This is a genomic window from Rhodococcus aerolatus (assembly GCF_054783215.1).
Window position 1 is genome coordinate 1 of record NZ_BAAGQZ010000009.1, and the last position, 57671, is coordinate 57671.

Annotated in this window: 52 protein-coding genes, 1 pseudogene and 1 riboswitch (1 of these 54 running past the window's edge); of the genes and pseudogenes, 20 read left to right on the forward strand and 33 right to left on the reverse strand. The window is 76.1% G+C overall.

Annotated features, from left to right (window positions below; translation table 11 throughout):
• On the forward strand, positions 1 to 470 hold a 470-nt coding region (locus tag ACYVOF_RS04630), incomplete at its 5' end, for an HNH endonuclease (RefSeq protein WP_460864358.1).
• Between the two features lie 10 nt (positions 471 to 480).
• Here the strand turns inward: ACYVOF_RS04630 and ACYVOF_RS04635 are convergent.
• Complete coding sequence (locus tag ACYVOF_RS04635) at positions 481 to 1149, reverse strand: response regulator (RefSeq protein ID WP_460864359.1); 669 nt, start codon at positions 1147 to 1149, stop codon at positions 481 to 483.
• 5 nt (positions 1150 to 1154) lie between these two features.
• Positions 1155 to 2309, reverse strand: coding sequence for a sensor histidine kinase (locus ACYVOF_RS04640; protein WP_460864360.1), 1155 nt, complete (start codon positions 2307 to 2309; stop codon positions 1155 to 1157).
• Positions 2310 to 2351: 42 nt separating this feature from the next.
• Between ACYVOF_RS04640 and glsA the strand changes: the two genes are divergently transcribed.
• The 3 genes from glsA to ACYVOF_RS04655 are packed head-to-tail and all read left to right on the forward strand — an operon-like array spanning position 2352 to position 6626.
• Positions 2352 to 3743, forward strand: a complete 1392-nt coding sequence (gene glsA, locus ACYVOF_RS04645; protein ID WP_460864361.1) for a glutaminase A — start codon at positions 2352 to 2354, stop codon at positions 3741 to 3743.
• Positions 3744 to 3753: 10 nt separating this feature from the next.
• Positions 3754 to 5280: a TldD/PmbA family protein gene (locus tag ACYVOF_RS04650; RefSeq protein WP_460864362.1), complete on the forward strand. Its 1527-nt coding sequence runs from the start codon at positions 3754 to 3756 to the stop codon at positions 5278 to 5280.
• Positions 5277 to 6626: a metallopeptidase TldD-related protein gene (locus ACYVOF_RS04655; protein WP_460864363.1), complete on the forward strand. Its 1350-nt coding sequence runs from the start codon at positions 5277 to 5279 to the stop codon at positions 6624 to 6626. The genes ACYVOF_RS04650 and ACYVOF_RS04655 overlap by 4 nt, the downstream gene beginning before the upstream one ends.
• Before the next feature lie 71 nt (positions 6627 to 6697).
• On the opposite strand, the gene ACYVOF_RS04660 is transcribed toward ACYVOF_RS04655, so the two are convergent.
• Positions 6698 to 7447: an SDR family NAD(P)-dependent oxidoreductase gene (locus ACYVOF_RS04660; RefSeq protein ID WP_460864364.1), complete on the reverse strand. Its 750-nt coding sequence runs from the start codon at positions 7445 to 7447 to the stop codon at positions 6698 to 6700.
• Positions 7448 to 7478: 31 nt separating this feature from the next.
• On the opposite strand from ACYVOF_RS04660, the gene ACYVOF_RS04665 reads away from it, so the two are divergent.
• Together ACYVOF_RS04665 and ACYVOF_RS04670 are read left to right on the forward strand one after the other, a co-directional pair.
• Complete coding sequence (locus ACYVOF_RS04665; RefSeq protein WP_460864365.1) at positions 7479 to 7889, forward strand: PPOX class F420-dependent oxidoreductase; 411 nt, start codon at positions 7479 to 7481, stop codon at positions 7887 to 7889.
• A 14-nt stretch (positions 7890 to 7903) separates the two neighbouring features.
• Positions 7904 to 8860, forward strand: a complete 957-nt coding sequence (locus ACYVOF_RS04670) for a 5'-3' exonuclease (protein WP_460864473.1) — start codon at positions 7904 to 7906, stop codon at positions 8858 to 8860.
• Here ACYVOF_RS04670 and ACYVOF_RS04675 read toward each other — a convergent pair.
• The 7 genes from ACYVOF_RS04675 to ACYVOF_RS04705 form a co-directional block, all read right to left on the reverse strand.
• On the reverse strand, positions 8857 to 10104 hold the full coding sequence (locus ACYVOF_RS04675; protein ID WP_460864366.1) for a GNAT family N-acetyltransferase: 1248 nt from the start codon (positions 10102 to 10104) through the stop codon (positions 8857 to 8859). The two genes, ACYVOF_RS04670 and ACYVOF_RS04675, sit on opposite strands and share 4 nt — an antisense overlap.
• Entirely contained in the window at positions 10101 to 10757 is a 657-nt protein-coding gene (locus ACYVOF_RS04680) for a DUF4333 domain-containing protein (protein WP_460864367.1), read from the reverse strand. The genes ACYVOF_RS04675 and ACYVOF_RS04680 overlap by 4 nt, the downstream gene beginning before the upstream one ends.
• Before the next feature lie 85 nt (positions 10758 to 10842).
• The gene (locus tag ACYVOF_RS04685) at positions 10843 to 13644 is read right to left on the reverse strand and encodes a DEAD/DEAH box helicase (RefSeq protein WP_460864368.1); all 2802 of its coding nucleotides are present in this window, start codon (positions 13642 to 13644) and stop codon (positions 10843 to 10845) included.
• 52 nt (positions 13645 to 13696) lie between these two features.
• Positions 13697 to 14623 (reverse strand): twin-arginine translocase subunit TatC, encoded by a 927-nt coding sequence (gene tatC / locus ACYVOF_RS04690; RefSeq protein ID WP_460864474.1) that lies wholly within the window; start codon positions 14621 to 14623, stop codon positions 13697 to 13699.
• Between the two features lie 78 nt (positions 14624 to 14701).
• Positions 14702 to 15136, reverse strand: a complete 435-nt coding sequence (gene tatA, locus ACYVOF_RS04695) for a Sec-independent protein translocase subunit TatA (RefSeq protein ID WP_460864369.1) — start codon at positions 15134 to 15136, stop codon at positions 14702 to 14704.
• Between the two features lie 35 nt (positions 15137 to 15171).
• Positions 15172 to 16158, reverse strand: coding sequence for a helix-turn-helix transcriptional regulator (locus ACYVOF_RS04700; protein ID WP_460864370.1), 987 nt, complete (start codon positions 16156 to 16158; stop codon positions 15172 to 15174).
• Positions 16155 to 17114 carry a helix-turn-helix transcriptional regulator gene (locus tag ACYVOF_RS04705; protein WP_460864371.1) on the reverse strand — a complete coding sequence of 320 codons (960 nt, stop codon included), beginning with the start codon at positions 17112 to 17114 and terminating at the stop codon, positions 16155 to 16157. The genes ACYVOF_RS04700 and ACYVOF_RS04705 overlap by 4 nt, the downstream gene beginning before the upstream one ends.
• 33 nt (positions 17115 to 17147) lie before the next feature.
• Between ACYVOF_RS04705 and ACYVOF_RS04710 the strand changes: the two genes are divergently transcribed.
• Together ACYVOF_RS04710 and ACYVOF_RS04715 are read left to right on the forward strand one after the other, a co-directional pair.
• On the forward strand, positions 17148 to 17744 hold the full coding sequence (locus tag ACYVOF_RS04710; RefSeq protein ID WP_460864372.1) for a YdeI/OmpD-associated family protein: 597 nt from the start codon (positions 17148 to 17150) through the stop codon (positions 17742 to 17744).
• Entirely contained in the window at positions 17741 to 18538 is a 798-nt protein-coding gene (locus ACYVOF_RS04715; RefSeq protein ID WP_460864373.1) for a UbiA family prenyltransferase, read from the forward strand. The genes ACYVOF_RS04710 and ACYVOF_RS04715 overlap by 4 nt, the downstream gene beginning before the upstream one ends.
• 14 nt (positions 18539 to 18552) lie before the next feature.
• Here the strand turns inward: ACYVOF_RS04715 and pafA are convergent, their stop codons facing one another.
• Positions 18553 to 19911: a Pup--protein ligase gene (gene pafA / locus ACYVOF_RS04720; protein WP_460864374.1), complete on the reverse strand. Its 1359-nt coding sequence runs from the start codon at positions 19909 to 19911 to the stop codon at positions 18553 to 18555.
• A 132-nt stretch (positions 19912 to 20043) separates the two neighbouring features.
• On the opposite strand from pafA, the gene ACYVOF_RS04725 reads away from it, so the two are divergent.
• Complete coding sequence (locus tag ACYVOF_RS04725; RefSeq protein ID WP_460864375.1) at positions 20044 to 21525, forward strand: bifunctional phosphatase PAP2/diacylglycerol kinase family protein; 1482 nt, start codon at positions 20044 to 20046, stop codon at positions 21523 to 21525.
• 9 nt (positions 21526 to 21534) lie between these two features.
• On the opposite strand, the gene prcA is transcribed toward ACYVOF_RS04725, so the two are convergent.
• The 4 genes from prcA to dop all read right to left on the reverse strand — a co-directional run bounded on the left by prcA (position 21535) and on the right by dop (position 25044).
• The gene (gene prcA, locus ACYVOF_RS04730) at positions 21535 to 22314 is read right to left on the reverse strand and encodes a proteasome subunit alpha (protein WP_460864376.1); all 780 of its coding nucleotides are present in this window, start codon (positions 22312 to 22314) and stop codon (positions 21535 to 21537) included.
• A gap of 58 nt (positions 22315 to 22372) precedes the next feature.
• A complete protein-coding gene (gene prcB, locus ACYVOF_RS04735) occupies positions 22373 to 23191 on the reverse strand; it encodes a proteasome subunit beta (protein WP_460864377.1) in 819 nt (272 codons plus the stop codon).
• Positions 23188 to 23382, reverse strand: coding sequence for a ubiquitin-like protein Pup (locus ACYVOF_RS04740; RefSeq protein WP_460864378.1), 195 nt, complete (start codon positions 23380 to 23382; stop codon positions 23188 to 23190). Before ACYVOF_RS04740 ends, prcB begins: the two co-directional genes overlap by 4 nt.
• 117 nt (positions 23383 to 23499) lie before the next feature.
• A complete protein-coding gene (gene dop / locus ACYVOF_RS04745; RefSeq protein ID WP_460864379.1) occupies positions 23500 to 25044 on the reverse strand; it encodes a depupylase/deamidase Dop in 1545 nt (514 codons plus the stop codon).
• Here dop and ACYVOF_RS04750 point away from each other — a divergent pair.
• The 4 genes and pseudogenes from ACYVOF_RS04750 to metH form a co-directional block, all read left to right on the forward strand.
• Positions 25043 to 25570 (forward strand): annotated as a pseudogene (locus ACYVOF_RS04750) (GNAT family N-acetyltransferase); the annotation flags it as partial. The gene dop and the pseudogene ACYVOF_RS04750 sit on opposite strands and share 2 nt — an antisense overlap.
• A 132-nt stretch (positions 25571 to 25702) precedes the next feature.
• Complete coding sequence (locus ACYVOF_RS04755) at positions 25703 to 26152, forward strand: NUDIX hydrolase (protein WP_460864475.1); 450 nt, start codon at positions 25703 to 25705, stop codon at positions 26150 to 26152.
• A 32-nt stretch (positions 26153 to 26184) separates the two neighbouring features.
• Positions 26185 to 27213, forward strand: coding sequence for an LLM class flavin-dependent oxidoreductase (locus ACYVOF_RS04760; protein WP_460864380.1), 1029 nt, complete (start codon positions 26185 to 26187; stop codon positions 27211 to 27213).
• A 51-nt stretch (positions 27214 to 27264) separates the two neighbouring features.
• A riboswitch (S-adenosyl-L-homocysteine riboswitch) is annotated at positions 27265 to 27339 on the forward strand.
• Between the two features lie 19 nt (positions 27340 to 27358).
• Positions 27359 to 31105, forward strand: a complete 3747-nt coding sequence (metH, locus tag ACYVOF_RS04765) for a methionine synthase (protein WP_460864381.1) — start codon at positions 27359 to 27361, stop codon at positions 31103 to 31105.
• A gap of 24 nt (positions 31106 to 31129) precedes the next feature.
• Here the strand turns inward: metH and ACYVOF_RS04770 are convergent, their stop codons facing one another.
• Entirely contained in the window at positions 31130 to 32323 is a 1194-nt protein-coding gene (locus tag ACYVOF_RS04770) for an esterase/lipase family protein (protein ID WP_460864382.1), read from the reverse strand.
• Positions 32324 to 32340: 17 nt separating this feature from the next.
• On the reverse strand, positions 32341 to 34104 hold the full coding sequence (gene arc, locus ACYVOF_RS04775) for a proteasome ATPase (protein WP_460864383.1): 1764 nt from the start codon (positions 34102 to 34104) through the stop codon (positions 32341 to 32343).
• Between the two features lie 481 nt (positions 34105 to 34585).
• Here arc and ACYVOF_RS04780 point away from each other — a divergent pair, with 481 nt between their 5' ends.
• On the forward strand, positions 34586 to 35140 hold the full coding sequence (locus ACYVOF_RS04780; protein WP_460864384.1) for a hypothetical protein: 555 nt from the start codon (positions 34586 to 34588) through the stop codon (positions 35138 to 35140).
• Positions 35141 to 35158: 18 nt separating this feature from the next.
• Here ACYVOF_RS04780 and ACYVOF_RS04785 read toward each other — a convergent pair whose 3' ends face one another.
• Positions 35159 to 36004, reverse strand: coding sequence for a tRNA (adenine-N1)-methyltransferase (locus tag ACYVOF_RS04785; protein ID WP_460864385.1), 846 nt, complete (start codon positions 36002 to 36004; stop codon positions 35159 to 35161).
• Between the two features lie 104 nt (positions 36005 to 36108).
• Between ACYVOF_RS04785 and ACYVOF_RS04790 the strand changes: the two genes are divergently transcribed.
• Both ACYVOF_RS04790 and ACYVOF_RS04795 read left to right on the forward strand, forming a co-directional pair.
• Positions 36109 to 36978 (forward strand): RecB family exonuclease, encoded by an 870-nt coding sequence (locus tag ACYVOF_RS04790; protein WP_460864386.1) that lies wholly within the window; start codon positions 36109 to 36111, stop codon positions 36976 to 36978.
• Positions 36975 to 37799 carry a thioesterase family protein gene (locus ACYVOF_RS04795; RefSeq protein ID WP_460864387.1) on the forward strand — a complete coding sequence of 275 codons (825 nt, stop codon included), beginning with the start codon at positions 36975 to 36977 and terminating at the stop codon, positions 37797 to 37799. The genes ACYVOF_RS04790 and ACYVOF_RS04795 overlap by 4 nt, the downstream gene beginning before the upstream one ends.
• 22 nt (positions 37800 to 37821) lie before the next feature.
• Here the strand turns inward: ACYVOF_RS04795 and hisG are convergent, their stop codons facing one another.
• Genes hisG through ACYVOF_RS04810 form a run of 3 tightly spaced genes read right to left on the reverse strand, consistent with a single transcriptional unit; the run spans position 37822 to position 39712 of the window.
• A complete protein-coding gene (gene hisG / locus ACYVOF_RS04800; RefSeq protein ID WP_460864388.1) occupies positions 37822 to 38667 on the reverse strand; it encodes an ATP phosphoribosyltransferase in 846 nt (281 codons plus the stop codon).
• Positions 38668 to 38717: 50 nt separating this feature from the next.
• Complete coding sequence (locus tag ACYVOF_RS04805) at positions 38718 to 38999, reverse strand: phosphoribosyl-ATP diphosphatase (protein ID WP_460864389.1); 282 nt, start codon at positions 38997 to 38999, stop codon at positions 38718 to 38720.
• On the reverse strand, positions 38978 to 39712 hold the full coding sequence (locus ACYVOF_RS04810; protein WP_460864390.1) for an HAD family hydrolase: 735 nt from the start codon (positions 39710 to 39712) through the stop codon (positions 38978 to 38980). Before ACYVOF_RS04810 ends, ACYVOF_RS04805 begins: the two co-directional genes overlap by 22 nt.
• 68 nt (positions 39713 to 39780) lie before the next feature.
• Here ACYVOF_RS04810 and ACYVOF_RS04815 point away from each other — a divergent pair, with 68 nt between their 5' ends.
• Positions 39781 to 40662 (forward strand): PAC2 family protein, encoded by an 882-nt coding sequence (locus ACYVOF_RS04815; protein ID WP_460864391.1) that lies wholly within the window; start codon positions 39781 to 39783, stop codon positions 40660 to 40662.
• Positions 40659 to 41801: an MFS transporter gene (locus ACYVOF_RS04820; protein WP_460864392.1), complete on the forward strand. Its 1143-nt coding sequence runs from the start codon at positions 40659 to 40661 to the stop codon at positions 41799 to 41801. Before ACYVOF_RS04815 ends, ACYVOF_RS04820 begins: the two co-directional genes overlap by 4 nt.
• Before the next feature lie 77 nt (positions 41802 to 41878).
• Here ACYVOF_RS04820 and ACYVOF_RS04825 read toward each other — a convergent pair whose 3' ends face one another.
• From ACYVOF_RS04825 to ACYVOF_RS04840, 4 genes are read right to left on the reverse strand one after another with little or no spacing between them, the layout of a single operon-like run.
• Positions 41879 to 43009: a geranylgeranyl reductase family protein gene (locus tag ACYVOF_RS04825; protein WP_460864393.1), complete on the reverse strand. Its 1131-nt coding sequence runs from the start codon at positions 43007 to 43009 to the stop codon at positions 41879 to 41881.
• Positions 43006 to 44025, reverse strand: a complete 1020-nt coding sequence (locus tag ACYVOF_RS04830) for an NAD(P)/FAD-dependent oxidoreductase (RefSeq protein ID WP_460864394.1) — start codon at positions 44023 to 44025, stop codon at positions 43006 to 43008. Before ACYVOF_RS04830 ends, ACYVOF_RS04825 begins: the two co-directional genes overlap by 4 nt.
• A gap of 44 nt (positions 44026 to 44069) precedes the next feature.
• Positions 44070 to 44576, reverse strand: a complete 507-nt coding sequence (locus ACYVOF_RS04835; RefSeq protein ID WP_460864476.1) for an isoprenylcysteine carboxyl methyltransferase family protein — start codon at positions 44574 to 44576, stop codon at positions 44070 to 44072.
• Between the two features lie 10 nt (positions 44577 to 44586).
• Positions 44587 to 45654: a type III polyketide synthase gene (locus ACYVOF_RS04840; protein ID WP_460864395.1), complete on the reverse strand. Its 1068-nt coding sequence runs from the start codon at positions 45652 to 45654 to the stop codon at positions 44587 to 44589.
• A 105-nt stretch (positions 45655 to 45759) separates the two neighbouring features.
• On the opposite strand from ACYVOF_RS04840, the gene ACYVOF_RS04845 reads away from it, so the two are divergent.
• Entirely contained in the window at positions 45760 to 47139 is a 1380-nt protein-coding gene (locus ACYVOF_RS04845; RefSeq protein WP_460864396.1) for a TrpB-like pyridoxal phosphate-dependent enzyme, read from the forward strand.
• Complete coding sequence (locus ACYVOF_RS04850; protein WP_460864397.1) at positions 47136 to 47588, forward strand: SRPBCC family protein; 453 nt, start codon at positions 47136 to 47138, stop codon at positions 47586 to 47588. The genes ACYVOF_RS04845 and ACYVOF_RS04850 overlap by 4 nt, the downstream gene beginning before the upstream one ends.
• Before the next feature lie 105 nt (positions 47589 to 47693).
• On the opposite strand, the gene ACYVOF_RS04855 is transcribed toward ACYVOF_RS04850, so the two are convergent.
• The 8 genes from ACYVOF_RS04855 to ACYVOF_RS04890 all read right to left on the reverse strand — a co-directional run.
• On the reverse strand, positions 47694 to 49547 hold the full coding sequence (locus ACYVOF_RS04855; protein WP_460864477.1) for an ABC transporter ATP-binding protein: 1854 nt from the start codon (positions 49545 to 49547) through the stop codon (positions 47694 to 47696).
• Between the two features lie 98 nt (positions 49548 to 49645).
• A complete protein-coding gene (locus tag ACYVOF_RS04860; protein ID WP_460864398.1) occupies positions 49646 to 51121 on the reverse strand; it encodes a fused MFS/spermidine synthase in 1476 nt (491 codons plus the stop codon).
• A gap of 7 nt (positions 51122 to 51128) precedes the next feature.
• Complete coding sequence (gene mshC, locus ACYVOF_RS04865) at positions 51129 to 52394, reverse strand: cysteine--1-D-myo-inosityl 2-amino-2-deoxy-alpha-D-glucopyranoside ligase (protein ID WP_460864399.1); 1266 nt, start codon at positions 52392 to 52394, stop codon at positions 51129 to 51131.
• Positions 52395 to 52404: 10 nt separating this feature from the next.
• The gene (locus tag ACYVOF_RS04870) at positions 52405 to 53679 is read right to left on the reverse strand and encodes an MFS transporter (protein ID WP_460864400.1); all 1275 of its coding nucleotides are present in this window, start codon (positions 53677 to 53679) and stop codon (positions 52405 to 52407) included.
• Positions 53680 to 53707: 28 nt separating this feature from the next.
• Positions 53708 to 54106, reverse strand: coding sequence for a hypothetical protein (locus ACYVOF_RS04875; protein ID WP_460864401.1), 399 nt, complete (start codon positions 54104 to 54106; stop codon positions 53708 to 53710).
• A complete protein-coding gene (locus ACYVOF_RS04880; protein ID WP_460864402.1) occupies positions 54103 to 55140 on the reverse strand; it encodes a hypothetical protein in 1038 nt (345 codons plus the stop codon). The genes ACYVOF_RS04875 and ACYVOF_RS04880 overlap by 4 nt, the downstream gene beginning before the upstream one ends.
• Positions 55137 to 56480 (reverse strand): hypothetical protein, encoded by a 1344-nt coding sequence (locus ACYVOF_RS04885; RefSeq protein ID WP_460864403.1) that lies wholly within the window; start codon positions 56478 to 56480, stop codon positions 55137 to 55139. The genes ACYVOF_RS04880 and ACYVOF_RS04885 overlap by 4 nt, the downstream gene beginning before the upstream one ends.
• 29 nt (positions 56481 to 56509) lie before the next feature.
• On the reverse strand, positions 56510 to 57671 hold the 3' portion of the coding sequence (locus ACYVOF_RS04890; protein WP_460864404.1) for a hypothetical protein. It continues 812 nt past the right edge of the window; only the last 1162 of its 1974 coding nucleotides appear in the window; its start codon lies beyond the right edge, outside the window; it ends in the stop codon at positions 56510 to 56512.

Below are 57671 nucleotides of genomic sequence, written 5' to 3' on the forward strand. Positions count from 1 at the left end.
GCCGGTTCCCCGGCTGCACCGTCCCCGCCACCGGGTGCGACCTCGACCACGTCATCCCCTACAACCACCACAACCCCCGCCGGGGTGGGTGGACCACCGTGGTGAACGTGGCCTGTCTGTGCCGACACCACCACCGCGCCAAGACCGCCGGCGTCTGGACCGTCCGGATGGACCCCGACGGCACCCAGCACTGGACCGGACCCACCGGACAGACCACCACCACCCGACCCGACGGGCTCCCCCCAACCGTCGGCGAGCACGGACCCACCATCCCCGCCGCAGACCGACCCGACTGCACACCACCCCGCACCCGCCGCGGCGGAGGACTCGAGAACGACCTCGACCACGCCCTCACCCAGCACCACGACCTGCAGCACAACCACCGCACCCGACGGCAGTGGCACGACCACGACCACCCACCCCCCGCGCCACCACACCCACCACCCGACAACGACCCACCCCCGTTCTGAGGGGGCGGTGTCACTCTCCGGGGCGCACCAGGCCGGACTCGTACGCGAGGACCACGGCCTGCACCCGGTCGCGCACCCCGAGCTTGGTGAGCACCCGGCCCACGTGCGTCTTCACCGTGGCCTCGGAGAGGAACAGCTCGGCCGCGATCTCCGCGTTGGACCGCGCCCGCGCCACCAGCCCGAGCACCTCGTGCTCCCGCTCCGTCAGCTCGGCCAGCTCGGGCCGCGGCACCCGGGGCGTCGGGTCGTCGGCCACCCACCGTGACAGCAGCCGCCGCGTCACGCTCGGCGAGACCACGGCGTCCCCCGCCGCGACCGCCCGCACCGCGGCCACGAGCTGGTCCGGCGGGGTGTCCTTGAGCAGGAACCCGCTCGCCCCCGCCCGCAGCGCCCCCAGCGCGTGCTCCTCCACGTCGAACGTCGTCATCACCAGCACGCGCACCCCGCTGCCGCCCTGCACCACGGCCCGGGTCGCCTCGATGCCGTCCATCCGCGGCATCCGCACGTCCATGAGCAGCACGTCGGGGCGCAGCCGCTCAGCGAGCTCCACGGCGGCGCGGCCGTCCGGCGCCTCGCCGACCACCCGCAGGTCGTCGTGCGAGTCGAGCACCATCCGCAGCCCCACCCGCATGAGCTCCTGGTCGTCGGCCAGCACCACGGTCGTCCCCGCGTCGCCCACGCCGGTCAACCTAGCGGCAGCACCGCCGAGACCCGCCAGCCCGCCACCTCGCCCCGCGACGACCACGGCCCCACCTCGAGCGTGCCGTCGAGCACCGCCACCCGCTCCCGCATCCCGACGAGGCCCACCCCGGTCCCGCCCGCGTACCCGCGCCCCCCGGGCCGCTCCCCGCCGGTGTCGGTCACCCGCGCGCTCACCGCGTCGTCTCCCCGCCGCACCTCCACCCGGGCCCCCGCCCCCGGCCCCGCGTGGCGCAGCACGTTCGTCAGCGCCTCCCCCACCACCCGGTGCACGGCGATCGCGATGCCCGCGGGCAGGTCGTCCACCGGCCCGGTCAGCTCGAGCTCCACGGGCAGCCCGACCGTCCGGAACTGCTGCGCCAGCTCGCTGAGCCCCGCCGTGCCCGTCGGCAGCGCCACCTCCACCTCGTCGGTGCTCCGCAGCGCGAGGACGGTGCGCCGCAGCTCGGCCAGCGCCTGCCGCCCGGTCGAGGCGATCGCCCCCATCGCCCGCCGCGCGGCCTCCGGGTCCCGGTCCAGCACCGACGCCGCCCCGTCGGCCTGCACCACCACGACGGACACCGCGTGGGCGACCACGTCGTGCAGCTCCCGCGCCATCCGCCGCCGCTCAGCGGCGACAGCCTCCTCGGTGCGCCGGTCCCGGTCCGCCGCGGCCGCCGACAGCCGGGCCGCGACCTCGGCGTCGTAGGCCCGCCGCGCACCCACGAACTCCGCGAGCGCCCACGCCAGAGCCAGGACCAGCGCGGGCAGCACCGGCCCGGCGACGCTGCCCACCCGCACCACCGACCACACCGCCACCCCGGCGGCCACCACCACGACCCACGCCAGGGCGACGCGCCGGCCGAGGACCGGGACCAGGGTGTAGAGCACGACGGGGAAGGCCAGGTCGGCCCCGCGCAGCACCAGCCCCGGCAGCAGCACCAGCTGCGCCAGGCCGCCCAGCAGCACCAGCACCGCGGCCAGGCGGGTCCGGGAGCGGCGCAGCGCGATGCCCGCCACCAGCACGACCCCGACCGCCCCGGCGACCCACGGGGTGTCGCGGGCCAGGGGTGCGGGCAGGTCGAGCAGCAGCACCACCAGGGCCAGCAGGCCGTCCCCCACGCCGGGCCGCTCCCGCAGCCACAGGCTCAGCCTCCGCACCCGGTCACGGTAGGCCCCGCCCGGCCGTGGACCCTGGACCTCGTGTCCGCCGCCCTGCCCCCGCACCCCCTCGCCCGCCGGCTTCGCACCCTGCACGCCGACCTGCTCCAGGTGAGCGAGGGCCGCATCCCCGCGGCCGAGGCCGTCCACGCCGGCGCCCGCGACCTGCGCTCCGCGTTCGGGGTGGCGATCGCCACCGCCACCGGCCACCTGCACCGCGCGGGCGACACCGACGTCGAGGTGCCGCTGCAGTCCGCGGCCAAGCCGTTCGTCTACGCCCTCGCCCTGGCCGACGCCGGCCGCGACGTGGTGCTCGACCGCATCGGCGTCGAGCCCACCGGCGTCGCGTTCGACGCGCTGCTGCTCGAGCACGAGACGGGGCGCCCGCCCAACCCGATGGTCAACGCGGGCGCCATCCTGGCCACCTGCCTGGTCTCCGGGGACGACGCGGCCGGACGCGTCGCGCGCATCGTCGAGGGCGTGTCCGCCTTCGCCGGCCGACCGCTGGCCGTGCACGAGGACGTGGTCCGCGAGGAGCTCGCCGTGGCCGACCGCAACCGCGCCCTGGCCCACCTCATGGTCGCCGACGGCACCCTGCCGGTCCCCGCGGCCGAGGCCATCGAGGTGTACCTGCGCTCCTGCGCCATCACCGTCACCACCGCCGACCTCGCCGTCATGGGGGCGACCCTGGCCACCGGCGGGCGCAACCCGCTGACGGGCGAGCAGGTGGTGCCGCCCGAGGTCGTCACCACCGTGCTGGCGGTGATGAGCACCTGCGGCATGTACGACGGCGCGGGCAGCTGGTTCGTCCGGGTCGGCCTGCCCGCCAAGTCCGGGGTCAGCGGCACCATCGTCGCGGTCAAGCCGGGCGAGCTGGCCGTGGCCACGGTGAGCGCCCCGCTGGACCGCCACGGCAACAGCGTGCGCGGCGTGCTGGCCTGCGAGCGGCTCTCCGACGAGCTCGGCCTGCACGAGTTCACCCCGGGCGGCGCGGGGCTGGAGGTGGTCTGCTCCTGCCTGGACGGCCGTCAGGTGCAGTCCAGCGTGGTGCGCCCCGAGCCCGACGCGGCCGCGCTGGCCGCCCACCCCGACCGGCTGCGGCTCGTCGAGCTCGCCGGCCCGCTGACGGTCGCGGCCGCCGACGAGCTCGTCCGGCTGCTCCGCGACACCCCCGACGCCCCCGCACCCCGCTGGACGGTGGCCGACCTGCGCGCCGTCGGCCACGTCCACCCGCCGGCCCGCGCGCTGCTCGACGAGGCGGTCACCCAGCTGCGCGACGCCGGCTGCCCCACCGTGCTGGTCGAGGCGGCCCCCGGCCCGCAGGTGCCGCGGCTGCACGCCCTGGCCGAGTCCGACGACGTCGACCGCGCGCTGGCCTGGTGCGAGGACGCGCTGCTGCGCCACCTCCGCACGGCCGACGGCGGGCGTGGCTAGCCTCGGCCCGGTGACCCCGCGCGCCGTCGACCCCGACTTCCTCGCCCTGCCGCTGCGCGCCCTGGCCGACGCGGCGCTGTCCGCCGCCCGGTCCGCGGGTGCGAGCCACGCCGACCTGCGGGTGCAGCGGCTGCGCACCCAGGACCTGCGGCTGCGCGACCGGGCCGTGCAGTCCTCCGGCTCGTCGGTGGTGCTCGGCCTCGCGGTGCGCGTGGTCGTCGACGGCACCTGGGGCTTCGCCGCGCACGCCGAGCTGACCCCGGACGTCGCCGCGGCCACCGCCCGGCGCGCCGTCGAGGTCGCCACCGCGCTGCGCCCGCTCAACGCCGACCCGGTCGAGCTGGCCGACGAGCCCGTGCACGGCTCGCTGGACGCCCCGGCCACCTGGGTCTCGGACTACGCGCTGGACCCGTTCGCGGTCGACGACGCGGACAAGGTGGGCCGGCTGCGCGAGCTGAGCGACGTGCTGCTGGCCTCCGCCGGGGTGCACCACGTCAGCGCCGGCTGCCTGCAGGTCAAGGAGCAGGTCTTCTACGCCGACCTCGCGGGCACGGCCACGGTGCAGCAGCGGGTGCGGCTCAACCCGAGGCTCGAGGCCACCACGGTCGACCGCGACGCCGGGGTGTTCGAGTCCATGGCCAGCCTCGTCCCGCCCGCCGGCCGCGGCTGGGAGCAGCTCTCGCAGGCCCACTGGGACTGGGACGGCGAGCTCGCCGCGCTGCCCGCGCTGCTGGCCGAGAAGGTCGTCGCCCCCACGGTCGTCCCCGGCCCGACCGACCTCGTCATCGACCCGTCCAACCTGTGGCTGACCATCCACGAGTCCATCGGCCACGCCACCGAGTACGACCGCGCCATCGGCTACGAGGCGGCCTACGCGGGCACCTCGTTCGCCACCCCCGACCAGCTCGGCACCCTGCGCTACGGCAGCGACGTCATGCACGTCACCGCCGACCGCACCGTCGCGCAGGGACTCGCCAGCCAGGGCTTCGACGACGACGGGGTCGCCACCTCGCAGTGGGACCTGGTCCGCGACGGCACCCTCGTCGGCTACCAGCTCGACCGGGTCTTCGCCCACCGCCTGGGCCTCGAGCGCTCCAACGGCTGCTCCTACGCCGACTCCCCCCACCACGTCCCGATCCAGCGGATGGCCAACGTGAGCCTGCAGCCCGACCCGACCCGCGACACCACCACCGCCGAGCTCGTCGGCCGCGTCGCCGACGGCCTCTACGTCGTCGGGGACAAGTCCTGGTCGATCGACATGCAGCGCTACAACTTCCAGTTCACCGGCCAGCGCTTCCACCGCATCCGCGACGGCGAGCTCGTCGGGCAGGTGCGCGACGTCGCCTACCAGGCCACCACCACCGACTTCTGGGGCTCGATGGAGGCCGTGGGAGGTCCCTCGACGTGGGTGCTCGGCGGGGCGTTCAACTGCGGCAAGGCCCAGCCCGGGCAGGTCGCCGCCGTCAGCCACGGCTGCCCCTCGGCACTGTTCCGCGGCGTGAACGTCCTCAACACCCGGACGGAGGCCGGCGCGTGATCGCCGCCCCGGACCTCGTCGACGCCGCGCTGGCCGCCTCCCGCGCGGACGCGGCCCTCGTGCTCGTGGCCGAGCAGACCGAGGCCAGCCTGCGCTGGGCCGGCAGCTCGATGACCACCAACGGCATCTCGACCTCCCGGACGTGGACGGTGGTCTCCGTGGTCGGGGCGGCGGTGGGGGTCGTCAGCTCCGCGAGCGTCGACGGCGCCGACGTCGAGGAGGTGGTGCGGGCCAGCGAGGCCGCCGCCCGCGCCGCCGGGGACGCCCGCGACGCCACCGCCCTGGTCGAGGGCGAGGGGTCCCCCGCGGACTGGTCTGACCCGGCCGCCACCACCTCGGTCGCCGTGTTCGACACCCTCGTCGACGACCTCGCCGCCGGGTTCCGCGGCCGCGACGCCCTCTACGGGTTCGCCCACCACACCGTCACCACCACCTGGCTCGGCAGCTCGACGGGGCTGCGCCGCAGGCACACCGAGCCCGTCGGCACCCTCGAGGTGAACGCCAAGCGCGACGGCTCCAGCGCGTGGGCGGGCGCAGGCACCGAGTGGTTCACCGACGTGGGCCTGGCCGGCATGCTCGACGACCTGGGCCGCCGGCTCGACTGGGGCGCCCGCCGCGTCGAGCTGCCCGCGGGCCGCTACGAGACGCTGCTGCCCGGCTCCGCGGTGGCGGACCTGCTGGTCCCGATGATGTGGGCGATGGACGGCCGCGGCGCGCACGAGGGCCGCACCGCGCTCTCCCGCGCCGGGGGCACCCGCGTCGGGGAGCGGCTCACCTCGCTGCCGCTCACCCTGGCCAGCGACCCCGCCGCACCCGGGCTGACCACCAGCCCGTTCCTCGCCGTGACCAGCTCGGACGACGCGGTGTCGGTGTTCGACGACGGCCTGCTCACCGGGCGCACCGAGTGGGTCCGCGAGGGCGTGGTCAACGCCCTGGCCTACCCCCGCGCCGCGGCCGCCGAGCTCGGCGCCGAGCCCACCCTGCCCGGGGAGAACCTCCTGCTCACCGGGGGCAGCGGGGCGAGCCTCGACGACATGGTGGCGAGCACGGAGCGCGGCCTGCTGCTGACCTGCCTGTGGTACATCCGCGAGGTCGACCCGGCCACCATGCTGCTCACCGGGCTCACCCGCGACGGGGTGTACCTCGTCGAGGACGGCCGGGTCACCGCCGAGGTCGGCAACTACCGGTTCAACGAGTCCCCGCTGGACCTGCTGCGCCGCGCCACCGAGGTCGGGGCGAGCGAGCGGGTGCTGCCCCGGGAGTGGTCGGACTGGTTCACCCGCGCCCAGGTCGGCCCGGTGCGGATCCCCGACTTCCACATGTCCAGCCAGAGCCGGGCCAGCTAGCCCGTCCGGGGGCGTCTGCAAGTACCGCCAGGAGCCTCGCGGGGCGTCTGCAACCGCCGCCAGGACGGGCCTTAGCGGGGCATCCGGCGCCACACCGCCCGGGGCAGCACCCCCATCACCGCGAACACGGGCCGCAGCACCCCGGGCACCCACACCTCGCCCCGCCCGCGGTCCAGCGCACGCACCACCGCGTCGGCCACCTGCTCGGGGGTCGAGGAGAACGGCGCCGGGTCCATGCCCTCGGTCATCCGGCCGACCACGAAGCCCGGGCGCACCAGCAGCAGGTGCACCCCGGTGCCGTGCAGCGCGTCGGCCAGGCCGGAGGCGAACCCGTCGAGACCGGCCTTGGCCGAGCCGTAGACGTAGTTCGCGCGGCGCACCCGCACCCCGGCGACGGAGGAGAACACCACCAGCCGCCCCGTCCCCCGCGCCCGCATCCGCGCGGCCAGCTCGGTGAGCACCCCCACCTGCGCGACGTAGTCGGTGTGCACCACCGCGGCGGCGTGCGCGGCGTCGGTCTCCGCGCGGGCCTGGTCACCCAGCACCCCGAAGCACAGCAGCGCGGTGCCCACCGGGCCGTGCACGGCCTCGACCGCGTCGAGCAGCGGGCCGTGCGAGGCGAGGTCGTCGGCGTCGAGCTCCACGCAGGCGACGTCCGCGGCCCCGGCGGCGCGCAGCCGGGTCACCTCGTGGGCCAGGTCGTCGGCCCGGCGCGCCGCCAGCACCACCGACCGCTGCCCCGCCCGCACCAGCCGCTCGGCCAGCACCACGCCGATCTCGCTGCGACCACCCAGCACCAGCAGCACACCCGTCCCGTCCACCCGGGCAGTCTCCCCGGCTACCGTCGTCGCCGTGGCCGCCACCCCCGCCGACCTGACCCCCGCCGCGCTCGAGTTCCTCACCGAGCGCCACCTCGCGACGCTGACCACCACCCGGGCCGACGGCACCGCCCACGTCGTCCCCGTCGGGTTCACCTGGGACGGCGAGGCGGGCGTGGCCCGCGTCATCACCCGGGACCGCTCGCAGAAGGGGCTCAACGCCGCCCGCGGCGGCCGGGCCGCGGTGTGCCAGCTCGAGGGTGGCCGCTGGCTCACCCTGGAGGGCCCCGTCGAGGTCTCCGCCGACCCCGCCGAGGTCCGGGAGGGCGAGCAGCGCTACGCCGCGCGGTACCGGACCCCGCGGGAGAACCCGCAGCGGGTGGTCGTCCGCATCCACGTCGACCGGGTCATGGGCTCGGCCGCCTTCCGGGAGCAGACGCCGTGAGCGACCGTCCGGTCATGCTCGTCGACGGGGCGGGCCTGTGGTTCCGGGCCTTCCACGGCGTCCCCGACACCATCACCTCCCCCGACGGGCAGGCCGTCAACGCCGTCCGCGGGTTCACCGACATGATCGCCTCCCTGGTCGAGCGGCTGCACCCGTCGCGGGCTGCGATCTGCCTCGACCTGGACTGGCGCCCGGCGTTCCGGGTCGCCCTGCTGCCCAGCTACAAGGCCCACCGCGTGCTCGAGGAGAACAGCGGGGACCTCGGCAGTGTCGGACCGGACGTCGAGGACGCGCCCGACCTGCTCGCCCACCAGGTGCCGGTGATCCTCGAGCTGATGGCCGCGGCCGGCATCGCCACCGCGGGTGCGGAGGGTCTCGAGGCCGACGACGTGCTCGGCACCCTCGCCGCCGCCGAGCGCACCGACCCGGTGGTGGTCGTCTCCGGGGACCGGGACCTGCTGCAGGTGGTGGCCGACGAGCCCGTCCCGGTGCGGGTGCTCTACGTGGGCCGCGGCCTGACCAAGGCCGAGCTGTACGGCCCCGCCGAGCTGGCCGAGCGCTACGCGCTGCCCGAGCACCGCCCCGGCCCCGCCTACGCCGAGCTCGCCGCCCTGCGGGGCGACCCGTCCGACGGGCTGCCCGGGGTGGCCGGCATCGGGGAGAAGGGCGGCGCCACCCTGCTGCGCACCCACGGCGACCTGGCCGCCCTGCGTGAGGCGGCGCGCACCGGGGCCGCCGGGGTCGGGGCGCGGGCGCGGGCCTCCCTGCTCGCCGCCGAGGACTACCTCGACGCGGCGATGCCCGTGGTGCGGGTGGTCACCGACGCCGACGTGCACCTCTCCCGCGACGACGACACCCTGCCCGCCGCCACCGTCGACGACGCCGCGCTCGACGCCCTGGCCCGGCGGTGGGGCGTGGAGAGCTCGGTGCGCCGGCTGCGCGCCGCGCTGGCCGCGGCGGCGGGGGCCTAGAAGTAGGTGCCCGACCAGGGCTGCTGCGGGGTCACCAGCAGCCGGTCCAGCGCCGCGACCGCGGCCGGGGCGCCCTCGGCGCGGCCCACCGAGGCGAGGTCGGCCACCGACGTGCCGCCGAGGTAGACCGCGGCCAGGTCACCGACGTCGAGCACCACCTCGGCCACGGCGCGGCTGCGGCGCACGCCGTCCGCCCCGACGGTCCAGGTGCCGTCGTTCGCGGGCAGGAGCACGTCACGCACCCCCAGCTCGACCGGCTCCCCCGGCGCCCACGACCGGGCCGTCAGCGCCGCCTCGACGTCGACCAGGCGCAGCCACGTCTCGTCCTCGAGGTCGGAGACCCGGGCGGCCCGCTCGTCGGTCAGGGCCAGGCCGAGCCGGGAGTCCACGGGGCGGCCGGGCGCCTCGAGCTCGTCGGCCAGGTCGATGCCCAGCGCGGCCTGCCACAGCGCCAGCTCCACCCCGGTGTCGGCCCCGACGAGGTCGAGCACCCGCACCGTGGCGGTGGTGCCGTGCCCCCAGCGCGGCCGGTCGGGGCAGCTCCACACCAGCCAGCCGACGATCTCGTGGGTGGCCGGGTCGCGGGCAGCGAGCACCCACAGCGGCTGGTCCCGGTCGAGCTGGCCGCGCACCAGGGTGGTCCACCACCAGGTGGGGCGGTCCACCGTGCCGGGCCGGGAGCCGCGCACCCGGTCGTGCGCGGCGGTGAGCGCGGCGATGGCGTCCTCGGGGTCGAGCAGGTCGAGCTCGACGTCGGCCACGGCGGCGCCGTCGCGCAGCCGGGCCCGTGCCCGGTCGACCGTCACCGTGGCGTAGCGGCTGGCGGGGCCGTAGCCGAAGCGGGAGTAGATGCCCGCCTCGCTGGCCCGCAGGGTCGCCGCGACGACGCCGGCCTCGTGCAGCGCGCGCAGCTGGGCGGTCTGCACGGCGCGCAGGTATCCGCGGCGGCGCCGGTCGGCCCGCACCCCGACGCTGCTGACCCCGGCCGCCTCGACCTCGCCACCGGGCACGGCGAGCCGCTGCGGGAACCACCGGGACAGCGCACCGATGGTGCCGTCGTCCTCGACCACCGCGTGCAGCGTCGCGCCGGCGTAGCTCGCCGCCGAGCGCGCCCACATGGCGTCGCTGACGGGGCCGACGAGGTAGGCGTCGGCGAACGTGCGGGCCGCGTCGCGGTGCCGCTCCGGCGGCAGGACGCTGACCCGGGGCCCCGGGCCCGTGTCCTGCTGGGGGCCGGCCGTCACGGGCGCGAGACCGTGTACGTCCCGGAGTCGTCGGTGATGGTGATGGTGATGGGCTTGTCGGCGCCGGCGATCGAGGCGGTGCACGTGAAGGTCCCGCCCACCGTCACCTCCTGGTCGGCGGGGCACGTGACGGTGCCGACGTCGGCCACCCGGTACTGGTCGCTGAGCACCGAGGTCACCCCCTCCTGCACCTTGGCCTGGTCGAGCACGGTCTTGCTGAACACCGTCATGGCGAGGACGACGCCGATGACGGCGAGGACGACGACCGCCCCCAGGATTCCCAGGAGCAGGCCGGTGCGCCCCTTCTTCTGCGGCGGCGGGGTGAAGCTGGGCGTGCCGCCGTAGCCGCCGCCGGGCTGGCCGTACTGGCCCTGCTGGGGCTGGCCGTACTGGCCCTGACCCGGCTGCCCGTACTGCCCCGGCTGCTGCGGCGGGCCGTACTGGCCGGGCTGCTGCGGGGGCTGGCCGTACTGGCCCGGCTGCCCGTACTGGCCCGGCTGCTGCTGGGGGGGTCGGCCGTACTGGCCCGGCTGCTGGGGCTGGCCGTACTGGCCGGGCTGCTGCTGGGGCGGCCCGTACGGGCCGGGCTGCTGTCCCCCGCCGGGCTGACCGTAGGACCCGCGGTAGGGCTGGTCGCCGTACGGGTTGCTCATCGACTACTCCCCCGGATCTGTGCAGCAGGACGCCCGCGATCCAACCACAGGCCCCGACGGGCCGTGGCCGGGTCCGCGCGGTGGGTCACGCGGTGCCGACGGCGACGACCCCGCGCCGCAGCGCGGTCACCGCCTCGGCGGCCACCCGGGCCTGGGGCCCGCCGTCCGCGGCCACCCGGACCTGGTCGAGCAGGTCCACCACCTGGCGGCACCAGCGCACGAAGTCCCCCGCCGGCGCCGGGGTGCTGCCCTGCCCGGCGGCGGCGAGCACGCTGGCCAGCGAGTGGCCCCGCGCCCACCGGTGCACCGCCGAGACGATGCCCAGGTCGGGCTCCCGGGTCGCGGGGATGTGGTGGCGGCGCTCGTCGTCGACGATCTCCCCCCAGATCCGCACCGTCGAGGCCAGCGCGTCGGCGACGGGGCCGTCGGGCACGACGGGCATCTCCTCGCCCTCCCGACGCGCCTCGTAGACCACCGCCGAGACGACGGCGGCCAGGTCCGGGGCGGAGAGGTCCGCCCACACCCCGCGGCGCAGGCACTCCGCGACGAGCAGGTCGGACTCGGAGTAGATGCGGGCCAGCCGGCGGCCCTCGTCGGCGACCTCCTGGGTGTCGCCGCTGCCCACCAGGTAGCCGCGCTCGGCCAGCAGCGCCCGGATCCGGTCGAAGGCGCGGGCCAGGGAGTGGGTGGTGGCGGCCACCCGCTGGCGCAACGTCTCGGTCTCCCGCTCCAGGCGGTGGTGGCGCTCCGCCCAACGGGCGTGGTCCTCCCGGTGCTCGCAGCCGTGGCACGGGTGCTGGCGCAAGGCCCGGCGCAGCGCGGCGAGCTCGGCGTCGTCGGCCGCCGCGGCGCGCTTGCGGGAGCGCCCGCCCGGGGCCACCACCCCGCTGGACCGCAGCGAGGACGCGATGTCCCGGCGCACCCGCGGCACCCCGTGGTCCACCCGCCGCGGCAGGGCGAGCCGGCCCAGCACGGCGGCGGCGTCGGGGAAGTCGGTGCGCGAGAGCCGGCCCGCCCAGGTGCCCTCGGTGATGACGAGCGGGCGCGGGTCGGGGCCGTCGAGGCCGGGGTCCAGCACCACGGCCAGCCCCGCGCGCTTGCCGCCGGGGACCGCGATGACGTCCCCGCGGCGCAGCGCGGCCAGCGACTCCCCCGCCTCGGTGCGCCGGGCCGCGGTCCCCTCGCGGTTGAGCCTGCGCTCCCGGTCGGTGAGCCGGGCGCGCAGCGCGGCGTACTCGGCGAAGTCGCCGAGGTGGCAGTGCACCTGCTCGGCGTACCCGGCCAGGGCCTCGGTGTTGCGGTCGATGGTGCGGGACAGCCCGACGACGGAGCGGTCCGCCTGGTACTGGGCGAAGGAGCGCTCCAGCAGGGCGCGGGCCTGCGCGGCGCCGACCGAGCCGACCAGGTTGACCGCCATGTTGTAGGCGGGCCGGAAGGAGCTGCGCAGCGGGAACGTGCGGGTCGAGGCCAGGCCGGCCACCGAGGTCGGCTCCACCCCGGGCGCCCACAGCACCACCGCGTGGCCCTCGACGTCGATGCCGCGCCGCCCCGCCCGGCCGGTGAGCTGGGTGTACTCCCCGGCGGTGAGGTCGACGTGGGCCTCGCCGTTGTACTTGACCAGCCGCTCCAGCACGACGGTGCGGGCGGGCATGTTGATGCCCAGGGCCAGGGTCTCGGTGGCGAACACCGCGCGCACCAGCCCGCGCAGGAACAGCTCCTCGACGGTCTCCTTGAACGCGGGCAGCATCCCGGCGTGGTGGGCGGCGACCCCGCGCAGCAGCGCGTCGCGCCACTCCCAGAACCCGAGCACGGCCAGGTCGCCGCGCGGCAGCTCCGCGGTGTGCGCGGCGATGACCTGCTCGATCTCCTCCTCCTGGCCCGGTGCGGTGAGCCGGAGGCCGTGGCGCACGCACTGGGCCACGGCGGCCTCGCACCCGGCCCGGCTGAAGACGAACGTGATCGCCGGCAGCAGGCCCTCGGCGTCGAGCCGCTCCAGGACCTCCGGGCGGGGCAGCGGGCGCCACCCGGAGCGCTCCCCGCGGTGCGGGGCACCCCCGCCGCGACCGGGACGGCCACCACCGCGGCGGTCGCGGCCGCGCGAGCGGTAGGAGCCCCCACCGCCGCCGGTGTCCTCGCGGCGCTGCTGCTGCTGGACGTGGCGGACCAGGTCCGGGTCCACCACCAGCTGCGCCCCGCCGCCGTTGTCCCGCTCGCTGAACAGGTCGAACAGCCGCCGGCCGACCAGCACGTGCTGGGTCAGCGGGATGGGGCGCACCTCGTCGACGACCACGGTGGTGTCGCCGCGCACGGTGGAGATCCACTCCCCGAACTCCTCGGCGTTGCTCACCGTGGCCGAGAGGCTGACCAGCCGGACGTCGGGCCGCAGGTGCAGGATCACCTCCTCCCACACCCCGCCGCGGAACCGGTCGGCCAGGTAGTGCACCTCGTCCATCACCACGTAGGCCAGGCCGCGCAGCGCGGGTGACTGCGCGTAGAGCATGTTGCGCAGCACCTCGGTGGTCATGACGACCACGGGCGCGTCGGCGTTGACGGAGGTGTCGCCGGTGAGCAGGCCGACGTGCTCGCGGCCGTGCCGCTCGGCGAGGTCGGCGAACTTCTGGTTGCTCAGCGCCTTGATCGGCGTGGTGTAGAAGCACTTGCCCCCGGCCTCGAGGGCCAGGTGCACGGCGAACTCGCCGACGACCGTCTTGCCCGCGCCGGTGGGCGCGCACACCAGCACGCCGTGCCCGTCCTCCAGGGCCTCGCAGGCCTGCACCTGGAACGGGTCGAGCGCGAAGGGCAGCAGGGCGGTGAAGCGGGCCAGCTCGGGACGGGCGGCGCGACGACGCGCGGCCGCGAAGGCCTCTGCCGGGGAAAGGTCGGCCACGTCGCCAGGTTGCCACAGCGCGGGCGGGGCCACCGGCGCGCGGGTCGCGGGCCTAGGTGGCGTCGCCCCAGGAGCCCGGGCCGGGGGCGGTGGTGGCCGGGGGCTGCCGGTCGTCGTGGTGCGGCGCCGGCGCCTCGAGCGCGGCCCCGGGTGCACCCGGGCCGCGGTCCAGCGGGGAGGCCTGGTCGTCGTCCAGCTCGCCCCAGCCCTCGGCCGCGCGGCGGCGGGCCTTGCGCTTGTCGTGCACCCGGGCCACCTGGACCGACGCCTCGAACAGCACGGTCAGCGACAGCGCCAGGGCCAGCATGCTGAACGGGTCCTGGCCGGGGGTGGCGACGGCGGCGAACGCGAACAGCCCGAAGATCAGGCCGCGGCGCCAGGCCTTGAGCCGGTCGTAGGTGAGCACCCCGGCGAGGTTGAGCATGACGACGAGCAGCGGCAGCTCGAAGCTGACGCCGAAGATGACGATGAGGCCGATGATAAAGCTGAAGTACTGGTCGCCGTTGAGCGCGGTGATCTGCACGTCGTTGCCCACCGAGAGCAGGAACGACAGCGCCTTGGCCACGACGACGTAGGCCATGACGGCCCCGGCCACGAACAGCGCGGCCCCGAAGGTCACGAACGCGACGGCCGCCCGGCGCTCGTTGCGGTAGAGCCCGGGGGTGATGAAGCCCCACAGCTGGCCCAGCCACACCGGGCTGGACAGCACGATGCCCGCGGTCAGCCCCACCTTGAGCCGGAGCATGAACTGGTCGAACGGGGCGGTGGCGAGCAGCCGGCACGCCCCGTCGTTGCCGATCTGCGCCCGGTCGGTCGCGGGCAGCGCGCAGTAGGGACCCTTGAGGATCTCACCCAGGCTGGGGGTGCCCCCCACGCCGTAGGAATACCAGAGGAAGCCCAGGACGGTCGCGACCACGATGGCGATCGCGGCCTTGGTGACCCGGCTGCGGAGCTCGAAGAGGTGCTCGACGAGCGACATCGAGCCGTCGTCGTTCACCGGGGGTCGGGAACGGCGGGGCCGGATGCGCCCGAGGCGTCCGGGCACGGCGGTGGTGCCTCAGCTGGCCTTCTGGCCGTCGGCGGCAGCCGTGGCCTGGTACTCGGTGCCCGGCTGCTGCTGGGGCGCGACCTGCTGCGGCACCGGCTGCTGGGCGACGGGCTGCTGGACGACCGGCTGCTGGACCACCGGCTGCTGCGGGGCGGGCTGCTGGGCGACCGGCTGCGGCTGCGGCACCGGCTGGGTGACCGGCGCGGGCTGCGCGGCCGGCGGGAGCTGCTGGACCACGGGCTGCTGCGGCGCGGGCTGCTGCGCGGCCGGGGCCGACGTGCCGGCGTCGTCCTTGCCGTCCTGCCCCATCTCCTTGATCTCGCTCTTGAAGATGCGCATGGACCGACCCAGCGAGCGCGAGGCGTCCGGGAGCCGCTTGGCCCCGAACAGGATGACGAGCACCGCGATCAGGATGAGCCAGTGGACGGGGCTGAGAGCTCCCATGGGTGTGCCTCCAGTGATGGACGTCGTCGTGGAGTCTACGCGGCGGGAGGGGTTCCCGGATCGGTCCGGTAGGCCACGAGGGCGGCGGCGGCGCGGGCCAGGACCTCCTCGGCCACGTCCGCGGGGGCCACCACGCGGGCGCCGGCGCCGAAGCCGAGGACCACGCGCACCAGCCACTCCCGGTCGGAGTAGCGCAGCCCCACCCGGACGCGGCCGTCGTCGAGGGCGGTCAGCGACTCCACCGGGTAGTACTCGGCGACCCAGGTGGCCGAGGGGTCCAGCTCCAGCTCGGCCAGCGGCAGGTCCGCCCCCAGGTCGAACGGTGCCCCGGGGTCGGCGTCGGCGCCGCGGCCCGCCGGGGTGCGCTCGCCCAGCTCCTCGTCGAGCACCTCGGCGTGCTCCACGCGGTCCAGCCGGAACAGCCGGACGTCCTCCGCGCGGCGGCACCACGCCTCCAGGTAGCTGCGCCCGGCCACGACCACCAGCTCGTGGGGCTCGACGACCCGGTCGGTCACCGCGTCGCGCCCCGCGCTGAAGTAGCGCAGCCGCAGCGCGCGCCGCCCGGCCAGCGCCGCCCCGACCGCCGCGGCGACGGCCTCGTCCGGCTCCTCGTCGCGCGCCCGGCCCACCGCGGGACCGCCCACCGTGGTGCCCCCCGCGGCCGCCTCGACCTTGGCCAGCGTCCGCTCCACCACGTCGCGGCCCACCACGCCGCCCACGTCCCCGAGGGCGCGCAGGCACACCGCGAGCGCCCCCGCCTCGGCGTGGGAGAGCCGCAGCGGGCGGGTGAGCCCGGCGTCGAACACCACCGAGACGGTGTCGCCCTCGAACGAGAGGTCGATCAGCTCGCCGGGGCCGTAGCCGGGCAGGCCGCACATCCACAGCAGCTCGAGGTCGCGGCGCAGCTGCTCGGCGCTGACGTCGAGGTCGGCGGCCGCCTCCTCCACCCGCACCCCCGGGTGGGCCTGCAGGTAGGGCACCAGGGCCAGCAGCCGCGGCATCCGCTCGGTCAGCCCGCTCACGGCTGCTCCTCCCCCGTGCGCCCCGCCGCGCCCCGCAGCAGCGCGACCACCTCGGCCGCCAGCTCGGGCGGGTCGAGCACCACCACGTCCGCCCCGTGCCCGGCCAGCTCCCGGGCCGCCCCCGGGCCGGGCAGCTCCACCTCCACCACGTCGCCCCCGTCGTCCGCCGCCAGCGTCCGGGCGTGCCGGCGCAGGCCCTGGGCCCGGCCCGGCGCCAGCCGCAGCCGGGCGGTGACCGGTCCGCTGCGCGGCCCGGCGGAGGCCTCGACGAGGGCGAGCAGGTCGACGTCGGGCACGGTGACCGCGCCGGCGGCGCCGCGGGCGCGGACGTCGGTGATGCGGGAGAGCCGGAAGCAGCGGACGTCGTCGCGGAGGTGGTCGTGCCCGACGAGGTACCAGCGGCCCCGGTAGGACACGACGCCCCACGGGTCGACGGTGCGCTCGGTCGCCTCCGCGGTGGGCCCGCGGCGGTGGCGGAACCGCACCGTGCGGCCGGCCTCGACGGCGGCGACGAGCGGGTCGAACGCGGGGTCGGTGGCCCGCACCCGGGGCCCGGGCGTGGTGCCGGGCTCCACGGCCACGCCGGCCGCGCGCAGCTTGAGCACCGCGGTGCGGGCGGCCGCGGCGAGGTCCGGGGAGTCCCACAGCTGGGCGGCCACCCCCAGCGCGGCGGCCTCGTCGGGCTCGAGGGTGATCTCGGGCAGCTCGTAGTCCCGCCGCGCGATGCGGTAGCCGTCCACGGCGTCGAAGTGGGAGTTGCGCCCGGTCTCCAGCGGCACCCCGAGCTCGCGCAGCTCGGCCTTGTCGCGCTCCAGCATGCGGAAGAAGGCCTCGTCCGTGGGCGCCTCGTCGTACCCGGCGACCGTGGTGCGGATGCGGTCGGCGGGCAGGAACTGCCGCGTCGCGAGCAGGCAGACCACGAGGTTGACCAGACGTTCGCTGCGGGCTGCCGACACCCTGCCCACCCTAGGGTCGGGCACACTCCTGGCGTGGCGCCGCGCGGACATCCCCCCGAGCTGCTGGTGCCCGACGCCGCCGCGTGGCGGGAGTGGCTGGCCGAGCACCACACCGAGCCGGACGGGGTGTTCCTGGTGCTCTCCCGCAAGGGCGGCGACGTCACGGCGCTGACCTACCCGCTGGCCCTCGACGAGGCGCTGTGCCAGGGCTGGATCGACGGGCAGGTGCGCAGCCGGGACGCGGGCAGCTTCGCGCAGCGCTTCACCCCGCGGCGCGCCCGCAGCCCGTGGTCGCTGCGCAACGTCGACCACGTCGCCCGCCTCACCGCGGAGGGCCGGATGCAGCCCGCCGGGCTGGCCGCGGTCGCCGCCGCGCAGGCCGACGGCCGGTGGGACCGGGCCTACGCCGGGCAGGCCACCGCCGAGCTGCCCGCGGACCTCGTGGCGGCGGTGGACGCCGACCCGGCCGCCCGGGCGACCCTGGACCGGCTGACTGCCCAGAACCGCTACGCGCTGTACTTCCGGCTCTCCCAGCTGACCGACCCGGCGCGCCGGGCGGCCAGGATCGAGGCGTTCGTGGCCATGCTCGCCCGCGGCGAGACCCCCCACCCGCAGCGGGGCCCCGGGTGAGGGCTGCGCTCGCGCTGGCCCGCTCGTGCCACCCCGGGCCCACCGTCGCCGTCACCCTCGTGGGCGCCCTGCTGGCGGTGGCCGCCGGCCGGGGGGCCGGGGCCGCGCTCGTCGTCGGCGTGGCCGTGCTGGTCGGCCAGCTCGCCATCGGCTGGCTCAACGACGGGCTCGACGCCGAGAAGGACCGCGCCACCGGCCGCACCGACAAGCCCGTCGCCGGCGGCGCCGTCGGCCGCCGGACCGTGCTGGGAGCCGCCGCGGTGGCGGCCGTGCTCGCCGTGCCGCTGTCCTTCCTGGCCGGCGGGGCGGCGGGCTGGTGGCACCTGCTCTTCGTCGCCTCCGGGCTGGTCTACGACGCCGGGGTCAAGGCGACGGCCGCGTCCGGCCTGCCCTACCTGGTGGGGTTCGGCGCGCTGCCCGCGTTCGTCGTCGCCCCCGCCGGGCCCGTGCCGTGGTGGCTCGTCGCCGCGGGGGCGCTGCTGGGCGGCGGCGCGCACCTGGCCAACGCGCTGCCCGACCTCGAGGACGACCTGGCCACGGGGGTGCGGGGCCTGCCGCAGCGGCTCGGCCCGCGGCGCTGCGCGGTGGGGGCGGCGGTGCTGCTGCTCGCGGCCTCGCTGACCCTGGCCGCCGGGCTCGGCGGGCTGGTGCTCGGCGCGGCGGTGGTGCTCGTGGCAGGGGTGGCGCTGGCGGTCGGGCTGCGGGCGGGGCGCGCCGCGCTGTTCCGGGCCGTCGTCGTCGTCGCCCTGCTGGACGTGGTCCTGCTGGTGCTCGGGGGCTCGGCCCTGCGCTGACCGGCCCCCGGGCGTCACATGCTGGCGATGAGCCGGTCCACCCGCTCGTCGACCGCGCGGAACGGGTCCTTGCAGAGCACGGTCCGCTGCGCCTGGTCGTTGAGCTTGAGGTGCACCCAGTCGACGGTGAAGTCCCGGCCCGCGTCCTGGGCGGCGGCGATGAACTCCCCGCGCAGCTTGGCCCGGGTGGTCTGCGGCGGGGTCGCGGCTGCCAGGTCGATCGCCTCGTCGGTGGTGACGCGGGCGGCCAGGCCCTTGCGCTGCAGCAGGTCGAACACCCCGCGGCCGCGGCGGATGTCGTGGTAGGCGAGGTCGAGCTGGGCGATGCGGGGGTTGGCCAGGTCCATCCCGCTGCGCTCGGTGTAGCGGCGGAACAGCTTCTCCTTGATGGCCCAGTCGATCTCGGTGTCGACCAGCGAGTGGTCGTCGCGCTCGACGGCGTCCAGGGTGCGGCCCCACAGCTCGACGACCCGGTCCATCTCGGCGCTGGGCTCGCGCCGGGTGAGGTGCTCGACGGCCTTGGCGTGGTACTCCCGCTGGATCTCCAGCGCCGTGGCCTCCCGGCCCCCGGCCAGGCGCACCGGGCGCCGGCCCGTCAGGTCGTGGCTGATCTCGCGGATGGCGCGGATCGGGTTGTCCAGGGCGAAGTCCCGGAACGCGACCCCCTCCTCGATCATCTCCAGCACCAGGGCCGCGGAACCCACCTTGAGCATGGTGGTGGTCTCCGACATGTTGGAGTCGCCCACGATGACGTGCAGCCGGCGGTACTTCTCGGCGTCGGCGTGCGGCTCGTCGCGGGTGTTGATGATGGGCCGGCTGCGGGTGGTGGCCGAGGAGACGCCCTCCCAGATGTGCTCGGCGCGCTGGCTGAGGCAGAACGTGGCCCCGCGCGGGGTCTGCAGCAGCTTGCCCGCGCCGGCGACCAGCTGGCGGGTGACCAGGAACGGCAGCAGCACGTCGGAGATGCGGGAGAACTCCCCGGCCCGCGCGACGAGGAAGTTCTCGTGGCAGCCGTAGGAGTTGCCCGCCGAGTCGGTGTTGTTCTTGAACAGGAAGATGTCCCCGCCGACACCCTCGTCGGCCAGCCGCTGCTCGGCGTCGACCAGCAGCTCCTCGAGGATCCGCTCGCCCGCCTTGTCGTGATCCACCAGCTGGACCAGGTCGTCGCACTCGGCCGTGGCGTACTCCGGGTGGGAGCCCACGTCGAGGTAGAGCCGCGCGCCGTTGCGGAGGAACACGTTGGAGCTGCGGCCCCAGGAGACGACCCGGCGGAACAGGTAGCGCGCCACCTCGTCGGGGCTCAGCCGGCGCTGACCCTTGAACGTGCAGGTCACACCGAACTCGGTCTCGATCCCCATGATCCGTCGCTGCACGTGCTCGACCCTACTGCCGCCGCCGCGGGGCCCGCGCGGCGTGGGCGGTGGCCCGATCCGCGGCGGCGGTGGCCCCCGCCCGCCTAGGGTGACCGACGTGATCACCGCCCCCGGACCCCGCGCCCACCGACGGTGAGCACGGGGGTGGGCCGCTCGCTGCGCCGCGTCGGCCGGGGCGACCGGTGGCTGGTGCGCCGGACCGCCCACCTGCCGGCCGGGCGGGTCGACGGCGCGCTGCGGCTGCTGACGCTCTCGGCGGACCACAGCAAGGTCTGGACCGGGGTGGCCGTCCTGCTGGCCTCGCGCTCCGGGCCGACCCGCCGCGGCGCGGTGCGGGGCCTGGCCGCCGTGGTCGTCTCCTCGGCCCTGGCCAACGGCGTGGCCAAGAACCTCTTCCCCCGGCGCCGCCCGGCCGCGGCGGACGTGCCGGCACGCCGGCTGCTGTCCCGGCCCCCAACGTCGTCGTCGTTCCCCTCCGGCCACGCGGCCTCCGCGGCGGCCTTCACCACGGCGGTGGCGCTGGAGTCCCCGGCCGCTGCGGCGGCCGTGGCCCCGCTGGCCGTCCTCGTGGCCTACTCCCGGGTGCACACGGGGGTGCACTGGCCGTCCGACGTGGCGGTCGGCGCCGCGCTGGGGACGGGCGTCGCCCTGGCCACCCAGCGCTGGTGGCCGGCCCGCCGCGGGGACACCCCCTCCCCCGGCCCGGCCGCCGACGCGCCCGCGCTGCCCGACGGGGAGGGCCTGCTGGTGGTGGTCAACCCCTCCTCGGGCGACGACGACGACACGCTGGGCCGGGTCGTCCGCCGCGACCTGCCCCGGGCCCGGCAGCTGGAGACGCGGCCCGACACGGACCTGGGCGACGACGTGCGCCGCGCGCTGGCCGAGCAGCCGGCCCGGGCGCTGGGCGTGGCCGGCGGTGACGGCACGGTGCAGTGTGTGGCCGAGCTGGCGGCCGAGCACGGCCTGCCGCTGCTGGTGCTGCCCGGCGGCACCCTGAACCACTTCGCCCGCGACCTGGGTGCCCCCGCGGCGGACGACGCGGTGCTGGCCCGGCTGGTCGGCGCGGTCGACGAGGGCCGCGCGGTGGCCGTCGACCTGGCCGACGTGCGCACCGACGACGGGGAGGTCCGGTCGTTCGTCAACACCGCCAGCATCGGTGGCTACCCCGACGCGGTGCGGCTGCGGGAGCGCTGGTCCGACCGCTGGGGCAAGTGGCCCGCCGCGGCGGCCGCCATGGTGCGGGTGCTGGCGGCGGCCCGGCCGCTGCGGCTCGAGGTCGACGGCGAGCCCGTGGCGGTGTGGGTGCTGTTCGTCGGCAACGGCCGGTACACGCCCACCGACGGGCCGCCGCTGGGGCGGCCGGACCTGGCCAGCGGGCTGCTCGACGTGCGGTGGCTGCGCGCGGACGTGCCCGCCTCCCGCGCCCGCCTCGTGGTCGCGGCGCTGCGGGGCTCCCTGGCGGCGAGCCGGACGTGGACCCGCCACGAGGTCGCCGAGCTCGACGTGGCCGTCACCGGCTCACCCGTCTCGCTCGCCCTCGACGGCGAGGTCGTCGGGCGGGCGCACCGGCTCACGTTCCGGGCGCACCCGGCGGGCCTGGTCGTCTACCGCTGACCGCGCGGCTCAGTCGGTGCCGGAGTCCCCGGTGCCGGGGGCGGGGGTGCCGGGTGCGGCCTCGGCGGCCGGTGTGGGCGCGGCCGGGAGCAGCGCGGCGAGCGCGGGGCCGGTCAGCCGGCGGAAGGCGCGACGGGGGCGGGCGTGCTCGAGCACCGCGACCTCGAGCTGGTCGACGGTCAGGGTGCGGGGCTCGCCGGTGGACACCTGCTGCAGCGCCGTCACCGCCACCCCGACGGCGCGCTCCAGCGGCAGGTCGGACTCGTAGTGCTCCCGCAGCGAGGCCGCGATGGGCTCGGTGGTGCCACCCATGACGACGAAGTCCTGCTCGTCGCCGATGGACCCGTCGTAGGTGATGCGGTAGAGCTGCGCCGGGCGCCGCGGGGTGCCGCCGGTGGAGGGCCAGCCGACCTCGGCGACGCAGATCTCCACCTCGTAGGGCTTGGGCTGCTCGGTGAAGATCCCGCCCAGGGTCTGCGCGTAGGCGTTGGCCAGCGACCGGCCGGTGACGTCGCGCCGGTCGTAGGAGTAGCCGCGGAGGTCGGCGAGCTGGATCCCGGCCCGGCGCAGGTTCTCGAACTCGTTGTACTTGCCCACCGCGGCGAAGCCGATGCGGTCGTAGATCTCGCTGACCTTGTGCAGCGCGGTCGACGGGTTCTCCGCGACGAACAGCACGCCGTCGGCGTGGGTGAGCACGACGACGCTGCGGCCCCGGGTGATGCCCTTGCGGGCGAGCTCCGAGCGGTCGCGCATGATCTGCTCGGCCGAGGCGTAGTACGGCATCGTCACGGTGTCGGGCTCCTGCGGGTCGGGTGCGGCGGCGGGGGTTGCAGCGGCAGGCGGGTGGTCAGCCGCCGGGACGGTCGTGGCGCTCGGCGACGACGGTGGCCGCCACCTCCGCGCAGCGGTCCTGGCCGACCTGCACGGCACCGGCGGCGGTGACCTCGACCACGGTCGGGTACAGCCCGCGCACCAGGTCGGGGCCGCCCGTGGCGGAGTCGTCGTCGGCCGCGTCGTAGAGCGCCTCGAGGGCGGTGCGCAGGGCGGTCGGCTCGTCGGCGCCCGGCGCGAAGCGCTTCTTCAGCGCCGAGCGGGCGAACAGCGAGCCGGACCCGACGCTGTGGTAGCCGGAGTGCTCCTCGTACCGGCCGCCGGTGACGTCGTAGGACACGATGCGCCCCGCCGCGGCGGGCTCGTCGACGTCGAGGTCGTAGCCCACGAACAACGGGACCACGGCCAGGCCCTGCATGGCCGCCCCGAGGTTGCCGCGCACCATGGTGGCGAGCCGGTTGGCCTTGCCGTCGAGGGACAGCGGGACGCCCTCGATCTTCTCGTAGTGCTCGAGCTCGACGGCGAACAGCCGCACCAGCTCGATGGCGATGCCCGCCGTGCCGGCGATGCCCACCGCGGAGTGGTCGTCGGTGACGAAGACCTTCTCGATGTCGCGCTGGGCGATGAGGTTGCCCATCGTCGCGCGGCGGTCCCCGGCGAGCAGCACGCCGTCGGCGTAGGTCAGCGCGACGATCGTGGTCCCGTGCGGGGCGAGGCCGGAGTGGTCACGACCGTCGGCACCGGCGCGGCCGCCAGGCAGCACCTCGGGGGCGTGGTCGCGCAGGTACTGCGTGAAGGAGGACGTGTCCGGCCGGGTCCCGGGGGCCGGGATCACTGGCCGCCCTTCTGCACGTAGGCGCGGACGAAGTCCTCGGCGTTCTCCTCGAGCACGTCGTCGATCTCGTCGAGCAGGTCGTCGGTCTCCCCGGCGAGCTTGTCGCGGCGCTCCTGGCCCGCGGACCCGTCCCCGCCCGGGGTCTCGTCGTCCCCGCCGCCACCGCCGCGCTGGGTCTGCTCCTGCGCCATCGTCGCCTCCCAGCGTCCGTCCGTCCCCGGTGCCTCGCCCGGTGCCCGTCGACCCGGCCGTGCCGGGTGTCCCCCGGACCCTACCCACGCCCCCCGACGGCGGCAGGCGGGACGGGCTCAGCTGGTGAGCGCGTCCACCAGCTCCACGGCGGAGTCCACGGAGTCCAGCAGGGCGCCGACGTGGGCGCGGCTGCCGCGCAGCGGCTCGAGGGTGGGGATGCGGACCAGGGAGTCGCGGCCGACGTCGAAGATGATCGAGTCCCAGCTGGCGGCGGCGACCTCGGTGCCGAAGCGGCGCAGGCACTCGCCGCGGAAGTAGGCCCGCGTGTCGGTCGGCGGGGTCGAGACGGCCGCGGTGACCTGCTCCTCGGTGACGAGCCGGCGCATCGAGCCGCGCGCCACCAGCCGGTTGTACAGGCCCTTGTCCAGCCGCACGTCGGAGTACTGCAGGTCCACCAGGTGCAGCCGGGAGGCGGCCCAGCCCAGGCCCTCGCGGTCCTTGAAGCCCTGCAGCAGCCGCAGCTTCGCCGGCCAGTCCAGCAGGTCGGCGCACTCCATCGGGTCGCGCTCCAGCAGGTCGAGCACCTCGCCCCAGGTCGCCAGCACGTGGCGGCTGCGCGCCAGGTGCGCGGCCTCGGCGTCCCGGTCGTCGGTCGCCCCCGCGGCCGGCTCCGCCCCGCCGCGCTCCAGCAGCGCCGCGGCGCGGGCGTGGTACTCCCGCTGCAGGGCGAGCGCGGTGAGCGTGCGGCCGTCGGCCAGCTCGACGGTGGTGCGCAGCGTCGGGTCGTGGCTGATGGCGTGCACCGCCGCGACCGGCCGCGCCAGGGCCAGGTCGGACAGGTCCACCCCGGACTCGATGCAGTCCAGGACCAGGCAGGTGGTGCCGACCTTGAGGTAGGTGGCCGTCTCGGCCAGGTTCGCGTCGCCGATGATGACGTGCAGGCGGCGGTACTTGTCGGCGTCGGCGTGCGGCTCGTCGCGGGTGTTGATGATGCCGCGCTTGAGGGTGGTCTCGAGGCCGACCTCCACCTCCATGTAGTCCGCCCGCTGGGAGAGCTGGAAGCCCGGGGTCTCCCCCGACTGGCCGATGCCGACCCGGCCGGACCCGGTGAAGACCTGGCGCGAGGCGAAGAACGGGGTCAGCCCGGTCACCACCTGGGCGAACGGGGTGGAGCGCGCCATGAGGTAGTTCTCGTGGCTGCCGTACGAGGCGCCCTTGCCGTCGACGTTGTTCTTGTAGAGCTGCAGCTTGGGCGCGCCGGGGACGCTGCCCGCGAAGCGCGCCGCCTCCTCCATGACCCGCTCGCCGGCCTTGTCCCAGATGACCGCGTCCATCGGGTCGGTCACCTCGGGGGCGGCGAACTCGGGGTGGGCGTGGTCGACGTAGAGCCGGGCCCCGTTGGTCAGGATCATGTTCGCCGCGCCGACCTCGTCGACGTCGATGACCGGGGTGGGGGCGCCCGGGCGGGAGAGGTCGAAGCCGCGCGCGTCGCGCAGCGGGGACTCCACCTCGTAGTCCCAGCGGGGACGGCGGGCGCGGGGCACGTCGGCCGCGGCCGCGTAGGCCAGCACCGCCTGGGTGGAGGTGAGCACCGGGTTGGCCGAGGGGTCCCCGGGGGAGGAGATGCCGTACTCGATCTCGGTGCCCATGATCCGTCGCATGGGCGCCGAGCCTACGGCGGCGGCGGGACCGTGCCCGCCGGAGCGGTCCTACGGTGGGGCCGTGCTCACCGTCGCGCCCCTCACCCGCGACGACCTGCCGCTGCTGTGCCGCTGGCTGGCCGAGCCGCTGGTCGCCCGGTGGTGGGCGGAGGACCCCTCCCCCGCCGCCGTCGAGGCCCGGTACGGCCCCAGCCTGGACGGCACCGACCCCACGGTGCTGCTGCTGGCCCGGGTCGACGGCCGGCCGGTGGGCCTGGCCCAGCACTACCGGCTCGAGGACGAGCCGGGCCACGTCGCCGAGCTCCGGGCGGCCGGGGTGGACGTGCCGGCGGGCGCGGTCAGCCTCGACCACCTGCTCGGCGAGCCGGGCGCGCGCGGCCGAAGCCTGGGCACCGCGCTGGTGCGGGCCTGCCTCGAGCACGCCTGGGCGACGAACCCGGACGCCCGCGACGCGCTCGTCCCCGTCCACGCCGACAACCCGGCGTCGTGGCGGGCGCTGCGGGCGGCCGGGTTCGCGCTCGTCGGCCGGGTGCAGCTCGAGCCGGACAACCCGGCCGACAGCCGCGAGCACGTCCTCGGCCACGCCGTCCGCCCGCCCGACGAGCTCGTCGCCCGGTACGACGCCGGGGGCCGCGAGGTCGGTGCCGAGCGGCGGTCGGTGGTCTACCGCGACGGGCTGTGGCACGCCAGCGCCGGGGTGCTGCTGCACGACGCCGACGGCCGGGTGCTGGTCCACCGCCGGACCACGACGAAGACGCTCTGGCCCGGGGCTCACGACGTGCTGGCCGGCGGGGTGCTGGCCCCGGGTGAGACCCCCGGGGCGGGGGCGCGCCGCGAGCTCGCCGAGGAGCTGGGGGTCACGAGGGCCGAGCTGCGCCCGCTGGCCCGGACGGCGTGGGACGACGGGACGCTGCGCTGCCACCTGTGGGCGTTCGCCGCGCGGCACGACGGGCCGGTGGTGCTGCAGCCCGAGGAGGTGGCCGGGGCGTGGTGGTGGGACCCCGCCGAGCTCGTCCGTCACCTGGCCGACCCGGGCTGGCCGTTCGTCCCCGACACCCGCGCCCTGCTGGCCGGGGTGGACCTGACGGCCCTCGACAAGGTAGTTTAACGTTCAACCGAACATCCGCTCCAGGAGGTCCCGTGCGCATCGGCATCGACAGCTTCGTCTCCCGCGTCACCGACCCGGGCACTGGCGAGGTCGTCAGCCCGGTCCAGCGGGTCTCCGACCTGCTCGAGGAGGTCGGCCGCGCCGACGAGGTGGGCCTGGACCACTACGGCATCGGGGAGCACCACCGCAGCGAGTACTACGACTCCGCCCCGGTGGTGCTGCTCTCCGCCGCCGCCGCGCGCACCTCGACGATCCGGCTCAACAGCGCGGTCGCCGTGCTCAGCGCGGCCGACCCGGTGCGGGTGTTCCAGGAGTTCGCCACGCTCGACCTGGTCTCGGGCGGGCGCACCGACCTCGTCGTCGGCCGCGGCTCGTTCACCGAGTCCTTCCCGCTGTTCGGCCTCTCGCTGCGCGACTACGACTCGCTGTTCGCCGAGAAGCTCGACCTGCTGCTGCGCATCCGGGAGTCGACCGAGGTCACCTGGTCCGGGCGGCACCGCCCGGCGCTGACCGGGCAGGGCGTCTACCCCCGCCCCGCGCAGGAGCGGCTGCCGATCTGGCTGGGCGTCGGCGGCACCCCGGAGTCCTTCGTCCGCGCCGGCGTGCTGGGCCTGCCCCTGATGGTCGCGATCATCGGCGGGGAGCCGCACCGGTTCGGCCCGCTCGTCGAGCTGTACCGGGAGGCGGGGCGCCGCGCCGGGCACCCCGCGGAGCAGCTCAAGGTCGGGCTGCACGTGTTCGGCTTCGTCGGGGACTCCGACCAGCAGGCCGCGGACGACTTCTACCCGGGCTGGGCGGAGATGTTCACCCAGATCGCGTCCGAGCGCGGCGGCCCCCGTCCCACCCGGGCGGGGTTCGACGCCACCTGCGGCCCGACGGGCGCCTACTTCATCGGCGACCCGGGCACGGTGGCGCGCAAGGTGCTCTCGGTGTCCGAGGCGCTCGGCGGGGTCGACCGCATCTCGCTGCAGATGACCAACTGGCGGCTGGCCCACGACAACCTGCTGCACGGCATCGAGCTGCTGGGCACCGAGGTGGCCCCCGTGGTGCGCGCGGGCTGAGCGGAACGGGCTGGTCGGGACAGCCCCGGTGCCGGTCCGGTAGCCTGGACTGAGGTCGAGAGGCGCTGCAACGGGCTCCAGCCCGCCACGCTCGACCGTCCCCACCACGAAGGGCGCCTCCGTGACACCCCCGGAGGCCCTGCCGATGACCGTTGCCCAGCCCGCCGGCGGGACCAACGTGCGCCCCGACGCCACCGAGGCGCTCACCGCACTGCTCACCGAGCGCGTGCTGGTCTTCGACGGCGCCATGGGCACGATGATCCAGCGGCACACCTTCAGCGAGGCCGAGTACCGGGGCGAGCGGTTCGCCGACTGGCACCGCGACCTGCAGGGCAACAACGACCTGCTCAGCCTCACCCAGCCCGAGGCGATCGGCGCGATCCACCGCGCCTACCTCGACGCCGGGGCCGACGTCATCGGCACCAACACCTTCAACGCCCAGGTGATCTCCATGGCCGACTACGGCATGGAGTCCCTCGTCCACGAGCTCAACCTGGCCAGCGCGCGGCTGGCCCGCGCCCAGGCCGACGCCGTGACCGCGGAGGACCCGAGCCGGCCCCGCTACGTCGCCGGCTCGCTCGGCCCCACCAACCGCACCGCCTCGATCTCCCCGGACGTCAACGACCCCGGCGCCCGAAACACCTCCTTCGAGGAGCTCGTCGCGGCCTACCTGGAGCAGGCGAACGGCCTCGTCGACGGCGGCGTCGACCTGCTGCTCGTCGAGACCATCTTCGACACCCTCAACGCCAAGGCCGCGATCTTCGCCCTCGAGACCCTCTTCGAGGAGCGGGGCCGCCGCTGGCCGGTCATGCTCTCGGGCACCATCACCGACGCGTCCGGGCGCACCCTGTCCGGCCAGGTCACCGAGGCGTTCTGGAACTCCGTGCGTCACGCCCGCCCGCTGCTGGTGGGGCTCAACTGCGCCCTCGGTGCGGCCGAGATGCGGCCCTACCTCGCCGAGATGGCGCGCGTCGCCGACTGCTTCGTCTCCTGCTACCCCAACGCCGGGCTGCCCAACGCGTTCGGCGAGTACGACGAGGCGCCCGAGCAGACCGCGGCGGTCGTCCGCGAGTTCGCCGAGGCCGGGCTGCTGAACCTGCTGGGCGGCTGCTGCGGCACCACCCCGGGCCACATCACCCGGATGGCCGAGGCCGTCGCCGGCGTCACCCCCCGGGTCCCCTCGCCCGTCGACCCCGCCTGCCGGCTGTCGGGCCTCGAGCCGCTGACGATCGTGCCGGAGAGCCTGTTCGTCAACGTCGGTGAGCGGACCAACATCACCGGCTCGGCCAAGTTCCGCAACCTCATCAAGGACGGCGACTACGCCACCGCGCTCTCGGTGGCCCGCCAGCAGGTCGAGAACGGCGCGCAGGTCATCGACATCAACATGGATGAGGGGATGATCGACGGCGTCGCGGCCATGGACCGCTTCGTCAAGCTCGTGGCGAGCGAGCCCGACATCAGCCGCGTCCCGCTCATGGTCGACTCCTCGAAGTTCGAGGTCATCGAGGCCGGGCTGCGCTGCGTGCAGGGCAAGCCGATCGTCAACTCCATCTCCATGAAGGAGGGCGTCGAGAAGTTCAAGGCCCAGGCGACGCTGTGCCGCAAGTACGGCGCCGCGGTCGTGGTCATGGCCTTCGACGAGGACGGCCAGGCCGACGACCTGCAGCGCCGCAAGGACATCTGCCGGCGCGCCTACGACGTCCTGGTCGACGAGGTCGGCTTCCCCGCCGAGGACATCATCTTCGACCCCAACGTGTTCGCCATCGCCACCGGCATCGAGGAGCACGCGAACTACGGCGTCGACTTCATCGAGGCGACCCGCTGGACCAAGCAGAACCTGCCCGGCGCGATGGTCTCCGGCGGCGTCTCCAACGTGTCGTTCTCCTTCCGCGGCAACAACGCCGTGCGCGAGGCCATCCACTCGGTGTTCCTGTTCCACGCGATCGCCGCCGGGATGGACATGGGCATCGTCAACGCCGGTGCGCTGGTGGTCTACGACGGCATCGACCCCCGGCTGCGCGACCGCATCGAGGACGTGGTGCTCAACCGCAGGCCCGACGCTGCCGAGCGGCTGCTCGAGATCGCGACCGAGTTCGCCGGCGACGGCACCAAGCAGCAGGGCGCCGACGAGGCGTGGCGCGAGCTGCCCGTCGACGAGCGCATCACCCACGCCCTGGTCAAGGGCATCGACGCCCACGCCGAGGCCGACACCGAGGAGCTGCGCGCCCTCATCGCGGCCCGCGGCGGACGGCCCATCGAGGTCATCGAGGGCCCGCTCATGGCGGGGATGAACGTCGTCGGCGACCTGTTCGGCGCGGGCAAGATGTTCCTGCCGCAGGTGGTGAAGTCGGCGCGGGTGATGAAGAAGGCCGTCGCGTACCTCATCCCCTACATCGAGGCCGAGAAGAAGCCCGGCGACGTCGAGGAGCGCAAGGGCACCGTCGTCATGGCCACGGTCAAGGGCGACGTGCACGACATCGGCAAGAACATCGTCGGGGTCGTGCTGCAGTGCAACAACTACGAGGTGGTCGACCTCGGCGTCATGGTCCCCGCGCAGAAGATCCTCGACGCCGCGAAGGAGCACGACGCCGACGTCATCGGCCTGTCCGGGCTCATCACGCCCTCGCTCGACGAGATGGTCGGCTTCGCCGCCGAGATGGAGCGCCAGGGCCTCGACATCCCGCTCATGATCGGCGGGGCCACCACCTCCCGCGCGCACACCGCGGTCAAGGTCGACGAGAAGTACCACGGCCCCGTCATCTGGGTGAAGGACGCCTCGCGCTCGGTCCCGGTCGTCGCCGCCCTGCTCTCCGACGCGCAGCGGCCGCAGCTCATGGCCGACGTCAAGACCGACTACGACTCGCTGCGCGAGCGCTACGCGGCGCGCACCGACGCGAAGGCGATCCTGCCGATCGCGACGGCCCGGGCCAACCGCACCCCGGTCGACTGGAGCGGCTACGCACCGCCGAAGCCCAACGAGCTGGGCCAGCGGGTGCTGGAGGACTTCCCCCTGGCCGAGCTGCGCCCCTACATCGACTGGCAGCCGTTCTTCAACGCCTGGGAGCTCAAGGGCCGCTTCCCTGACATCCTCAACAACCCGGCCTCCGGGGAGACCGCCCGCGCGCTGTACGACGACGCGCAGGTGATGCTCGACCGCATCATCGACGAGCGGTGGCTGACCGCCTCCGGCGTGCTGGGGCTGTTCCCCGCCGCGGCCGTGGGCGACGACGTCGAGGTCTACTCCGACGAGAGCCGCACCCAGGTGCTGCAGACGTTCCGCATGCTGCGCCAGCAGACCGAGCACCGCCCCGGCGTGCCGCACCGGTCCCTGGCCGACTTCGTGGCCCCGGCCGAGACGGGTGTGCCGGACTACGTGGGGGCGTTCGCCGTCACCGCCGGGCTCGGCAGCGCCGCCAAGGTCGAGGAGTTCAAGGCCGCCCAGGACGACTACAGCGCGATCCTGCTGGAGTCGCTGGCCGACCGGCTCGCCGAGGCCTTCGCGGAGCGGCTGCACGAGCTGGTCCGCACGCAGGTGTGGGGCTACTCCCCCGACGAGCACCTCGACGCCGAGGGCCTGCTCAAGGAGCGCTACACCGGGATCCGGCCCGCCCCGGGCTACCCGGCGTGCCCGGAGCACACCGAGAAGCAGACGATCTGGGACCTGCTCGACGTGCGTGCCACCACGGGCATCGAGCTCACCGAGAGCATGGCCATGTGGCCCGGCGCCGCGGTGAGCGGGCTGTACTTCTCCCACCCGCAGTCGCAGTACTTCGTGCTCGGCCGCGTCGGGCGCGACCAGGTCACCGAGTACGCCGGCCGCAAGGGCTGGACCGTCGCCGAGGCCGAGCGCTGGCTCTCCCCGAACCTGGGGTACCGCACCGACGACGAGTGACGCGCGGCCGCCGGGCCCGGTGCGTCAGGTCGGGTCGGCGGCGGCGTCCAGGGCCGCGGGGGGCGCGTCGGCGACCAGCTCGAGCAGCACGTCGGCCACCCGGGGGTCGGCCAGCAGCGAGAGGTGACCGGTGCCCGGCAGGGTGTGGACCTCGCGCACCGGGCCCTGCGCGCTGTCGAGGGTCACCAGGCCGTCGCCGACGTGGTTGGCCCACCAGGCGTCCGGGTCCTGCGCCAGCGTGGCCCGCACCGCCACGTGGCGCACCCCGTCGACCAGCGGCAGGTCGGTCGCGCGGCGCAGGTCCTCGATGCCGGTGCTGCGCACGTCGAGCAGGTCCGACCAGGCGCGGGTGCGCCGGGAGCGGCGCAGCGCGCGCGAGAGGTGGTAGGTGCCCGCGGCGAGCGGGGCGCCCTCGTGCGGGGTGCCCAGGTAGGTGGCGGTGCGCACCAGCGGCAGCCAGGCCCGGGAGGCCTCCTCCGCCGCGCAGGCCCGGCGCAGCACCAGCCCGCCCATGGAGTGCCCGACGAGGTCGATGCGGGTCACCGGCACCGGCCAGGCACCGAGCAGCTCGGCGAGCAGCTCGGCCAGCGCCGCGCCGTTCTCCACGATCCCGGTCCCGGTGTTGTAGCGCATCGCGACCGCGCTGACGCCGTGCCGGGCGAGCAGCTCGCCGTAGCTGCCCCGCCCGCCGTGGCGGTAGTACCACCCCTGCTCGGTCTCCCCCAGCCCGTGGACCAGCACGGCGAGGTGCCCGGTGGCGGCCGGGTAGGCGGCGGTGAGCAGCGCGGTGTCGTTGCCGACGACCCGGCGCCGGTGGTGCGGGCCCATCTCCACGGCCAGGTCGTTGCCCTCGGCCACCAGCCGGTCACCGAGCAGGCCGTTCACGGCCCCGACCAGCACCGAGCCGGTGGCGGAGCGGGTCACGGCGTGGGCGACCCGCTCGGGCGGCAGCGCGTCCGAGCCCGCCCCGACCGCGTCGGCCAGCAGGCGGGTCGTCCCCCGCACCGAGGAGTAGGTGACCGCGGAGATGGTGTCGTGCAGCGCGCGCACCGGGGCCGCGGGGGCGCCGAGCAGGCCGAACACGGTGTCGCTGATGGCGCGGTGGGTGCCCTGCACCGGGCGGCTGAGCACGTCGACCGCCCCGGCCAGCACGTCGGCCGCCCCCCGCACCTCGTTGCGGTGGGGGGACGGCCGACGCGCGGTGGACGTTGGGTGCACGCCCGTACTCTAAACCGTCAGAGGTACTGGCCGGTGTTGGACTCGGTGTCGATGGCGCGGCTCGCGCTCGACGTCTTGCCGGTGACGAGGGTGCGGATGTAGACGATCCGCTCCCCCTTCTTGCCCGAGATCCGCGCCCAGTCGTCCGGGTTGGTCGTGTTGGGCAGGTCCTCGTTCTCGGCGAACTCGTCGACGATGGAGTCCAGCAGGTGCTGCACCCGCAGGCCGGCGGCACCCGTCTCCAGGACCGACTTGATCGCGTACTTCTTCGAGCGGTCCACGATGTTCTGGATCATGGCCCCGGAGTTGAAGTCCTTGAAGTACAGGACCTCCTTGTCACCGTTGGCGTAGGTGACCTCGAGGAAGCGGTTCTCGTCGGACTCGGTGTACATCCGCTCGACCACGCGCTGGATCATCCCGGCGATGCAGGCGGCCCGGTCGCCGCCGAACTCGGCCAGGTCGTCGGCGTGGATGGGCAGGGTGTCGGTGAGGTACTTGGAGAAGATGTCCTCCGCCGACTCCGCGTCGGGCCGCTCGATCTTGATCTTCACGTCGAGCCGGCCGGGTCGCAGGATGGCCGGGTCGATCATGTCCTCGCGGTTGGAGGCGCCGATGACGATGACGTTCTCCAGGCCCTCGACGCCGTCGATCTCGCTGAGCAGCTGCGGCACGATCGTCGTCTCCACGTCGGAGGAGACGCCCGAGCCGCGGGTGCGGAAGATCGAGTCCATCTCGTCGAAGAACACGATCACCGGCGTCCCGGCCGACGCCTTCTCGCGGGCGCGCTGGAAGATCACCCGGATGTGGCGCTCGGTCTCGCCGACGAACTTGTTCAGCAGCTCGGGGCCCTTGATGTTGAGGAAGAACGACTTGGCCTCGCGGGGGTCGTCGCCGCGCGCCTCGGCGATCTTCTTGGCCAGCGAGTTGGCCACGGCCTTGGCGATGAGCGTCTTGCCGCACCCGGGCGGGCCGTAGAGCAGCACGCCCTTGGGCGGGCGCAGCGCGTACTCCTGGAACAGCTCGGCGTGCAGGAACGGCAGCTCGACGGCGTCGCGGATCTGGTCGATCTGGCGCGCCAGCCCGCCGATGTCGCCGTAGCCGACGTCGGGCACCTCCTCGAGCACGAGGTCCTCCACCTCGGCCTTCGGCACCTTCTCGTAGGCGTAGCCGGCCTTGGTGTCGACCAGCAGGCTGTCCCCGGGCTTGAGGGTGGGCCCGTCCTCGGAGACGTGGGCCAGCCGCAGCGGCTCCGCCACCCAGACCACCCGCTCCTCGTCGGCGTGCCCGACGACCAGGGCGCGCTCGCCGCCGTCGAGCAGCTCGCGCAGCGAGGAGACCTCGCCGACCCGCTCGTAGGCGCCGGCCTCGACGACCGTCAGCGCCTCGTTGAGCCGCAGGCTCTGCCCGCGCTCGAGCAGGCTGCCGTCGACGGTCGGCGACGTCACCAGGCGCATCCGGCGGCCGGAGGTGAACGCGTCGACGGTGCCGTCCTCGTGCGCGGTGAGGAAGACGCCGTAGCCGCTGGGCGGCTGGGCCAGCCGGTCGACCTCCTCACGCAGCACCAGCAGCTGCTGGCGGGCGTCCTTGAGGGTCTCCAGCAGCTTGGTGTTGCGGTTGGTCAGCGTCTCCACCTTGGCGGTGGTCTCCGCGAGGCGGGCCTCGAGGTCGCCGTGGCGGCGCGGCGAGTCGGCGAGACGGCCCCGCAGCGCGTCCACCTCGCTGCGCAAGGCAGCGACCTGGCTCTCGGCCACCTCGGGGTCGGGACGGTCGGTCGGGCTCATGGGCGTCTCCTCCCGGTCTGAACCACCCACGCTACCGGCGGCGGGGGCGGCTGTCCGCGCGACGCCACGCGTGGTGACGGCGCCCACCGGCGGTGTCCCGCACGACGTCCGCACGGGGGGCCGGTCGGACCGCTAGCGTGGCCGGACGCCGAGCAGCCGCGTCGGCCGACGGGGGGAGGCCGTGGTGGGTGGACCAGCAGATCCGTGGGCGCGGGGAGGTCAGGGCCCGCAGCAGCCGGGGTCGGACCCGACGCGGGCGTTCCCGCCGCCGGGGCCCCAGCAGCCCGGGCCCCAGCAGCAGGGGCCGTACCCGCCGCCGTACCCGCAGGGCCCCTACCCGCAGACGCCGCCGGGTCCGTACCCGCAGACGCCGGGTCCGTACGCGCAGGGTCCGTACGGGCCGCCGCCGGGGATGCCGCCCGGTCCGCCCGGCGGCCCCGGGGGCGGGTCCGGGGGCTCGGGCCGCGGGCCCGGGTTCTGGGTGGCCGTGGTCGAGCTCGTCGCGGTCGTGGTCGCCGGGGTGGTCGGGGTCGCGGTCGTCGCCACGCGCGACAGCACCACCGTCGCCGACCCGACCACCACGACGGCCGCCCCGACCACGACCGCGACCAGCTCGTCGCGGACCACCACGTCGCGCTCCACCCCGCCGCGCACCACCTCGCGGACCACGACGCGGCCCACGGCCACCGCGGGCACGGTGACCGTGGCGCCCACGGGCGCCGGCACCCCCGCGGGCCCCGGCGACACCGCCGCGCTGACCGCGCTCGGCAGCCGGCTGATCGACCTGCTCAACGCCGGGGACGAGGTGGGGCTGGCCGGCATCGCGTGCGGCGAGTTCTCCGGCGACGTCGCCGCCGAGGGCACGATCGACCCGCAGACCGACCCCATCGTGTTCTCCCGCGTCGAGGACCTCCTCGTGACCGGGGACACCGCGTCGGGCCGGATCTTCGCGGGCGAGGCCGGCTCCGAGCCGACGGGGGCGGACGCGACGTTCGGGCGCACCGCGGGCACCTGGCAGATCTGCTCGCTGGGCTGAGCGGGCGGACCGGCCGGCTCAGCCCTCCGCGGGCTGGTTCTTGCTCGGGCGGCGGTGCGGCCGCGGCGCGGTGACGCCGTCGGCCAGCCGCCGCGCCCGCACCAGGAACGCCGTGTGGCCCTGCATGCGGTGGTCGGGGCGCACCGCCAGGCCGACCACGTGCCAGGAGCGCACCAGCGTCTCCCACGAGTACGGCTCGGTCCAGCAGCCCTGCTCGCGCAGGCCCTCCACCACGCGGCTGAGCTGGGTGGTGGTGGCCACGTAGGCGACGAGCACGCCGCCGGGCTTGGTGGCGCGGGTGACGGCGGGCAGCACCTCCCACGGGGAGAGCATGTCGAGCACCACCCGGTCCACCTGCTCCTGCGCAGGCACGTCGGCCACGTCGTCGAGGCGCAGGTCCCAGTTGGCCGGGCGCTCCCCCAGGAAGGTCTCGACGTTGCGGACGGCGTGCTCGGCGTGGTCGGAGCGCAGCTCGTAGGACACCACCCGCCCGGTCGGGCCGACGGCGCGCAGCAGCGACAGGGTCAGCGCCCCGGAGCCGGCCCCGGCCTCGAGCACCGTGGCCCCGGGGAACACGTCGCCCTCGTGGCAGATCTGCGAGGCGTCCTTGGGGTAGATGACCTGCGCGCCGCGGGGCATGGAGAGCACGTAGTCGGTGAGCAGCGGGCGCAGCGCCAGGTAGTCCGCCCCGGCGGCGGCGCGCACCACGCAGCCCTCCGCCGCGCCGATGAGGTCGTCGTGGGCGATGCCGCCCTTGTGGGTGTGGAACTCCCCGCCCGCGACGAGGACCACCGTGTGGTGGCGGCCCTTGGCGTCGGTCAGCTGGACGCGGTCGCCCGCTCGGAAGGGTCCGCTGCGCTCCACGGGGGGTGTGCTCCGTCCTGTGCGGGTGCTCCCCCGCGGTCGGCGGGGACGGGCGATGGTCCCACGGGGACGGGGTTGTCGGACCCGCCCCCTACGGTGGCGCCATGACCGTGACCGACCCCGCCGCTGCCGCCCCGCCGCGCCGCAGGCCCGCGCTCTCCCCGTCGCGGGCGGGGGACTTCAAGCAGTGCCCGCTGCTCTACCGGTACCGCGCGGTCGACCGGATCCCGGAGTCGCCCAGCCTCGCGCAGGTGCGCGGCACCGTGGTGCACGCCGCGCTGGAGCAGCTCTACGCGCTGCCCGCCGCGCAGCGCGACCCCGAGCACGCGGTCGCGCTGGTGGAGCCGGCGTGGCAGGAGGTGCTGGCGGAGTCGCCCGACCTCGCCGGGCTGGTCGACGACGAGGCCACCCCGGGCTTCCTGGGCGCGGCCGGGGACCTGGTGCGCCGCTACTTCACCCTGGAGGACCCGTCGCGGTTCGAGCCCGAGGCGTGCGAGCTGCGCGTCGAGGTCGAGCTGGCCGACGGGGTGCTGCTGCGCGGCTTCGTCGACCGGCTCGACGTGGCCCCCACCGGTGAGGTGCGGGTGGTCGACTACAAGACGGGCGCCGCCCCCCGGGAGGTGGGCGAGGCGCGGGCGCTGTTCCAGATGAAGTTCTACGCGGTGGTGCTGTGGCGCACCCGGGGCGTGGTGCCCACCCAGCTGCGGCTCATCTACCTCGCCGACGGCCAGGTGCTGACCTACACCCCCGAGGCCGACGAGCTGGAGCGCTTCGAGCGCACGCTCTCGGCGATCTGGCGGGCCATCCTGGCGGCGGGCGCCACCGGGGACTTCCGGCCGAGCCCCAGCCGGCTGTGCGACTGGTGCGACCACAAGTCGCGCTGCCCGTCCTTCGGCGGCGAGGTCCCGCCGTACCCCGGCTGGCCGCAGGACCCGGGGACGGGCGAGGAGACGCTGGTGGAGCGGGTCGGATGACGGAGCAGGCCCCCGCCTCGCCCGCCTTCTACCTGCCGCTGCCCCCGGCGGCGGACGGGGCCGAGCGGTTCCACGCCACGGAGCGCACCGTCGGGCCGTGGACCGCGCAGATGCAGCACATGAGCCCGCCCGCGGCGCTGCTGGCCCGGGCCGTGCAGCGGTGCTCCCCGCGCGGCGGCACCCGGCTCGCCCGCCTCACCGTCGAGGTCCTGGGCCCGGTCCCGCCCGGCGAGCTGACCGTGCGCACCGAGGTGCTGCGGCCGGGCAAGCAGATCGAGCTGGTGGGGGCGCGGCTGCTGGCGGCCGTCCCCGGCGGTGCCGAGCGGGTGGTCGCCTCGGCCTCGGCCTGGCGGCTGGCGACCGTGGACACCACGGCCGTCGCGCAGGACCTCGGCCCGGTGATGCCGCCGGTGCCCGGGCCGAGCCCGTGGACCCGCTCGCCCGGCTGGGTGGCGGGCTACGTCGACGCGATCGAGTGGCGCTGGATCGACGGCGACCTCGCCCAGCCCGGCCCGGGGCGGGTGTGGGCGCGCCCGCGGGTGCCGCTCGTGGCCGGCGAGGAGCCGGACGTGCTGCAGCGGTTCCTGGCCGTGGTCGACTCGGCCAACGGGGTGGGGGCGCCGCTCTCGGTCGGCGAGTGGACCTTCCTCAACACCGACCTGACGGTGCACCTGCACCGGGACCCGGTCGGTGAGTGGGTGGGCATCGACGCCTCGACCAGCATCGGGCCCGACGGGATCGGCTCGTGCACCGCCGTCCTGCACGACGAGCGGGGCCCGGTCGGCCGCAGCGCGCAGATCCTGCTCGTCCGCCCCCGCTGACCCCGCGCCCGCGCGGGAGAGGTCAGAAGCGGCAGGAGCGCAGGTCGCTGGCCAGGATGGCCTTGGCGCCGAGCGCGGAGAGCGTGTCCATCACCTGGTTGACCTCGCGGCGCGACACCATCGCCCGCACCGCCATCCAGCCCTCGTCCGCCATGGGCGCCAGCGTCGGCGACTCCAGGCCGGGGGTCACCCGCACGGCCTCGTCGAGCAGCTCGCGCGGGCAGTCGTAGTCGAGCATGAGGTACTGCTGGGCCACGACGACGCCCTGGATGCGGGCGACGAGCTGGTCGCGCGCGCGGTCGGGGCCCGAGCCGGTGCGCTCGACGAGGACGGCCTCGGAGTCGCACAGCACGTCGCCGAACGGCACGAGGTCGTGCTGGCGCAGCGTGCGTCCGGTGCCCACCACGTCGGCGATGGCGTCGGCCACCCCGAGCTGGATGCTGATCTCCACCGCGCCGTCGAGCCGGATCACGGTGGCCTCGATGCCGCGCTGCGCCAGGTCGGTGCGCACCAGCCGGGGGAAGGCGGTGGCGATGCGCAGCCCGGCGAGGTCGGTCGCGGACCACTCCTGCCCGGCGGGCGCGGCGTAGCGGAACGTGGACGCACCGAAGCCGAGGGCGAGCCGCTCGCTGACCTCGGCGCCGGACTCCGCGGCCAGGTCGCGCCCGGTGATGCCCAGGTCGAGCTGGCCGGAGCCGACGTAGATCGCGATGTCCTTGGGCCGCAGGAAGAAGAACTCCACCTGGTTGGCGTTGTCGAGCACGGTCAGGTCGCGGGAGTCGGAGCGGCGGCGGTAGCCCGCCTCCGTCAGCACCTCGGCGGCCTGCTCGGAGAGGGCGCCCTTGTTGGGCACGGCGACGCGGAGCACGGGGGGTTCCTCCGGGGGTGGGGAGCGATCAGGAGCCGGGGCGGGTCGACTCACAGGTGGCGGTAGACGTCCTCGAGGGTCAGCCCGCGCCCGAGCATCAGCACCTGGGTCCAGTACAGGAGCTGGGAGATCTCCTCGGCCAGCTCCGCGTCGGTCTCGTGCTCGGCGGCGAGCCACACCTCGCCGGCCTCCTCGAGCACCTTCTTGCCCTGGGCGTGCACCCCGGCGTCGAGCGCGGCCACCGTGCCGGAGCCCTCCGGCCGCGAGCCGGCCTTCTCGGACAGCTCGGCGAACAGCGAGTCGAAGGTCTTCACGGGCGACGATCCTCCCACGCCGCCGCGGCCTCCCCGTCGTCCCGGGTGCCCGCCGCCCGCCACGCCGCGGTGAGGTCGGCCGGGGTCAGGCCCAGCAGGGACGGGCGGTGCGTGCGCCGCGGGCTGGTGGGCACCTCGACCTCCAGCGGCACCACGAGCACGGCGCACCCCGCGGCCTCGGCGGCGGCCGCCCCGGTGGGCGAGTCCTCGACGGCGAGGCAGTCGGCGGGGTCGAGGCCGAGCAGCTCGGCGGCCCGCAGGTACGGGTCGGGGGCGGGCTTGCCGTGCGCGACCTCGTCGCCGCACACCGTGGCGGTGAAGTGCTCGCGGCCCAGGGTGCCCAGCGCGTCCTCGGTGAGGCCGCGGCCGGTGTTGGTCACCAGCGCCTGCGCCCACCCCGCTCCCGGGGCGAGGGTGAGGGCGTCCTGCGCCCCCGGCCGCCACGGGATGCCGGCGGCGAACAGCTCGGCGGTGCGGGCGTCCAGGACGGTGGCCGCCTCGTCCAGCGCCGCCCCGGTCACCGGGAGGTCGAGGTGGGTCAGCAGCGCGGTGACGGCGTTGCGCAGGCTCCCGCCGACCAGGCTGTGGCGCAGCTCGGTGGTCATCTCCCCGCCCAGGTGCACCGCCAGCTCGGCCAGCGAGACGTCCCACAGCCGCTCCGAGTCCAGCAGCGTGCCGTCCATGTCCCAGAGCACGGCGCGGGGCCCGGCAGCCGGGGAGGTGGGGTGCACGCCGAGGAGTATGTCGTCCCGCGGCCCACGGGACCGCCCGGGTGGTGCGGGGGTCGTAGGCTGGGCGGGTGACGGACACGGAGCTGGCGCGCCTGCGGGACCCGGTCCTGGTGGCCGCCTTCGAGGGGTGGAACGACGCGGGCGACGCGGCCAGCGGGGCCGTGGAGCACCTCGAGCTGTGCTGGGACGCCGAGCCGCTCACCGAGATCGACTCCGAGGACTACTACGACTTCCAGGTCACCCGGCCCGTGGTGCGCATGGTCGACGGCGTCACCCGGGAGATCCAGTGGCCCGCCACGCGGCTCAGCGTGTGCCACCCGGCGGGCTCGGACCGCGACGTGGTGCTGCTGCACGGCATCGAGCCGAACATGCGGTGGCGCTCCTTCTGCGGGGAGCTGCTGGGGATCATGGACCAGCTCGGGGTCTCGACCGTCGTCACCCTGGGGGCGCTGCTCGCCGACACCGCCCACACCCGCCCGGTCCCGGTGACCGGCACCGCGCCCGACCCGGAGTCGGCCACCCGCTACAACGTGGAGCAGACCCGCTACGAGGGCCCCACCGGCATCACCGGCGTGCTGCAGGACGCCTGCGTGCGGGCGGGCATCCCGGCGCTGAGCTTCTGGGCGGCCGTGCCCCACTACGTCTCCCAGCCGCCCAACCCGAAGGCGACGATCGCGCTGCTGCACCGGGTCGAGGAGGTCCTCGACGTCGAGGTGCCGCTGGTCGGGCTGCCGGAGCAGGCGGCCGACTGGGAGACCACGGTCACCGAGATGGCCGAGGAGGACGAGGAGGTCATCGGCTACGTGCGGTCCCTCGAGGAGCGCGGCGACGCCGAGACCGACATGTCCGACGCGGTGAGCAAGACCGACGCGGAGTCCATCGCCGCCGAGTTCGAGCGCTACCTGCGCCGCCGCGGCCCGGGCGAGGACGGCGGGCCCGGGGGCGCGTGAGCCACGGCCGGGCCCGGCTGGGCGTCGCGGCGCTCTTCGCGGGCGGGTTCCTCGGCCCCTTCGGGGGCGGCCTGGTGGCGTCGATGCTGCCGGAGATCGGTGCCTCCTACGCCGTGGCGCCGGGGACGGCGGCCGCCTCGCTGACGGCCTACCTGCTGCCCTTCGGGGCGCTCATGCTCGTCTCCGGCACCCTCGGTGAGCGGTGGGGCCGCGCTCGGACCGTCCGTCTGGCCTACCTGGTCTACGTGGCGGCGTCGCTGGCCTGCGCGCTCGCCCCCACCGTCTCGCTGCTGCTCCTGGCCCGGGTGGTGCAGGGCTCGGCGAACGCGTTCACCACCCCGCTGCTGCTCGCGGCGCTGGCCGCCGTCACCGACCGGGAGCGGCTGGGGCGGGCGCTGGGGCTGTTCGGCTCGCTGCAGGCGGCGGGGCAGACGTTCGCGCCGCTGGTGGGCGGGGTCGCGGCCGAGGTGGACTGGCGCTACGCCTTCGTCGGCGTGGCGGGGGTGGCGGCGCTGCTGGCCGCGGCGGGGCTGCCCGAGCACGCGCGCGCCCCGACCGCGGGCGGAGTGCGGCTGCGGGAGGCGCTGCGCCCCGACGTGCTGCGCACCGGGCTCGTCGCCCTCGTCGGCTGGGGTGCGCTGGGCGGGCTCAGCTTCCTGGTGGCCTTCCGCGCGGAGGACGACTTCGGGCTGTCCGCCACCGGGCGCGGGCTGCTGCTCACCGGGTTCGGCGTCGCCGGCCTGCTCACCGCCCGGGTCGCCGGTGGCGCCATCGACCGGGTGGGGGCCCGCCGCGGGGTCGTGGTGGGCTCGGTCGTCGGGGCGCTGCTGGTGGCGGGCACCGGGGTGCTGCCCGCGCTGTGGGCGGCGGGTCTGTGCTGGGCGCTGGCCGGGGTGGCGGCGCAGCTGCTGCTCGTCGGTGTCAACACCGCGGTGCTCACCGCCGACGGCGGCAACCGCGGCGGGGCCGTGTCGGTGGTGCAGGCGATGCGATTCCTGGGTGCGTCCGCCGCCCCGCTCGCCCTGACCCCGGTCTACGGGCTGCACCCCGTGGCGGCGTTCCTCGTGCCCACGGCGCTGCTGGCGCTCGTGGCGCCGGCGGTCATGCCGCGGGCACGCCGCGCCCCGGTCGCGGCCTGACGCGCCCGCATCGAGCGGGCTCGATGCTCTCCCGGGGCGCTGCCGGGTGCATCCAGCCCGCGCGATGCGGACCCCGGTCAGGCGTGCAGGGCGGCGCGGGCGACGCGCAGGCCGGTCCGCGGGCCGACCCGGCCGTCGCCGAGGCCGAGCTCGACGACCTCGTCGAACACCCGCTGGTCGGCCGCACCGGCGCGCATGCCGGCGTCGAGCAGCCACGGCCGCCGCGTGAGCGCGGCGAGGGCGTCGGTGTGGCGGAAGTGGGTGCCGAGCGCGGCCCGCAGGCAGCTGCGCAGCACCCGGCCGGGGTCGTCCGCCCCGGCGGCGGCTCCCGCCAGCGCCCCGGAGAGGACCGCGTAGAAGATCCCCTCCCCCGTCACCGGGTTGACCAGCCCCGCGGCGTCGCCCACGAGCAGCACCCGGCCGTCGGGCTGGCGCACCCGCCCGGTGGACAGCGGCAGCCGGTGCGCCCGCAGCCGGGTGGGCTCGACGCCGGGCAGCAGGGCGTGCAGCCGCTCCACCAGGTGCGCCCGGGTCGGGGGCGCGCCCCGCAGCAGCTCGCCGTACCCGACGTTCGCGGTGCCGTCCCCGACCGGGAACGCCCACGCGTAGGCGGGCCAGTGCGCCGTCGTCATCGTCAGCAGCTGCTCGCCGGCCGGCCAGGCCCCGCTCGGGGCGTACCCGCGGATCGCGAGCGCCACGGTCCCGGCCCGCGGCGCGGGCACCCCGGCCTGCCGGCGGACGACGGACTCGGCCCCGTCCGCGGCGACGACGACGCCCGCGGCCACCACGTCGACGTCGACCCCGCCCGGCACCGGGCGCACCGTGCGCACCCGGTGGCGGCGGACCTGCACCCCGTCGGCGACGGCGGCGGCCCGGAGGCGGGCGTCGAGCACCTCGCGGGGCACCACCCAGCCCGGGCGCTGCGTGCGGCGGCGGGCCGTCACCCCGCCCGGGGAGCGCAGGTCGAGGGTGTGGACGGGCGCCGACCCGGCCACCAGGCCGGTGGTGTCGACCCCGAGCCCGGCGAGCACGTCGAGGGCGTGCGGGGCCACCCCGTCGCCGCACACCTTGTCGCGGGGGAAGTCGGCCGCGTCGAGCAGCAGCACGCTGCGCCCGGCGCGGCGGGCGGCGAGCGCGGCGGCGGACCCGGCCGGGCCGGCCCCCACCACGAGGACGTCGACGTCGTGGTCCTGCCGGCGGCGGCTCACCCGGCGAGCCGGTCGACGACGGCGCCGAACACCCGGGGCAGGGCGGCCGCGGCGGGGACCACCACCTGCCCGAGGCCGGGGGTGTGGCGGGCGGCGAGCAGCCCGGCCGTCAGCGCTCGGGGGGTGCGGGTGACGCGGCGCCACGCGTCCTCGTAGCGCTCCGGCTGCCCGGCGGCCAGGCACTCCACCAGCACCCGGGCCGAGGCCAGGGCCACCGCGATCCCCTCGCCGGTGAGGGCGTCGACGTAGCCGGCGGCGTCGCCGACGAGCAGCACCCGCCCGGCGACCCGCGCGGTCGCGCCCTGCCGCAGCGGGCCGGCCCCGCGGACGGTCGAGCGCGGCTCGGCGCCGCGCACCCGCTCGGCGAGCTCGGTGAACGAGGCCAACTGGGCGTCGAGCCCGCCGCGGGCGCCGGTGAGCACCGCGACCCCGACGGTCCCGTCGTCGACGGGCGTCACGTAGGCCTCGGCACGGCCGTGCCAGGTGACCTCGACGGTGTCGGTCCACGGGGCGAGCGCGTAGTGCCGGCGCAGCCCCCAGCGGGGCCGGGTGCGGCTCGTCCGGTCGAGGCCCAGGGCCGTGCGCAGCGGGGAGTGCAGCCCGTCGGCGGCGACGACCCAGCGGGCGCGCAGCCCGGCGACCTCGGCGTGCCCGGCGTGCTGGGTGACGCCGTCGGCCCGGCCCTGCTCGACGGGGATGCCGGCCGCGGCGACGGCCCGGTGCAGCGACGCGTGCAGAGCCGTGCGGCGGACCCCGCGGCCGGGCCCGGCGCTGAAGCGGGTGGCGGCGCGCCGGCTGCCCTGCCGGTAGGTGATGCCGGTGATGTCGTGCCCGGGCGGGTCGACGCCGAGCGCGGCCAGCTCGCGCAGAGCGGCCGGCATGAGGCCCTCGCCGCAGGCCTTGTCGAGCGGGCCGGGGCGGCGCTCCAGGACGGTGACGTCCAGGCCGGCGCGGGCGGCGTGCAGGGCGGTGACGAGGCCGGCCGGCCCGCCGCCGACCACGACGACGTCACGCACGGCCACGGCCCTGTGAGCGGAACCTCGCGTCATGGGTGCAGTAATCACACACGGGCCAGGGCCCTGTCCTCGGTGCGGATGCGCACGGTGAGCAGGGCGGCGTTGAGGACGGTGAACACCACGGCCGTCACCCAGGCGGTGTGCACCAGGGGCAGGGCCACGCCCTCGACGACCACGGCCACGTAGTTGGGGTGGGAGAAGAACCGGTACGGCCCACCGGTCACCAGCGACATCCCGGGGACGATGACCACCCGGGTGTTCCACTGCGGGCCCAGGGTCCGGATGCACCACCAGCGCAGGCCCTGCGCGGCGAGGACCAGCACCAGCATCGGCCAGCCCAGCAGCGGGAGGAACGGCCGGTCCGCGACGAGCACCTCGACGAGGCAGCCCACGAGCAGGCCGGTGTGCAGCACGACCATGAACGGGTAGTGCCCGGACCCGGTCTCCTGGCCGCCGCGCTGCCGGGCCCAGGCCAGGTTGCGCTTCGCGACCACGAGCTCGAGCAGCCGCTCGACGCCCACGGCGAGCACGACGACGACGTAGAGGGTCAGCACGGCGCGCTCACCACTGCAGCAGCACCAGCTCGGCGCAGAACCCCGGCCCCATCGCCATGAGCACCCCCACGTCCCCGGGGTCGGACGGTCGCTGGGCCAGGGTGTCTCGCAGCACGTGCAGCACGCTGGCCGAGGACAGGTTGCCGATGTCGCGCAGCGAGTCCCAGGTCAGCGCCAGCTCGTGACGGTCGACCCCGAGCACGTCCTGGATGGCCTCGATGACCTTCGGTCCGCCGGGGTGGCTGATCCAGCGGGCCACGTGGCCCACGTCGAGGTCGTGGTCCTTGAGCAGGCCGCGCACGTCGTCGCCGAGGTAGGTGCGCACCAGGTCCGGGACCTCCGCGCCGAGCACGATCCGCAGCCCGGTGGTGCCGAAGTCCCAGCCCATGGCGCGCTCGGTGCCCGGGTAGAGGTGCGAGCGGGAGTCGACCACCCGCGGGCCCGCGGCGCCGAGCCGGGCCGCGCGGTCGGCACCCAGCGCCACCACCGCGGCCGCCCCGTCGCCGAACAGCCCGGAGGCGATCATGTTCGCCACGGAGGGGTCGTCGCGCTGGATGGTCAGCGAGCACAGCTCGACCGAGACCAGGACGGCGACCTCGTCGGGCGCCCCGCGCAGGTAGTCGTGCAGCCGCGCGACGCCCGCGGCCCCGGCCACGCACCCGAGCCCGAACAGCGGCACCCGCTTGACGTCGGGCCGCATGCCGAGCCGCGCGGCGATCCGGGCGTCCAGGGACGGCGCGGCCAGGCCGGTGACGGTGGTGGAGACGAGCACGTCGACGTCGGTCACCCCGAGCCCCGCCTCGGCCACGGCGGCCGCGACGGCCTGCGCGCCCAGGTCCACCGCGACCTCGAGGAACACGTCGTTGGCCTTCGTGAAGGTGTCCAGCCCGCGGTAGCCCTGCAGCGGCAGCGCCAGGTGGCGGGTGGCCACACCGGCGTTGGCGTGCAACCGCTCCGCGACGCGGCGTGACGGTCCATCGGCGGGCAGGCACAGCTCCGTGACGAGCTCGGTGATCTCGGCCTGCGGGTAGGTGTGCTCGGGCAGGACGCCGTGCACCGCGGCCAGAGTCGTCATGGGGCGACGGTAGGGGGCATCGGGTCCGACGGCGAGCCCGCCGGCCCGTGCCCCACGCCACTAGGGTCGTCCCGACCCGGACCCGGACGAGACCAGGAGACGCGCGTGGCCGACGTCAAGCAGCACAAGATCGCCCTCGACGAGAGCGAGATGCCGACCCGCTGGTACAACGTCCTGCACGACCTCCCGACCCCGCCGCCGCCCTACCTGCACCCGGGCACCGGGCAGCCCGTCGGTCCAGACGACCTCGCCCCGCTCTTCCCGCCCGCGCTCATCGAGCAGGAGATGACGACCGAGCAGTACGTCGACATCCCCGACGACGTCCTCGACGTGTACCGGCTGTGGCGGCCGAGCCCGCTGTACCGGGCGCACCGGCTGGAGAAGGCGCTGGGCACCCCCGCGCGGATCTACTACAAGTACGAGGGCGTCTCCCCCGCCGGCTCGCACAAGCCGAACACCGCGGTGCCGCAGGCGTACTACAACGCTCAGGCCGGTGTGCGGAAGCTGACCACCGAGACCGGGGCCGGGCAGTGGGGCACTGCGCTGGCCTTCGCCTGCGCCCAGTACGACATGGCGTGCGAGGTGTGGCAGGTCCGGGCGTCCTACGACCAGAAGCCGTACCGCCGCATGATGATCGAGACCTTCGGCGGCACCGTGCACCCCAGCCCGTCCGAGCTGACCGCTGCGGGCCGGGCGATCCTGGCCGCGGACCCGGGATCAACCGGCTCGCTGGGCATCGCCATCAGCGAGGCCGTCGAGGTCGCCGCGCAGGAGCCGGCCGTGAACTACGCGCTGGGCAGCGTGCTCAACCACGTGCTGATGCACCAGACGGTGATCGGCGAGGAGGCGCTGCTGCAGCTGGCCAAGGTCGGGGAGACGCCGGACCTGCTGGTCGGCTGCACCGGGGGCGGGTCGAACTTCGGCGGGCTGATGTTCCCGTTCCTGCGGGAGCGCTGGGCCGGGCGGATGAGCCCCGAGGTGCGGGCGGTCGAGCCCTCGGCGTGCCCGACGCTGACCCAGGGCACCTACGCCTACGACTTCGGCGACACCGCGGGCATGACGCCGCTGATGAAGATGCACACCCTGGGACACGACTTCGTGCCCGACCCGATCCACTCCGGGGGGCTGCGCTACCACGGCATGAGCCCGCTGATCAGCCACCTGTACGAGACCGGGGAGATCGGGGCGGTGGCCAAGCCGCAGACGGAGTGCTTCGCCGCCGGGGTGCTGTTCGCCCGCACCGAGGGCATCGTCCCCGCCCCCGAGCCCACCCACGCCCTGGCCGCCGCGGTCGAGGAGGCGGTGCGCTGCACGGAGACCGGCGAGGAGAAGGTGATCCTCACGGCGCTGTGCGGGCACGGCCACCTCGACCTGCCCGCCTACGCCTCCTACCTGGCCGGCAGGGTCACCGACACCGGCTGGGAGGACTCGGCGCTGCAGGCCTCCGTGGCCGCGGCGCTGGCGAAGCTGCCCCAGCTCGCGTGACGGCGCACTCGGTCGTCCGCCAGGAGGTGCCCGCCGGCGTCGAGCAGTGCTTCGACCTGGTGCACGACTACCACCGCCGGCTGCAGTGGGACACCCTGCTGCGGCGAGCGGTGACGGTGGACGACGCCACGCCAGCCCGCGGCGTCGAGGCGGTGTGCACGGCGCGCCGGTCCCTGGGCGGGATCAGCTTCCGGACGCGGTACGTGACGTTCCGCCGGCCCGAGCTGGCGGCGGTGGTGCTGGTGGACCGGCCGCCGGTGTTCGCCACCTGGGCGGCCTCGATCCGGCACCGGCCGCTCGACGCCGGGCGCAGCGAGGTCGTCTACACGCTGACCTTCACCTGCCGACCGGCGTGGGCGGCCCGGGTGGTCGAGCCCGTGGCGCTGGCCGCGTTCCGGTGGGAGACGCGGCGCCGGCTGCGCGCGCTCGCGTCGTTCCTGGCGGCGTAGGCCGCCCGCGACGTGGTGGTGGTTGCAGACCCCTGACAGCATCGTGGTGGTACTTGCAGACACCCCACGACGGGACGGGTGTGCCCCGCGGTGATGGGCCGGGTCTCAGCCGACCGGGGTGTGGACCTCCTGCGGGGCGAACTGGGTGTCGTGCAGCTCGCGGTAGCGACCGTCCACGGCGAGCAGCTCGTCGTGGGTGCCGCGCTCCACGACGCGGCCGTCCTCGACGACGAGGATGACGTCGGCCGCGCGGACCGTGGCCAGGCGGTGGGCGATGACCACCGACGTCCGCCCGGCGAGCGCCTCGGCCAGCGCGGCCTGCACGGCGGCCTCCGACGTCGAGTCGAGGTGCGCCGTGGCCTCGTCGAGGATGACCACCCGCGGCTGGGCCAGCAGCAGCCGGGCGATGGTCAGGCGCTGGCGCTCCCCGCCGGAGAGCCGGTAGCCGCGCTCCCCCACGATCGTGTCGAGCCCGTCGGGCAGCGACGCCACCAGCTCCTCGAGCCGCGCGCGGCGCAGCGCGTCCCACAGCTCGGTGTCGCTCGCGGCGGGCCCGGCGAGGCGCAGGTTGGCCCGGACGGACTCGTGGAACAGGTGCCCGTCCTGGGTGACGAGGCCCACGGTCGAGCGGATCGACCGGGCCGAGAGCTCGCGGACGTCGACCCCGCCGAGGCGCACCGCCCCGGAGTCCACGTCGTAGAGCCGGGGCACCAGCGAGGCGATCGTCGACTTACCGGCGCCCGACGTGCCGACCAGCGCGACGAGCTGGCCGGGCTCGGCGCGGAAGGACACCCCGTGCAGCACCTCGACGCCGCCCCGGGTGTCGAGCGAGGCGACCTCCTCCAGCGAGGCCAGCGACACCTTGTCCGCGGACGGGTAGGCGAAGTGCACGTCCTCGAGCTCCACCGACACCCCGCCGTCGGGCACCGAGCGGGCGTCGGGGGCGTCGCGGATCATCGGCTCGAGGTCGAGCACCTCGAAGACCCGCTCGAAGCTGACCAGCGCGCTCATCACCTCGACCCGTGCGCTCGACAGCGACGTCAGCGGGGCGTAGAGCCGGGTGAGCAGCAGCGCCAGCGACACCACCGAGCCCGCCTCGAGCTGGCCGCGCAGCGCGTAGAAGCCGCCCAGGCCGTACACCAGGGCCAGCGCGAGCGCGGAGACCGTGGTCAGCGCGGTGACGAAGATGGACTGCAGCACGGCCCGGCGGACCCCGATGTCGGCGACGCGGCCCGCCCGCTCGGCGAACTCGGTCGACTCCGCGGCCGGGTCCCCGAACAGCTTGACCAGCATCGCGCCGGGGGCGGAGAAGCGCTCCGTCATCTGGTTGCCCATCCGGGCGTTGTGGTCCGCCGCCTCGCGGGACAGCGCGGCGAGCCGGCCGCCCATCCGGCGGGCGGGCACGACGAACACCGGCAGCAGCAGCAGCGACAGGGCCGTGATCTGCCAGGAGATGCTGATCATCACCACCAGCGTCAGCAGCAGGGTGACGAGGTTGCCCACGACGTTGCTCAACGTGTCCGAGAACGCCCGCTGCGCGCCCAGCACGTCGTTGTTGAGCCGGCTGACCAGCGCGCCCGTGCGGGTCCGGGTGAAGAACGCCACCGGCATCGTCTGCACGTGGTCGAACACCGCGGTGCGCAGGTCGAGGATGAGCCCCTCCCCGATGCGGGAGGAGAACCAGCGCGAGGCGAGCCCGGTGCCCGCCTCGGCCAGCGCGATCACGGCGATGAGCACGGCCAGGCCGACGACGACCCCGGCGGCGGCGTCGTTGACGATCCCGTCGACGACGCGCCCGGCCAGCACGGGGGTGGCCACGGCCAGCGCCGCCCCGACGACGCTGAGCACGACGAAGACGAGCAGCCGGCGGCGGTGGGGCGCGGCGAAGCGGCCGATCCGGCGCACCGTCTCCCGGGAGATCTTCCCGGTCTCGCGCGAGCTGGAGTAGGTCGAGCGCATGAGCTGCCCGTACGCGGCCGACTGCATGTCCATGCGGAGAACCGTAGGGCCCCGCACCGACACCGGTGTCCCGGGTTCGCCCTCGGCGCAGCGCGCCGCTACCGGGGTGCGGCCGTGCGCGTGGAGTAGGGGTTGAGCAGCTGGTCGACGGGGGCGCGGTCGTCGGTCAGCACCGGGGCACCCGCGGCGAGCGTGGCGGCGGCGGCCGGGTCGAGCACCGTCGGGGACTCCTCGCGCCGGGCCGCGCGGGCGGCCAGCCCCGACCAGTCCAGCTCCCCCGCCCGGGCCACGACGACCGCGTTGCCGCCCCCGCCCGGGCCCAGCTGCGCCGCCCGCGCCACCACCCCGGTGCGGGGCAGCACCGACGCCACGGTGGCCACCTCGGCGCGCAGGAAGTCCAGCGGGTCGTTGTCGATGACGTTGAGCACGTAGAGCCCGCCGGGGCGCAGCACCCGGTCGACCTCGGCGACGAGCTCGGCGGTGGCCAGGTGCCACGGCACGGAGCGGGAGCCGAACGCGTCGCCCACGACGAGGTCGGCGGAGTCGTCGGGCAGCGCCGCCAGCCCGGTGCGGGCGTCCCCGGTGCGCACGTCCACCCCCGGGATCGTCGAGACCCCCAGCTCGGCGCGGCCCAGCTCCACCACCCCGGCGTCGAGCTCGAGCACGGTGGAGCGGGTGCCGGGCCGGGTCGCCGCCAGCCACCGGGGCATCGTGAACCCGCCGCCACCGACGTGCACCGCGTCCAGCGGCGCCCCGGGCGCGAACGCGGTGTCGACCGCGTCGGCCATGCGCTGGGTGTAGGCGAAGCGCAGCACGGTGGGGTCGGCGAGGTCGACGTAGGAGTGGTCGAGGTCGTCGAGGACCAGGGTGCGCCCGGTGGCGCTGCCCGGGCCGGCCACCACCCGGGCGCAGTAGTACGTCGACTCCCCCGAGCAGGGTCCCTGCACCACGACGAGCCCGGCCCCCAGCAGCAGCGCGGCCACGGCGGCCGCGGCCACCGGGCGGGGCCCGGGCCGGCCCGCCACCGCGGCGAGCACCAGGCACGCGGCGGCGGCGACGGCGAGGATCGCGGCCAGGGGCAGCAGCGCGACCAGCACGAACCCGGTGAGGAACACCCCGGCCAGCGAGCCCAGCGTGCCCGCCGCGGACAGCCCACCCACCACGCCGCCCGCCCCGTGGACGTCGCGCAGCCGGGCCTTGGTGGCGGCCGGGGTGACCGTGGCCAGCGCGGTCACGGCCGGCAGCGTGGAGCACGCCACCAGCAGCACCGTGGCCACCGGTCCCGCACCGAGCACCGGGCCCAGCACGACCACGACGGGGCGGACGGCCAGCACGAGCAGCCCCCCGGTGAGCAGGGCGACGGCGACGACGCGGCGCGGTGGGTGCCGGTCGGCGAGCCGGCCGCCCCACGCCGCCCCCGCGGCGATGCCGAGCAGCGCGACCCCGATCGCGGCGGTGGTCGACTCCAGCGTCAGCCCGACGTACGGCGCGACGAGGCGGGTGGTGAGGGTCTCGACGACGAGGATCGCGGCGCCGGAGACGACGACCACCCAGCGGGCCAGCGCGGGGCTCACGGCCGGGTCAGGTGCCGGGGTCGGGGCTGCCCAGCAGGTCGACACCGAGCAGCGCGTCCACGGCCGCGGCGACGTCGCCGGGGGCGTCGGGGTCGGTGTCGCTGTCGGTGCCGCGGGCGCCCTCGGCGGCCCACGCGTCCACGGCGGCGAGCGCGCGGGGGGTGTCGAGGTCGTCGGCCAGGTGGGTGCGCAGCCGGGTGACGAGGTCGTCGGCGTCGGGACCGGACGGGCGGGCCACCGCGGTCCGCCAGCGGGCCAGCCGCGCGGTGGCCTCGTCGAGCACGTCGTCGCTCCAGGAGCGGTCCTGGCGGTAGTGCCCGGCCAGCAGCCCCAGCCGCACCGCCATGGGGTCGACGCCGTCGGCCCGGAGCGTCGAGACGAGCACCAGGTTGCCCCGGGACTTCGACATCTTCTCCCCGTCCAGGCCGATCATCGCGGCGTGGACGTAGTGCCGGGCGAAGCGGGGCACGCCCTGGTCGGACTCGACGTGCGCGGCGGAGAACTCGTGGTGCGGGAAGACCAGGTCGCTGCCCCCGCCCTGCACGTCGACCTCGGCGCCGAGCCGGTCCAGCGCGATCGCGGCGCACTCCACGTGCCAGCCGGGCCGCCCGGGGCCGAACGGGGAGTCCCAGCTGGGCTCACCCGGACGGACGCCCCGCCACACGGCGGCGTCGAGCGGGTCGCGCTTGCCGGGCCGGTCGGGGTCGCCGCCGCGCTCGGCGAAGAAGCGCGCCATGGTCGCCTCGTCGTAGCCGGACTCGTAGCCGAAGGTGCGGGTGGCGTCGCGGCGGAAGTAGACGTCGGGCGTCGCGTCGTCGACCACGTACGCCGCCCCCGAGGCGACCATCCGCTCGACCATCTCCACCACCAGGGGGATGGACTCCACGGCGCCGACGAAGTCGTCCGGGGCGAGCACCCGCAGCGCGGTCATGTCCTCGCGGAACAGCTGGGTCTCGCGGCGCCCCAGCTCCACCCAGTCCTCGCCGTCCCGGTCGGCCCGCTCGAACAGCGGGTCGTCGACGTCGGTGACGTTCTGGGTGTAGCTGACCTGGTGCCCGCCGTCGCGCAGCACCCGGTTGACCAGGTCGAAGGCCAGGTAGGTGGCGGCGTGGCCCAGGTGGGTGGCGTCGTAGGGGGTGATGCCGCAGACGTACATCCGCGCGGTGGGCCCGGCACCGAGGGGGCGGACGACGCCGTCGGCGGTGTCGTGCAGCCGCAGCGGCGGGGCGCCCCCGGCGACGGCGGGGACGACGGCGTCGGACCAGGACTTCATTCCGGCCACCCTATCGACGCCCGGCGCCGGCGCTCCCCGTGGGCTCGGCGGGGGGCTGGGCGGGAGGCCCGGCAGCGGGCCCGGCAGCGGGCTGGGCGGCGGGCAGCGGGCGCAGCGCACCCGAGACGAGGACGGCGACGACGAGCAGCCCCGCGACCACCGACAGCGCGCGCAGCACCCCGACGTGCTCGCCCAGCAGCCCGATCAGCGGCGGGCCGGCGAGGAACGCGGTGTAGGCGATGGAGGCGACCACGCTCACCCGTGCGGCGGCCCGGGCCGGGTCGTCCGCGGCGGCGGACATCCCGACGGGGAAACCCAGCGACGCCCCGAGCCCCCACAGCACGGCGCCGAGGACCGCCACGACGAGACCGCCGCCGAGCACCACCACGAGCAGCCCGGCCAGCGCGAGGGCGGCCGACGCGCGGAGCACCGGGACCCGGCCCCACCGGTCCACGACCGACGTGCCGAACCACCGCCCGGTGGTCATCGCGGTGACGAACACGGCGAAGGTGAGCGAGCCCTGCGTCGGCGACGCGCCGTAGCCGTCGATCACCGCGACCGCGAGCCAGTCGTTGCCCGTGCCCTCGGTGAACGCCAGGCACAGCACGAACACCCCCACGAGCAGCGTCCGGGGCTCCCGCCACGCCCGCAGCACCGCGGTGCGGCCCCCGGGAGCGCCCTCGGCGGCCGGCGGCTCGGGCAGGAAGCCCCGGCTCCCGGGCGGCACCACCACGGCCACGACGACCCCGACCAGCACCAGGTGCACCACCACGGGGACACCGGCGGCGACCACGCCCGCGGTGCTCACCGCCCCCAGCACGGTGCCCAGGCTGAACCCGGCGTGGAAGCGGGGCATGAGCGTGCGGCCCAGCTGCTGCTCGGTCGCCGCGGCAGCCACGTTCATGGCCACGTCCCAGGTGCCGTGGCTGAAGCCCATGACGAACAGGGCCACGGCGACCGGTGCGGGCCCGACGAGCTGCCCGGTCCCGGCACCGACGAGGGAGGCCGCCAGCACCACCGAGGCCACGGCGACGGTGCGGGCCGCGCCCAGCCGCAGCACCACCGCGCCCGCCAGCGGGGGTGCGGCGAGCGAGCCCGCGGCCATGGCCAGCAGGAGCAGGCCGAGGGCGGCCGGGCTCAGTCCGAGGTTCTCCCGCACCTGCGGGATCTGCGCCGCCCAGCTGGCGAAGGCGAACCCGGCGAGGACGAAGGCCACGGCCACGCCGCGCCGGGCCGCGGCCAGCCCGGCCGCGGTGGGGGCCGCGGGGGGCGCCGCTCTCGTCACCGGGCCACGGTAGCCACCGGGTCGGACCTCAGCCGCGCCGCCGCGGACCGCCCGCCGCCGGCTCCGGCACCGCGGGCCCGGGCAGGCCCCGCTGCGTGCAGACCCGGGCCACGAGCGCGAGCCCCTCGGCGGCGGTGCGCTCGGCCACGGCCAGCTCACCGGCGGAGCGGGCCGCGGCCAGTGCGGCGCCGGCGCTGGTCCACCGCTCCCGGGCCCGGGCGAGCAGCTCGTCCCCGGTCCCGCTGCCGGGGCCACCCCCGGGCGGCAGGGCCTCGACGTGGTGCCCGAGCTCGGCGTGGGCGGAGCGGGCCCGGGACCGCGCCCCGGCCACCCCGCCGCGGCCGGGCCCCGCGCGCCCGGCCAGCAGCGGCGTCACCACGGCGACCACCACCGCCAGCCCCAGCACGGCCAGCGACCACCCCGTCACGCGTGCTCCCTCCGCCGACCGCGCCGGCGCCGCCGCCGCCGCGGTGTCGCGGCGACCGGGCCCGGGACGGGCAGGGACGTCTCCGTCACCGCGGCCGCGTCCCGGCGCAGGGTGGCGACGGTGCGCTGCGCCGCGTCGAGCTCGGCCTCCGTGGCCGCTGCCTCGACGTCGGCGAGGGCGAGCACGTAGCGGCCGGCGACGTCGGCCCGGGCCCGGGCGGCCGCGAGCGCCCGGGGGTCGGCGCCGGCGCGGGTGGACGCGGCCGCGGCCAGGTCGTCACCGGCGCGCAGGACGGCGACGGCGACGGCGGCGAGCCCGCTCTCCAGCTCGAGGCGCCGGACCCGCCGGGAGCGGGCAGCGGCCCGCCGGGCCCGGACCCGGGCCAGCCCCAGCTGCGCGCCCAGCAGCAGCGCGACCACGGCGGCGACGAGCCCGGCCAGGGTGGCCAGGGTGACGGCGGTGGACGTCGCCGAGGCGGCCGGCTCGCGGCGCGGCACCCCGTCGGCCATGTCCTCGGTCACGGCGGCGTCGAAGGCGAGGACGAGCTCCTCGACCTCGGGCGTGCGGTCGGGGTCGTCGGGGGTGGTGCGGAACCGGGAGGCGGCGTCGGCGGCGATCGAGAGCCGGAACACCCAGTTGTCGGTCGTCGAGCCGAGCGCGTTCTCGACGCCCTCGTCGGGCGGGGGGAAGTCGTCGCCGGTGCACAGGTAGGGCCCGGCCGAGCCGGTGTAGACCACCGCCAGGGCCTCGGGCACCGCGCGGACCACGGCGTGGCAGGCGTCGCCGCGTGCGTCGCGGTCCTCCTCGCCCAGCGCGGCGGGCAGCCCGGCGACCACGACCGGCCGGTCCCCGATGACCTGGCGCACCCGTGCGGCGTCGAGCACCGCGGGGTCGTCGGCCACCACCGAGGTGGTGCGCAGCGTCGCGGCGGCGTCGCGGACCACGGCAGGGGTGGTGACCCGGTGCCACACCGGCCCGGCACCGACGAGCAGCAGGGCCACGACGACGGCCACCACGACCCGGCGCCGGGTCACCGGTCGGCTCCCGCGAGCGCGTGCCGGGCGGCGGCCACGGCATCGCGCACCACCGCGGAGGTCCCCGGGTCCGGCGAGGCCTCCCACAGCGCCCGGGCGGTGTCGCGCCGCTCGGCCGCCGCGGCCACGGCGTAGCGCTCCCGGGGACCACCGGGCTCGGCCAGGGCCGCCAGCAGCTCGGTGTCCAGCGCCGCCAGCTCGCCCAGGGCCGCCGCCCGCAGCGCCGCGGCGTCGACCCGGGTGCGTCGCCGGACCCGGCGGACGGCGATCACCCCGGACCCGGCCAGCAGCACCGCGGCCAGCCCGAGGGCCACCACCGGCACCCAGCGGGCCAGCAGCCGCTCGGTCGTCGTCGGGGCGAGCGGGTCGCGCTGGAACGGGTCCGCGTTGACCAGCAGGTCGACGCGGCGCAGCACGAGCCCGACGAGCTGGTCGACCGGGGTGCCCCACTGGGTGAAGGCGACCTCGCCGCGGCCCAGCGCGTAGTCGCGGGCGGAGGTGAGCACCGCCTGCCGGGGCCCGCCGACGTCCACCCACCGGCCGCGCGCCACCACCACGACCTCGCCGGGGAACGCGGCGGTCAGGGCGGGCAGCAGGTCGGGCTGCGGCGCGCCGAGCGCGGCCGGCGGCAGGTAGGCCACCCGCACCCCCACCCCGCGCACCGCGGCCCCCGGGTCCTGCGTCGGCGGGTCCGCACCCGGGGCCGTCCACTGCCGGCCCGCGCGCAGCCCGGCGACGACCGGGGCGGCCTCGGCCTCGTCGGCCACCGGCGTGCGCGGCACCGGGTCGGCGGTGCCCGGGGTGTCGGGGTCGGCCACCGAGCGGGCACCGAGCACGAGCAGGTCGGTGACGTCAGAGCTGCCCAGCAGCACCTGCAGCCCGGCCAGCCCGCTCGGGGCGGGGCTGCCCAGGCCGGGCCCGGAGCCGCGCACCACGTGCACGGTGAGCCCCGTGACGAGGAGCACGTCGAGGTCGGCGTCGCGGGCGAGATCGGTGAGCGGGCCGATCACGCGGTCGTAGTGGTCCCCGCGCGTCGCCGGGTCGGGCGGGGCGAGCAGCACGTGGGTGCGGCCGAGCTCGGGGAGCACGGCCGCGGGGTCGAAGCGCGCGACCGCGCCCGGCGCCGTCACCACCTGCTCGGCCAGCACCCGCGGCCACAGCGCCACCACGGGGTCGGTGCCGGGGGCCGCGGGGTCGACCGTCGTCACCCCCGGGAAGGGGTCGGTGCCGGTGTCGGTGCTGCTGCCGCGGCCCGCCAGGACCACCACGACCGTGACCACGAGCGGGATCACGAGCAGGCCGGTGAGCAGGCCGATGACCCCCTGCGTCCGTTCCCGCACCGGCGCACCCTATCGCCGGGGGTGTCCGTTCAGCGGCGTCTGCGCGCCCGCAGGTAGTCCCCCACCACGGCGGCGCCGAGGCCGTCGAGGTCCGGTGCGACCACCCGTCCCCCCACCCGGCGGGCCAGGCCGTCGACCACCCGGGCCAGCGACGGGTCGTCGCCGAGCCGGAAGATCGTCACCTGCGCGCCGAGGCGGGCCACGGCGTCGAGCTCGCGGACCGTCAGGCCCAGCGTCTCCGGGTGGGGCGGGTAGTCGAAGAAGGCGTGGCCGTCCGGCTCGAGGTGCGCGGTCGGCTCGCCGTCGGTGACCACCATGACGACGGGCTGCGCGTTGGGGTGCCGGCGCAGGTGCCGCCCGGCGAGGACCAGGGCGTGGTGCAGGTTGGTGCCCTGCTCGTAGGCGCCGTCGAGACCGGCCAGCTCCTCGGGGGTCAGCGACCGCGCGTGGCGGCCGAACCCGATCAGGGTCAGCGCGTCCCCGCGGAACCGGGTGCTCACCAGGTGGTGCAGGGCCAGGGCGGTGCGCTTCATCGGCACCCACCGGCCCTCCATGACCATGGAGAACGAGGTGTCCACGAGCAGCGCGACCGCGGCCTGGCTGCGCTGCTCGGTCTCGATGACCTCCATGTCGCGGACGTCGAGGGTGACGGGTCCGTTCCCGCCGTCCCCGGCCCGGCGCAGCACCGCGTTGGTGACGGTGCGGGTGGTGTCCCAGGGCTCGGAGTCGCCGAACTGCCACTCCCGGCTGGCCCCGGTGGGGTCACCGGCGGCGCCGGCGCGACGGGTCTCGCGCTCCCCGCGCCGGCCCGAGAGCTGGTCGGCGACGTCGCGCAGCGCGGTCTGCCCGAGCCGGCGCATGGCCCGCGGGGAGAGCCGCCACGACCCGTCCGGGGCCCGGTCGAGGTAGCCCTGCTCGGCCAGCGCCCGCTCCAGCTCTGCGAGCGTCCGCGCATCGGCCGCGGCCTGCGGGCCCAGCGCGCGCTCCAGGGCGTCGAGGTCGACGTCCTCCATCCGCGCCCCGGGGTAGGCCTGGCTCAGCGACTCCCCCAGCTGCTCGAGCTCGCCGATCTCGGCCATCGCCTGGGTGGCCTCGCCCAGGCCCATCCCCTGCTGGCCCTGCGGGTCGGCCGAGCCGTCCCAGTCCTCGCCCGGGCGCAGGGTGCGCAGCATCCCGTCGAGCTGGGAGAGC

Bases quoted from the DNA above. Each gene is read 5' to 3' on its own strand.
- ACYVOF_RS04790 (WP_460864386.1), top strand. From the start codon at position 36,109: ATGACCGTGACCGACCCCGCCGCTGCCGCCCCGCCGCGCCGCAGGCCC.
- ACYVOF_RS04795 (WP_460864387.1), top strand. From the start codon at position 36,975: ATGACGGAGCAGGCCCCCGCCTCGCCCGCCTTCTACCTGCCGCTGCCC.
- arc (WP_460864383.1), bottom strand. From the start codon at position 34,104: ATGAGCCCGACCGACCGTCCCGACCCCGAGGTGGCCGAGAGCCAGGTC.
- ACYVOF_RS04680 (WP_460864367.1), bottom strand. From the start codon at position 10,757: ATGAGCAACCCGTACGGCGACCAGCCCTACCGCGGGTCCTACGGTCAG.
- tatA (WP_460864369.1), bottom strand. From the start codon at position 15,136: ATGGGAGCTCTCAGCCCCGTCCACTGGCTCATCCTGATCGCGGTGCTC.
- metH (WP_460864381.1), top strand. From the start codon at position 27,359: ATGACCGTTGCCCAGCCCGCCGGCGGGACCAACGTGCGCCCCGACGCC.
- mshC (WP_460864399.1), bottom strand. From the start codon at position 52,394: ATGAAGTCCTGGTCCGACGCCGTCGTCCCCGCCGTCGCCGGGGGCGCC.
- tatC (WP_460864474.1), bottom strand. From the start codon at position 14,623: ATGTCGCTCGTCGAGCACCTCTTCGAGCTCCGCAGCCGGGTCACCAAG.
- dop (WP_460864379.1), bottom strand. From the start codon at position 25,044: ATGCGACGGATCATGGGCACCGAGATCGAGTACGGCATCTCCTCCCCC.
- ACYVOF_RS04670 (WP_460864473.1), top strand. From the start codon at position 7,904: ATGCTCGTCGACGGGGCGGGCCTGTGGTTCCGGGCCTTCCACGGCGTC.
- ACYVOF_RS04740 (WP_460864378.1), bottom strand. From the start codon at position 23,382: ATGGCGCAGGAGCAGACCCAGCGCGGCGGTGGCGGCGGGGACGACGAG.
- ACYVOF_RS04840 (WP_460864395.1), bottom strand. From the start codon at position 45,654: ATGACGACTCTGGCCGCGGTGCACGGCGTCCTGCCCGAGCACACCTAC.
- ACYVOF_RS04855 (WP_460864477.1), bottom strand. From the start codon at position 49,547: ATGCGCTCGACCTACTCCAGCTCGCGCGAGACCGGGAAGATCTCCCGG.